The sequence below is a fragment of the Synechococcus sp. PROS-7-1 genome, assembly GCF_014279795.1.
In the GTDB taxonomy this organism is placed as follows: domain Bacteria; phylum Cyanobacteriota; class Cyanobacteriia; order PCC-6307; family Cyanobiaceae; genus Synechococcus_C.
This window is the reverse complement of record NZ_CP047945.1, coordinates 785133-840129: the sequence shown is the minus strand read 5'-3', so window position 1 is coordinate 840129 and position 54997 is coordinate 785133. Positions and strand designations below refer to the sequence as shown.

59 protein-coding genes and 1 pseudogene (1 of these 60 running past the window's edge) are annotated in these 54997 nt (G+C 60.2%); 36 read left to right on the top strand and 24 right to left on the bottom strand.

Annotated elements, in window-relative coordinates; translation table 11 throughout:
- The 3 genes from SynPROS71_RS04365 to katG all read left to right on the top strand — a co-directional run.
- On the top strand, positions 1 to 802 hold the 3' portion of the coding sequence (locus SynPROS71_RS04365) for a PfkB family carbohydrate kinase (RefSeq protein ID WP_186596929.1). 32 nt of this gene lie to the left of the window's left edge; the window shows 802 of its 834 coding nt (coding positions 33-834); its start codon lies beyond the left edge, outside the window; its stop codon occupies positions 800 to 802.
- 25 nt (positions 803 to 827) lie between these two features.
- Positions 828 to 1358: a DUF1993 family protein gene (locus SynPROS71_RS04360; protein ID WP_186596927.1), complete on the top strand. Its 531-nt coding sequence runs from the start codon at positions 828 to 830 to the stop codon at positions 1356 to 1358.
- Positions 1359 to 1465: 107 nt separating this feature from the next.
- The gene (gene katG / locus SynPROS71_RS04355) at positions 1466 to 3661 is read left to right on the top strand and encodes a catalase/peroxidase HPI (protein ID WP_186596925.1); all 2196 of its coding nucleotides are present in this window, start codon (positions 1466 to 1468) and stop codon (positions 3659 to 3661) included.
- Positions 3662 to 3677: 16 nt separating this feature from the next.
- Here katG and SynPROS71_RS04350 read toward each other — a convergent pair whose 3' ends face one another.
- Together SynPROS71_RS04350 and psbA (SynPROS71_RS04345) are read right to left on the bottom strand one after the other, a co-directional pair.
- Complete coding sequence (locus tag SynPROS71_RS04350) at positions 3678 to 4094, bottom strand: HIT family protein (protein ID WP_370586855.1); 417 nt, start codon at positions 4092 to 4094, stop codon at positions 3678 to 3680.
- A gap of 189 nt (positions 4095 to 4283) precedes the next feature.
- Entirely contained in the window at positions 4284 to 5363 is a 1080-nt protein-coding gene (gene psbA, locus SynPROS71_RS04345) for a photosystem II q(b) protein (RefSeq protein ID WP_006040880.1), read from the bottom strand.
- Positions 5364 to 5630: 267 nt separating this feature from the next.
- On the opposite strand from psbA (SynPROS71_RS04345), the gene gap reads away from it, so the two are divergent.
- Complete coding sequence (gap, locus tag SynPROS71_RS04340; protein WP_186596921.1) at positions 5631 to 6635, top strand: type I glyceraldehyde-3-phosphate dehydrogenase; 1005 nt, start codon at positions 5631 to 5633, stop codon at positions 6633 to 6635.
- 78 nt (positions 6636 to 6713) lie between these two features.
- On the opposite strand, the gene psbA (SynPROS71_RS04335) is transcribed toward gap, so the two are convergent.
- Positions 6714 to 7790 carry a photosystem II q(b) protein gene (psbA, locus tag SynPROS71_RS04335; RefSeq protein ID WP_186596919.1) on the bottom strand — a complete coding sequence of 359 codons (1077 nt, stop codon included), beginning with the start codon at positions 7788 to 7790 and terminating at the stop codon, positions 6714 to 6716.
- A 164-nt stretch (positions 7791 to 7954) separates the two neighbouring features.
- Positions 7955 to 9313, bottom strand: a complete 1359-nt coding sequence (locus tag SynPROS71_RS04330; RefSeq protein WP_186596917.1) for a YcjF family protein — start codon at positions 9311 to 9313, stop codon at positions 7955 to 7957.
- A 153-nt stretch (positions 9314 to 9466) separates the two neighbouring features.
- Between SynPROS71_RS04330 and SynPROS71_RS04325 the strand changes: the two genes are divergently transcribed.
- The 4 genes from SynPROS71_RS04325 (at position 9467) to SynPROS71_RS04310 (ending at position 12966) form a co-directional block, all read left to right on the top strand.
- Positions 9467 to 10372 carry a cation diffusion facilitator family transporter gene (locus SynPROS71_RS04325; RefSeq protein WP_186596915.1) on the top strand — a complete coding sequence of 302 codons (906 nt, stop codon included), beginning with the start codon at positions 9467 to 9469 and terminating at the stop codon, positions 10370 to 10372.
- 92 nt (positions 10373 to 10464) lie between these two features.
- A complete protein-coding gene (locus SynPROS71_RS04320) occupies positions 10465 to 11010 on the top strand; it encodes a hypothetical protein (protein WP_186596913.1) in 546 nt (181 codons plus the stop codon).
- 3 nt (positions 11011 to 11013) lie between these two features.
- Complete coding sequence (trpS, locus tag SynPROS71_RS04315; RefSeq protein WP_186596911.1) at positions 11014 to 12027, top strand: tryptophan--tRNA ligase; 1014 nt, start codon at positions 11014 to 11016, stop codon at positions 12025 to 12027.
- 219 nt (positions 12028 to 12246) lie between these two features.
- Positions 12247 to 12966: an endolysin gene (locus tag SynPROS71_RS04310; protein ID WP_370586854.1), complete on the top strand. Its 720-nt coding sequence runs from the start codon at positions 12247 to 12249 to the stop codon at positions 12964 to 12966.
- Positions 12967 to 12972: 6 nt separating this feature from the next.
- On the opposite strand, the gene SynPROS71_RS04305 is transcribed toward SynPROS71_RS04310, so the two are convergent.
- Positions 12973 to 13368, bottom strand: coding sequence for a DUF2752 domain-containing protein (locus SynPROS71_RS04305; protein WP_186596909.1), 396 nt, complete (start codon positions 13366 to 13368; stop codon positions 12973 to 12975).
- Positions 13365 to 13682: a DUF2605 domain-containing protein gene (locus tag SynPROS71_RS04300; RefSeq protein WP_186596907.1), complete on the bottom strand. Its 318-nt coding sequence runs from the start codon at positions 13680 to 13682 to the stop codon at positions 13365 to 13367. Before SynPROS71_RS04300 ends, SynPROS71_RS04305 begins: the two co-directional genes overlap by 4 nt.
- Positions 13683 to 13710: 28 nt before the next feature.
- Between SynPROS71_RS04300 and thrS the strand changes: the two genes are divergently transcribed.
- The 7 genes from thrS (at position 13711) to SynPROS71_RS04265 (ending at position 23323) form a co-directional block, all read left to right on the top strand.
- On the top strand, positions 13711 to 15546 hold the full coding sequence (gene thrS / locus SynPROS71_RS04295; protein ID WP_186596905.1) for a threonine--tRNA ligase: 1836 nt from the start codon (positions 13711 to 13713) through the stop codon (positions 15544 to 15546).
- On the top strand, positions 15543 to 15962 hold the full coding sequence (locus SynPROS71_RS04290) for a DUF1824 family protein (protein WP_186596903.1): 420 nt from the start codon (positions 15543 to 15545) through the stop codon (positions 15960 to 15962). Before thrS ends, SynPROS71_RS04290 begins: the two co-directional genes overlap by 4 nt.
- Before the next feature lie 89 nt (positions 15963 to 16051).
- A complete protein-coding gene (locus SynPROS71_RS04285; protein WP_186597860.1) occupies positions 16052 to 17128 on the top strand; it encodes a glucokinase in 1077 nt (358 codons plus the stop codon).
- Between the two features lie 14 nt (positions 17129 to 17142).
- Positions 17143 to 18090, top strand: coding sequence for a homoserine kinase (gene thrB / locus SynPROS71_RS04280; RefSeq protein ID WP_186596901.1), 948 nt, complete (start codon positions 17143 to 17145; stop codon positions 18088 to 18090).
- Between the two features lie 56 nt (positions 18091 to 18146).
- Positions 18147 to 19718: an NAD(P)H-quinone oxidoreductase subunit 4 gene (locus SynPROS71_RS04275; protein ID WP_186596899.1), complete on the top strand. Its 1572-nt coding sequence runs from the start codon at positions 18147 to 18149 to the stop codon at positions 19716 to 19718.
- A gap of 6 nt (positions 19719 to 19724) precedes the next feature.
- A complete protein-coding gene (locus SynPROS71_RS04270) occupies positions 19725 to 21842 on the top strand; it encodes a M3 family metallopeptidase (RefSeq protein WP_186596898.1) in 2118 nt (705 codons plus the stop codon).
- 20 nt (positions 21843 to 21862) lie between these two features.
- Positions 21863 to 23323 (top strand): hypothetical protein, encoded by a 1461-nt coding sequence (locus tag SynPROS71_RS04265; protein WP_186596896.1) that lies wholly within the window; start codon positions 21863 to 21865, stop codon positions 23321 to 23323.
- Here the strand turns inward: SynPROS71_RS04265 and SynPROS71_RS04260 are convergent.
- The 8 genes from SynPROS71_RS04260 to SynPROS71_RS04225 all read right to left on the bottom strand — a co-directional run bounded on the left by SynPROS71_RS04260 (position 23313) and on the right by SynPROS71_RS04225 (position 33441).
- Positions 23313 to 24407, bottom strand: a complete 1095-nt coding sequence (locus SynPROS71_RS04260) for an alpha/beta hydrolase (RefSeq protein WP_186596894.1) — start codon at positions 24405 to 24407, stop codon at positions 23313 to 23315. The two genes, SynPROS71_RS04265 and SynPROS71_RS04260, sit on opposite strands and share 11 nt — an antisense overlap.
- Positions 24407 to 24955, bottom strand: a complete 549-nt coding sequence (locus SynPROS71_RS04255) for a hypothetical protein (RefSeq protein ID WP_186596892.1) — start codon at positions 24953 to 24955, stop codon at positions 24407 to 24409. Before SynPROS71_RS04255 ends, SynPROS71_RS04260 begins: the two co-directional genes overlap by 1 nt.
- 7 nt (positions 24956 to 24962) lie before the next feature.
- Positions 24963 to 25658 (bottom strand): hypothetical protein, encoded by a 696-nt coding sequence (locus SynPROS71_RS04250; RefSeq protein WP_186597859.1) that lies wholly within the window; start codon positions 25656 to 25658, stop codon positions 24963 to 24965.
- 69 nt (positions 25659 to 25727) lie between these two features.
- The gene (locus SynPROS71_RS04245; protein WP_186596890.1) at positions 25728 to 26348 is read right to left on the bottom strand and encodes a triacylglycerol lipase; all 621 of its coding nucleotides are present in this window, start codon (positions 26346 to 26348) and stop codon (positions 25728 to 25730) included.
- 1 nt (position 26349) lies between these two features.
- Complete coding sequence (locus SynPROS71_RS04240) at positions 26350 to 26739, bottom strand: dihydroneopterin aldolase (RefSeq protein ID WP_186596888.1); 390 nt, start codon at positions 26737 to 26739, stop codon at positions 26350 to 26352.
- Positions 26739 to 28046, bottom strand: coding sequence for a glutamate-5-semialdehyde dehydrogenase (locus tag SynPROS71_RS04235; protein ID WP_186596886.1), 1308 nt, complete (start codon positions 28044 to 28046; stop codon positions 26739 to 26741). The genes SynPROS71_RS04240 and SynPROS71_RS04235 overlap by 1 nt, the downstream gene beginning before the upstream one ends.
- Positions 28047 to 28116: 70 nt before the next feature.
- A complete protein-coding gene (locus SynPROS71_RS04230; protein ID WP_186596884.1) occupies positions 28117 to 29007 on the bottom strand; it encodes an ROK family protein in 891 nt (296 codons plus the stop codon).
- Positions 29008 to 29010: 3 nt separating this feature from the next.
- The gene (locus tag SynPROS71_RS04225) at positions 29011 to 33441 is read right to left on the bottom strand and encodes a translocation/assembly module TamB domain-containing protein (protein WP_186596882.1); all 4431 of its coding nucleotides are present in this window, start codon (positions 33439 to 33441) and stop codon (positions 29011 to 29013) included.
- Between the two features lie 63 nt (positions 33442 to 33504).
- On the opposite strand from SynPROS71_RS04225, the gene SynPROS71_RS04220 reads away from it, so the two are divergent.
- From SynPROS71_RS04220 to SynPROS71_RS04170, 11 genes are all read left to right on the top strand, one after another.
- A complete protein-coding gene (locus SynPROS71_RS04220; protein WP_186596880.1) occupies positions 33505 to 33948 on the top strand; it encodes a Ycf51 family protein in 444 nt (147 codons plus the stop codon).
- Positions 33945 to 34349, top strand: coding sequence for a DUF4332 domain-containing protein (locus SynPROS71_RS04215; RefSeq protein ID WP_186596878.1), 405 nt, complete (start codon positions 33945 to 33947; stop codon positions 34347 to 34349). The genes SynPROS71_RS04220 and SynPROS71_RS04215 overlap by 4 nt, the downstream gene beginning before the upstream one ends.
- Positions 34350 to 34457: 108 nt before the next feature.
- The gene (locus SynPROS71_RS04210; RefSeq protein ID WP_186596876.1) at positions 34458 to 34703 is read left to right on the top strand and encodes a hypothetical protein; all 246 of its coding nucleotides are present in this window, start codon (positions 34458 to 34460) and stop codon (positions 34701 to 34703) included.
- Positions 34693 to 36297 carry a CocE/NonD family hydrolase gene (locus SynPROS71_RS04205; protein WP_186596874.1) on the top strand — a complete coding sequence of 535 codons (1605 nt, stop codon included), beginning with the start codon at positions 34693 to 34695 and terminating at the stop codon, positions 36295 to 36297. Before SynPROS71_RS04210 ends, SynPROS71_RS04205 begins: the two co-directional genes overlap by 11 nt.
- 23 nt (positions 36298 to 36320) lie before the next feature.
- On the top strand, positions 36321 to 37067 hold the full coding sequence (locus tag SynPROS71_RS04200) for a DUF3887 domain-containing protein (RefSeq protein WP_186596872.1): 747 nt from the start codon (positions 36321 to 36323) through the stop codon (positions 37065 to 37067).
- Positions 37068 to 37145: 78 nt separating this feature from the next.
- Entirely contained in the window at positions 37146 to 39431 is a 2286-nt protein-coding gene (gene glgB, locus SynPROS71_RS04195) for a 1,4-alpha-glucan branching protein GlgB (RefSeq protein ID WP_186596870.1), read from the top strand.
- Between the two features lie 118 nt (positions 39432 to 39549).
- A complete protein-coding gene (hemE, locus tag SynPROS71_RS04190; protein ID WP_186596868.1) occupies positions 39550 to 40608 on the top strand; it encodes a uroporphyrinogen decarboxylase in 1059 nt (352 codons plus the stop codon).
- A 10-nt stretch (positions 40609 to 40618) separates the two neighbouring features.
- On the top strand, positions 40619 to 41611 hold the full coding sequence (locus SynPROS71_RS04185; RefSeq protein ID WP_186596866.1) for an NAD(P)-dependent oxidoreductase: 993 nt from the start codon (positions 40619 to 40621) through the stop codon (positions 41609 to 41611).
- 34 nt (positions 41612 to 41645) lie between these two features.
- Positions 41646 to 42005, top strand: coding sequence for a plastocyanin (gene petE, locus SynPROS71_RS04180; RefSeq protein WP_006040850.1), 360 nt, complete (start codon positions 41646 to 41648; stop codon positions 42003 to 42005).
- A gap of 133 nt (positions 42006 to 42138) precedes the next feature.
- The gene (locus tag SynPROS71_RS04175) at positions 42139 to 42501 is read left to right on the top strand and encodes a c-type cytochrome (protein WP_186596864.1); all 363 of its coding nucleotides are present in this window, start codon (positions 42139 to 42141) and stop codon (positions 42499 to 42501) included.
- Complete coding sequence (locus tag SynPROS71_RS04170; protein ID WP_186596862.1) at positions 42498 to 42698, top strand: Nif11-like leader peptide family natural product precursor; 201 nt, start codon at positions 42498 to 42500, stop codon at positions 42696 to 42698. Before SynPROS71_RS04175 ends, SynPROS71_RS04170 begins: the two co-directional genes overlap by 4 nt.
- A 4-nt stretch (positions 42699 to 42702) precedes the next feature.
- On the opposite strand, the gene SynPROS71_RS04165 is transcribed toward SynPROS71_RS04170, so the two are convergent.
- Entirely contained in the window at positions 42703 to 42918 is a 216-nt protein-coding gene (locus tag SynPROS71_RS04165) for a hypothetical protein (protein ID WP_186596860.1), read from the bottom strand.
- Positions 42919 to 43059: 141 nt separating this feature from the next.
- Between SynPROS71_RS04165 and clpB the strand changes: the two genes are divergently transcribed.
- Positions 43060 to 45675: an ATP-dependent chaperone ClpB gene (gene clpB / locus SynPROS71_RS04160; RefSeq protein ID WP_186596858.1), complete on the top strand. Its 2616-nt coding sequence runs from the start codon at positions 43060 to 43062 to the stop codon at positions 45673 to 45675.
- Here the strand turns inward: clpB and SynPROS71_RS04155 are convergent.
- On the bottom strand, positions 45635 to 46135 hold the full coding sequence (locus tag SynPROS71_RS04155) for a 6-carboxytetrahydropterin synthase (protein ID WP_186596856.1): 501 nt from the start codon (positions 46133 to 46135) through the stop codon (positions 45635 to 45637). The two genes, clpB and SynPROS71_RS04155, sit on opposite strands and share 41 nt — an antisense overlap.
- Before the next feature lie 68 nt (positions 46136 to 46203).
- Here SynPROS71_RS04155 and hisIE point away from each other — a divergent pair, with 68 nt between their 5' ends.
- Positions 46204 to 46884: a bifunctional phosphoribosyl-AMP cyclohydrolase/phosphoribosyl-ATP diphosphatase HisIE gene (gene hisIE, locus SynPROS71_RS04150; protein WP_186596854.1), complete on the top strand. Its 681-nt coding sequence runs from the start codon at positions 46204 to 46206 to the stop codon at positions 46882 to 46884.
- Here the strand turns inward: hisIE and SynPROS71_RS04145 are convergent.
- The 3 genes from SynPROS71_RS04145 to SynPROS71_RS04135 all read right to left on the bottom strand — a co-directional run bounded on the left by SynPROS71_RS04145 (position 46881) and on the right by SynPROS71_RS04135 (position 48849).
- Positions 46881 to 47558: a L,D-transpeptidase gene (locus SynPROS71_RS04145; protein ID WP_186596852.1), complete on the bottom strand. Its 678-nt coding sequence runs from the start codon at positions 47556 to 47558 to the stop codon at positions 46881 to 46883. The two genes, hisIE and SynPROS71_RS04145, sit on opposite strands and share 4 nt — an antisense overlap.
- A 130-nt stretch (positions 47559 to 47688) precedes the next feature.
- Entirely contained in the window at positions 47689 to 48345 is a 657-nt protein-coding gene (locus SynPROS71_RS04140; RefSeq protein ID WP_186596851.1) for a matrixin family metalloprotease, read from the bottom strand.
- 12 nt (positions 48346 to 48357) lie between these two features.
- Positions 48358 to 48849 carry a DUF2214 family protein gene (locus SynPROS71_RS04135; RefSeq protein WP_186596849.1) on the bottom strand — a complete coding sequence of 164 codons (492 nt, stop codon included), beginning with the start codon at positions 48847 to 48849 and terminating at the stop codon, positions 48358 to 48360.
- A gap of 249 nt (positions 48850 to 49098) precedes the next feature.
- Here SynPROS71_RS04135 and SynPROS71_RS04130 point away from each other — a divergent pair, with 249 nt between their 5' ends.
- From SynPROS71_RS04130 to SynPROS71_RS04110, 5 genes are all read left to right on the top strand, one after another.
- Positions 49099 to 50025, top strand: a complete 927-nt coding sequence (locus tag SynPROS71_RS04130) for a sigma-70 family RNA polymerase sigma factor (RefSeq protein WP_186596848.1) — start codon at positions 49099 to 49101, stop codon at positions 50023 to 50025.
- 94 nt (positions 50026 to 50119) lie between these two features.
- Positions 50120 to 50467, top strand: a complete 348-nt coding sequence (locus SynPROS71_RS04125; protein WP_255442364.1) for a YkvA family protein — start codon at positions 50120 to 50122, stop codon at positions 50465 to 50467.
- An 8-nt stretch (positions 50468 to 50475) separates the two neighbouring features.
- Positions 50476 to 50808 (top strand): hypothetical protein, encoded by a 333-nt coding sequence (locus SynPROS71_RS04120; RefSeq protein ID WP_186596844.1) that lies wholly within the window; start codon positions 50476 to 50478, stop codon positions 50806 to 50808.
- A gap of 41 nt (positions 50809 to 50849) precedes the next feature.
- On the top strand, positions 50850 to 51104 hold the full coding sequence (locus SynPROS71_RS04115) for a hypothetical protein (RefSeq protein ID WP_186596842.1): 255 nt from the start codon (positions 50850 to 50852) through the stop codon (positions 51102 to 51104).
- 5 nt (positions 51105 to 51109) lie between these two features.
- Positions 51110 to 51670, top strand: coding sequence for a phosphate-starvation-inducible PsiE family protein (locus SynPROS71_RS04110; protein WP_370586853.1), 561 nt, complete (start codon positions 51110 to 51112; stop codon positions 51668 to 51670).
- Here SynPROS71_RS04110 and SynPROS71_RS04105 read toward each other — a convergent pair.
- Positions 51558 to 52094: pseudogene (locus SynPROS71_RS04105) on the bottom strand (Nif11 domain/cupin domain-containing protein); the annotation flags it as partial. The gene SynPROS71_RS04110 and the pseudogene SynPROS71_RS04105 overlap by 113 nt on opposite strands.
- 85 nt (positions 52095 to 52179) lie before the next feature.
- Here SynPROS71_RS04105 and SynPROS71_RS04100 point away from each other — a divergent pair.
- A complete protein-coding gene (locus SynPROS71_RS04100) occupies positions 52180 to 52425 on the top strand; it encodes a DUF3136 domain-containing protein (RefSeq protein ID WP_011932645.1) in 246 nt (81 codons plus the stop codon).
- A gap of 23 nt (positions 52426 to 52448) precedes the next feature.
- Positions 52449 to 52781, top strand: coding sequence for a c-type cytochrome (locus SynPROS71_RS04095; protein ID WP_186596838.1), 333 nt, complete (start codon positions 52449 to 52451; stop codon positions 52779 to 52781).
- On the opposite strand, the gene SynPROS71_RS04090 is transcribed toward SynPROS71_RS04095, so the two are convergent.
- Positions 52757 to 53026, bottom strand: coding sequence for a YciI family protein (locus SynPROS71_RS04090; RefSeq protein WP_186596836.1), 270 nt, complete (start codon positions 53024 to 53026; stop codon positions 52757 to 52759). The genes SynPROS71_RS04095 and SynPROS71_RS04090 overlap by 25 nt on opposite strands.
- Before the next feature lie 94 nt (positions 53027 to 53120).
- Between SynPROS71_RS04090 and SynPROS71_RS04085 the strand changes: the two genes are divergently transcribed.
- Positions 53121 to 53492, top strand: a complete 372-nt coding sequence (locus tag SynPROS71_RS04085) for an AbrB family transcriptional regulator (protein WP_186584621.1) — start codon at positions 53121 to 53123, stop codon at positions 53490 to 53492.
- Positions 53493 to 53495: 3 nt separating this feature from the next.
- Here SynPROS71_RS04085 and trpA read toward each other — a convergent pair whose 3' ends face one another.
- The 3 genes from trpA to SynPROS71_RS04070 are packed head-to-tail and all read right to left on the bottom strand — an operon-like array spanning position 53496 to position 54979.
- On the bottom strand, positions 53496 to 54299 hold the full coding sequence (trpA, locus tag SynPROS71_RS04080) for a tryptophan synthase subunit alpha (protein WP_186596835.1): 804 nt from the start codon (positions 54297 to 54299) through the stop codon (positions 53496 to 53498).
- Positions 54300 to 54330: 31 nt separating this feature from the next.
- Entirely contained in the window at positions 54331 to 54687 is a 357-nt protein-coding gene (locus SynPROS71_RS04075; RefSeq protein WP_186596833.1) for a DUF3007 family protein, read from the bottom strand.
- Between the two features lies 1 nt (position 54688).
- The gene (locus SynPROS71_RS04070) at positions 54689 to 54979 is read right to left on the bottom strand and encodes an NAD(P)H-quinone oxidoreductase subunit L (RefSeq protein ID WP_255442363.1); all 291 of its coding nucleotides are present in this window, start codon (positions 54977 to 54979) and stop codon (positions 54689 to 54691) included.
- Between the last annotated feature and the right edge of the window lie 18 nt (positions 54980 to 54997).

Genomic DNA, 54997 nt, shown 5'->3' with positions numbered 1-54997 from the left:
ATTGAACCTGGCTGTGATCGGTCATCAGGAATGGGTCACCTTTCTGGAAGTGGATGGCCTGCCCCAGCCAGGCCGCATCAGCCGTGCCTGCCGATCCCTCGAGGAACCGGCCGGTGCGGGAGCCGTTGTCGCTGTTCAACTGGCGCGTCTCACTGGGCGCAGGGTGCTGTTTTTTACCGCTCTCGGCTCTGACGCCATCGGACAACGCAGTGAACAACGCCTACGGGAACTGGGGGTAGAACCTGTGATCGCCTGGCGCGACACCCCGAGCCGGCGTGGCATCAGCCTGATGGATCCTGGCGGCGACCGGGCAATCACCGTGATCGGGGAACGCCTCACCCCCTGCGCAGAGGACGCCCTCGGCTGGGAACGCTTGGCGCAGTGCGATGGCGTGTTTGTGTCAGCGACCGATGCCGCTGGCCTGCGCCTTGCCCGACAAGCCAGGGTGCTGACAGCCACGCCAAGGCTCCGTCTGCCGGTGCTTCAGGAGGCATCGGTTCCACTGGATGCCTTGATCGGCAGTGGCCTCGATCCCAGCGAACAGCTGCCCGAGGGGAGCCCTGATCCTGCCCCCATGTTGCGCATCGCCACGGAAGGTGCCGAGGGTGGCCTCCTCATTCCTGGAGGTCGCTTCGCACCAGAGCCTCTTCCTGGGCCGATGGTCGAGTCCTATGGCTGCGGCGACAGTTTTGCTGCAGGAGTCACTGCTGGCCTGGCCGCGGGATGGGAGGTTGCTGATGCAGTCCAGCTCGGTGCGCGCTGTGGTGCTGCCTGCGCCACCCGTTTCGGTCCCTATGGCTAGGAGTGGGATTCCCTCAGCACCGTGCATGAGCACCGATCTGCACACCCTGGCCATCCGGCAGCTCAGACGGATCCTCACCAATCTTCAGCTCATTCTGCGCCTGGCGGCCGCGGATCTTGAAGCAAGGGGAATCGATGAATCCGTGCTGCTCGCAAGCCGGCTGTACCCCGACATGTTCGACCTTCAGCAACAGGTGCAAGCTGCCACCGACATCGCCCGACGAGGAGCGGCACGGCTCATTGGCGAAGAGCCGTCATCCCTTCCCGACAATGCGCCCACTTTTGAGGGACTGATCGCCCGCATCGACACCACCCTGTCCCAACTGGGGGAATTCCCTGCAGAAGCGTTCATCGGCAAAGAACAAACCACCGTGACCATGCCGATCCCCAAGAGTTTCGGTGGCGGCCAACTCACCTTCAACGCCCTCGAGTTCCTCACCGACTTCCTTCTGCCCAACGTGTATTTCCACACCACGACGGCCTACGCCATTCTTCGCCACAACGGCGTCAACATCGGCAAGCGTGATTTTCTGGGGATGGAATTAAGCAGCTCCTGAGCTCAGCAGCCCTGCAGGTGCTTTAGCCCCTTCCCATGTGCTGTGGATCATTGGCACAGAACAGAATCGATGAATAAGGTCTCAAAAGAGCCTGTTGTTCGCCTCGAATGTCTGATCTGAAATGCCCCTTCAGTGGCCACACCGGTGCGGTCACACCCGCAGGCAATACAGGCAACGGCGATTGGTGGCCCAATCAGATCAACCTCGGGATCCTGCACCAGCATCACCCGGCCTCCAATCCCCTCGGTGACGCATTCGATTACCCGTCGGCTTTCGCCGCACTGGATTACAGCGCCCTGAAGGCAGACCTTCAGGCGCTGATGACCGACTCTCAAGACTGGTGGCCCGCCGACTGGGGCCATTACGGAGCACTGTTCATCCGTCTGGCCTGGCACAGCGCCGGCACCTATCGCACGGGGGATGGACGTGGCGGTGCCGGCCACGGCAATCAACGCTTTGCCCCCCTCAACAGCTGGCCTGACAACACCAACCTCGACAAGGCCAGGCGCCTGCTGTGGCCGATCAAGCGCAAGTACGGCAATGCCATCTCCTGGGCTGATCTGATCATCCTTTCGGGCAATGTGGCCCTGGAATCCATGGGCTTCCGCACCTTCGGCTTCGCCGGCGGCCGAGAGGACATCTGGCAACCGGAAGAGGATGTGTTCTGGGGAAAGGAAACCGGCTGGCTCAAGGATGAGCGCCGCAACGACAAAGGAGAGCTTGACCAGCCTCTGGCCGCTGTGGAGATGGGGCTCATCTACGTGAATCCCGAAGGTCCCCACGGTGAACCGGATCCCGTGGCCTCTGGACGCGACGTGCGTGAGACCTTTGCGCGCATGGGCATGACCGTGGAGGAAACCGTGGCTCTTGTGGCCGGGGGACACACCTTCGGCAAGTGCCATGGAGCCGCCCCAGACAGCAACCTTGAGGCCGAACCGGAAGGTGCTGCTCTGCATGAGCAGGGCCTTGGATGGCGCAATACCTACGAATCGGGCAAAGGCGAGCACACCATCACCAGTGGCATCGAAGGCGCCTGGAAACCGAACCCCACCCGATGGGATCAGGGCTATTTCCAGATGATGTTCACCTACGAGTGGGAGCTCACCAAGAGCCCAGCAGGCGCTTGGCAGTGGACGGCCAAGGATGTGAAGCCCGAGCACATGATTCCCGATGCCCATGTGGCCGGAAAGTCATCCGCTCCGATCATGACCACCGCTGATCTGTCCCTCAGGCACGACGCGATCATGGAGCCGGTGGCCCGGCGCTTCCATCTCGACCAGGAGGCGTTCGCCGATGCGTTTGCCCGGGCCTGGTTCAAACTCACCCATCGCGATCTCGGCCCCCGCGCCCTTTACCTCGGACCGGATGTTCCCGAGGAGGTGCAGATCTGGCAGGACCCCGTTCCGCCCGTCACCCACCCCTTGATTGATGAGGCTGAAATCAGCAACCTCAAGCAGCAGATCCTGGCCAGTGGCCAAAGCATTTCTGCCCTCGTGGCAACAGCCTGGGGCTCAGCATCCACGTTCCGCGGATCCGATCGCCGAGGGGGCGCCAATGGCGGACGCATCCGGCTGCTGCCCCAACGCACCTGGGAGGTGAACGACCCCGAGCAACTCAATGGTGTGCTCACGGCGCTGGAGACGATTCAGTCTCAGTTCAACAGCAGCTCCAACGATGGCAAGTCGGTCTCGATCGCTGATTTGATCGTGCTGGGAGGGTGTGCAGCCGTGGAGAAGGCTGCCGCTGATGGCGGACACACCGTGGTGGTGCCCTTCCGTCCTGGGCGCAGCGATGCGGGCCCGGAGCAAACCGATACCGCGTCGTTCAATGTGCTCAAGCCCTTGGCCGACGGATTCCGCAACTGGCGGCGCAGCGGCCTTCCCCTGCGGGCCGAGGAGTTGCTCATCGACAAAGCCCAGCTGCTCACGCTCAGCGCCCCTGAAATGACCGTGCTGCTGGCGGGTCTGCGCGTGTTGGGAGCGAACACCGCCGGCAACCGTCAAGGCGTGTTCACCCAGAACGTTGGCGTACTTAGCAACGATTTCTGTGTGAACCTGCTGGACATGACAACCCGCTGGACGCCAACCAGCGAGACACAGGATGCCTACATCGGTCGCGACAGCGCAACCGGTGCCGAACGCTGGAGCGCGAGCCGCGCCGACCTGGTGTTTGGATCCAACAGCCAGCTTCGCGCCATTGTTGAGGTGTACGCCCAGAACGATGGCGGCAGCCGCTTTGTGGCCGACTTCGTCAAAGCCTGGGTGAAGGTGATGGAGCTCGACCGCTTCGATCTGCGCAGCTGAAGCAGTCGTCAGGCCCTTACCCCTCGGGCCCCTCGTCCATCAGGCGAGGGGCCCTTTGTCGTGCCGTTTGAATCCAGGCCTCAACCTCGATTTCAGCTGCCGCTGCTCGGCAGTTGTGCTGCACATCCCGGTAGAGGTCTGCAACGGCCCAGGCCTCCGTCTCGGGGATCCCATTGCAACGAGGGATGAGGTGCAGATGCAGATGGCGTGCTCCCTCCCCGAAGGCAATGGCGTACACACGATCACAACCGCTGACGTGCTTCACCAGGCGCGAGGCGCGCTGCACGATCAAGCCCCAGTCCGCTGCTTCTGCAACAGAGAAATCAACGGGTCCTCCGCAATGGCGCCGGACATCCAGCAAACACCAACCTGCGAGGGGACTGGGATGGGGATGGTGACGCAGCAACCAATGCTCACTTCTCCAGATCTCCATGGGTTCGAGCTGAGGTGAGTTCTGATGCAGCGCACAAATCCCGCACATCGGTTCAACGAGAGGAGCAGCAGGTCTCATCACCAGCAATCACGAGAGCATTCAGCCTGAACCAGCACAACAAAAAGCCCCCTCGTGAGAGGGGGCTTTCCGATTCAACTGACGCTGAATCTTTTGGTAGAGACTTCAGCCTCAGCCGATGGCGGGTGCTTGCAGAGCCACAGGAGTGGACTCAGCAGCTGCCAGGTCGAGGGGGAAGTTGTGAGCGTTGCGCTCGTGCATCACTTCCATGCCGAGGTTGGCGCGGTTCAGCACATCAGCCCAGGTGTTCAGGACGCGGCCCTGACCATCAAGGATGGACTGGTTGAAGTTGAAACCGTTCAGGTTGAAAGCCATGGTGCTGACGCCCAGGGCAGTGAACCAGATGCCGACCACAGGCCAGGCAGCCAGGAAGAAGTGAAGGCTGCGGCTGTTGTTGAAGGAGGCGTATTGGAAGATCAGGCGACCGAAGTAACCGTGGGCAGCCACGATGTTGTAGGTCTCTTCCTCTTGGCCGAACTTGTAGCCGTAGTTCTGGGACTCGCTCTCGGTGGTTTCACGCACCAGTGAGGAGGTCACCAGGGAGCCGTGCATGGCGGAGAACAGGGAGCCACCGAACACACCTGCGACGCCCATCATGTGGAAGGGGTGCATCAGGATGTTGTGCTCTGCCTGGAACACCAGCATGAAGTTGAAGGTGCCGGAGATGCCCAGGGGCATGCCGTCAGAGAAGGAACCCTGACCGAAGGGGTACACCAGGAACACGGCGGAGGCAGCAGCCACAGGTGCGCTGTAAGCAACGCAGATCCAGGGGCGCATGCCGAGGCGGTAGGAGAGTTCCCACTCGCGGCCCATGTAGCAGAAGATGCCGATCAGGAAGTGGAAGACAACCAGCTGGTAAGGACCGCCGTTGTACAGCCACTCGTCGAGAGAGGCAGCTTCCCAGATGGGATAGAAGTGAAGGCCGATGGCGTTCGAGGAAGGAACAACAGCACCAGAGATGATGTTGTTTCCGTAGATCAGGGAGCCGGCGACGGGCTCACGGATGCCGTCGATGTCGACGGGGGGCGCTGCGATGAAAGCAACGATGAAGCAGGTGGTGGCAGCCAGCAGGGTGGGGATCATCAGCACACCGAACCAGCCCACATACAGGCGGTTGTTGGTGGAGGTGACCCACTCGCAGAAGGACTGCCAGCCATTGGCGCCGGAGCGCTGCTGAATGGTGGTGGTCATGAGTACGGGGGAGAAAGCCTCAGGGAAAACCCTTCAGCGGTAAAGAAAGTCGGATTACCGACCATCGCAATGTAAAGGAACTTTGCGCATCCACAACCAAGTGCGGGGCCCATACACCACGAGGATTGGTGATGGGCCTGATAAGGCCGGCTGATGAATGATTCAGGTCACTCACCCTGAGGCGACCTGTGCGGATCCGCGCAAGGGGAGCGTTCAAGAGCACAAGAGCTTTCTATAAGCCGGGAAGGATCTGCTTTCCATCCCTCCATGGCCATCCGCATCGGCATCAATGGTTTCGGCCGCATTGGCCGGCTTGCCTTTCGTCAGGCCATGACCTGCCCGGATGTGGAAGTTGTGGGAATCAACGATCTGATCGAGGTCGACTACCTGGCCTACCTGCTGCGCTACGACTCCACCCATCGCCAGTTTCAAGGCGACATCCGCGTGGAGAACGGAGCGCTGGTTGTGAATGGCCAACGGATTCGGATCACCGCTGAAAGAGATCCCAGCCAGCTTCGCTGGAATGAGATCGGCGCGGATTACGTGCTCGAGAGCACGGGCTTCTTTCTCACCGCTCCCCTGGCGCAGGCTCACCTGGACGCCGGCGCCCGTCGTGTGGTGATGAGTGCTCCGTCCAAGGACGACACGCCGATGTTCGTGATGGGGGTGAACCACACCAGCTACGCCGGGCAGGCGATTGTCTCCAACGCCAGCTGCACAACCAACTGTCTGGCCCCTCTGGCCAAGGTGGTGCACGACAACTTCGAAATCGTCAGCGGTCTGATGACCACGGTGCATGCCACCACAGCAACACAGAAACCTGTAGACAGTCCCTCGCTCAAGGATTGGCGCGGCGGGCGCGGTGCAGGCCAAAGCATCATCCCCAGCTCCACCGGAGCAGCAAAAGCCGTTGGTCGGGTCATTCCTGAACTGAACGGCAAGCTCACGGGGATGGCCTTTCGGGTGCCCACACCAGACGTATCTGTCGTGGATCTCACAGTGAATCTGGGCCGGCCAACAAGCTATGAAAACCTCAAGCAGACCATTAAACAGGCCTCAGAGAACGGTCTTTCCGGCATCCTCGGTTACACGGAAGATCCGATTGTTTCCAACGATCTGCTGGGGGAAAGCTGCACTTCGGTGTTTGATGCGGGAGCGGGTATGGCTCTCAATGACCACTTCATGAAATTGGTGGCCTGGTACGACAACGAATGGGCCTACAGCTGCAAGTGCATCGATCTCATCAGGCATATGGCTGCAGATCAGTCCTGAACCAGCACAACAAAAAGCCCCCTCGTGAGAGGGGGCTTTCCGATTCAACTGACGCTGAATCTTTTGGAGACTTCAGCCTCAGCCGATGGTGGGTGCTTGCAGAGCCACAGGAGTGGACTCGGTCGCAGCCAGGTCGAGGGGGAAGTTGTGAGCGTTGCGCTCGTGCATCACTTCCATGCCGAGGTTGGCGCGGTTCAGCACATCAGCCCAGGTGTTCAGGACACGGCCCTGAGCATCCAGAACCGACTGGTTGAAATTGAAGCCGTTCAGGTTGAACGCCATGGTGCTGATGCCCATGGAGGTGAACCAGATGCCGACCACAGGCCAGGCAGCCAGGAAGAAGTGAAGGCTGCGGCTGTTATTGAAGGAGGCGTATTGGAAGATCAGGCGACCGAAGTAACCGTGGGCAGCCACGATGTTGTAGGTCTCTTCCTCTTGGCCGAACTTGTAGCCGTAGTTCTGGGACTCGCTCTCGGTGGTTTCACGCACCAGTGAGGAGGTCACCAGGGAGCCGTGCATGGCGGAGAACAGGGAGCCACCGAACACACCTGCGACGCCCATCATGTGGAAGGGGTGCATCAGGATGTTGTGCTCTGCCTGGAACACCAGCATGAAGTTGAAGGTGCCGGAGATGCCCAGGGGCATGCCGTCAGAGAAGGAACCCTGACCGAAGGGATACACCAGGAACACAGCGAAGGCAGCCGACAGGGGAGCGCTGTAAGCAACGCAGATCCAGGGACGCATGCCCAGGCGGTAGGAGAGCTCCCACTGGCGCCCCATGTAGGCGGAGATGCCGATCAGGAAGTGGAAGACAACCAGCTGGTAAGGACCGCCGTTGTACAGCCACTCGTCGAGGGAGGCAGCTTCCCAGATGGGATAGAAGTGAAGGCCGATGGCGTTCGAGGAAGGAACAACAGCACCAGAAATGATGTTGTTTCCGTAGATCAGGGAGCCGGCGACGGGCTCACGGATGCCGTCGATGTCGACGGCGGGCGCTGCGATGAAAGCAACGATGAAGCAGGTGGTAGCAGCCAGCAGACAGGGAATCATCAGCACACCGAACCAACCCACATAAATGCGGTTATTGGTGTCGGTGACCCACTGACAGAAGCTTTCCCAGCTGCCGGTGCGACCGCTGCGAATTGCGGTAGCCATAGAACAAATGAGTACGGGTGCGAATCTGGACGCTCAAAGAGAGCCTGGATTCGAAATTAAGGCTATGGAGTTGTCGATCAAGAATCACGACTTCACATGATTCGAGTCATCTCGCAGCATTAATTCACGACAGCTTCATGAACACTTCATGAAGCTACTTGAAGCTAGGCGGCGCTCCAGTCGCTCCTTGCTCGGATCCAGTCGCGTGCCTGGTTTGCGAAAACGGGGAGATCAAGCCGTTCACGCTCTGCCGCACGGGCCACCAGCAACGGAGCCTGACGTTTGAGTTCCTCCAGGTCAGGCTCCGCAACACCCGCATTGAGAGCCATCCAGTCGGCCATCGACGCGCCCACGACGCGGGTGAGGTAAGCAGCACTCAACGCCTGCACCGCGCCAGCGGCCAGCCAGCTCGCTCCATCGAGCTTGGCAAGACCAAGCAGAGCCTGCCCGCTCCACTCCACAACGCCCTGAGCGAGCGCGGCCCCTCCGAGCTGACGAACCACAACCTGCAAGACATCCTGACTCCAAGTGCAATTCCAGATCGTGGCCATCTCCTTGACCATCAGACCGTTGCCGACCGCGACGGCCAACAGATCGACACTGGGCACCGGTGAGGCCGCCACCACACCGGCCACAATCCATTGGCTGCGCTGAAGCAGAGCACGAAACCGTTCTCTGCGAAACCCTTCCAATTCGGCCTGCCACTGGCGATGCAGGTCACGCAACAGCCGTTGGCGTGTGCACTCCCGAACCCGTTGCGGATCCTCGAGCTGACGACGCACAGGTTGAAGCACCGTCCTCAGAGTCGCTGCGGTTCCCTCCCAAGGGAGAAGCCGCGAATGCCAGCGCTCCGGCAGCTGACAGATCAAAGCCTGGATCTGCTCGGCAGTGGAGGACTCTGACTCGAGAAGCAACCAAACAGGGCGATCAACAGGCAGCTGCTCCAGCCAGAGCAGATCAGCCGCCCGCAGTGGCAAGGACAACACATGCAGAAGAACATCGAGCTGCTGCAGATCGGCTGGCCAGCTCCAGGATGTGCCAACAACCGGAAGAGGCCGTCCGATGCAAAGGTCAAGGTTGCGCACCCCCGCCAGCGCGGACTGCAGTCGCTCCGTTGATGGCAACGGTGTGCCGTCAGTGGCCACAACCCCAAGACTGAGCGGATCGTCGAACGCCAGCCTCTGTTGCAGCTCGGCTGCTCGGGGAGCCCTCAGTTCGGTGAGTCCAAGGGCCGTCTCAAGTTCGGCGAACTGGCCCAGCACCTGTTCGCAGCGCTGAACCCAGGCTTTCAGCGATTCAGGCTCCTTAAAGGAAGGAGCCTTCACCGGCCGGGTCAGCCACCAGAGGCCTGCACCTGCCGCAACAACGCCAAATCCTCCTCCGGGAATGTGCGCCACATCGGTGAGCAGCCAGTGCCCAGCAGTGAGTACACCGGCGGAAACAGCCAGCCGCCTCACCAGCTGAGGAGAGAGAGACCAACCGGAGCCGGCCAGGTTGCGGATCGATTGAACCGGAAACTGCACAACGGGTCCACGGACCCGGCTTTCCTAGCTCACTCTGCTGCCTCTGGCACACCTTGGTGACCAGCCTGCAATCGTGCAGCAGGCAATCCGACCCTCCCTTGCAGCCAGGACGGACAGCACTCCATATGGTTGAAAGGTAAGAACCAGCTGCCCATGGCCAGCGACCGCCGAGATGAGGTGAAGCGGGTGCTGATGGTGGCCTTGTCCATCAATCTCAGCATGACCGCACTGAAGCTTGTGGTGGGGTTGGTGAGCGGATCCCTGGCGGTGATTGCCGATGCCATGCACAGCGCCACGGACGCGCTTTCGAGCCTTCTGGCCCTGATCACCAACAGCCTGTCTGACCCGAGGCCGGATCGGGACCACCCCTACGGACACGACAAATACGAAGGCATCGGCGCCCTGGCGATCGCTGGCTTCATTTTCTTTACCGCGATCGAGATCCTGATCACTGCTGGACAGCGAATTCTTGAGGGCCTACCCGAGCTGCGGATCGAAGGACCCGAACTGCTGTTGCTGCTCCTGGTCCTCGTTCTCAATGTGTTCCTGGCCCGTTACGAACGCCGCCAGGGACGAAAGCTCAACAGTCAGCTGCTTCTGGCCGATGCCAATCACACCACAAGCGACATCTGGACCACCGTGATCGTGCTGGTGGGACTGACAGGAGCCTGGATCTTCAAGGTGAACTGGCTGGATCTGGCCCTGGCCATGCCCCTGGCCGTGATCCTGATCCGCGTGTGCTGGCAAGTTCTGCGCGACAACCTGCCCTGGCTGGTCGATCACATCGCCATTGCCCCCGAAGCAATCCACGAGCAAGCCATGGGAGTTCCAGGCGTTCTGAACTGCCACGACATCGCCAGCCGAGGGGTCCTGGGTCAGAGAGTTTTTATCGACATGCACATGGTGGTGGATGTGGATGACCTCGCCGCAGCCCATCGCATCACCGAGCAGGTCGAGGAACGCCTAGAAACCCGCTTCGGACCGGTGCGCTGCACCATCCACCTGGAGCCGAGGGATTACGCGGAGCAACAGATCACCTTTCGGGGAACCCACGGTTAAGTCAGCTGTTGAAACAGCTGACGAAGCTCCCCACAAAACTCGCGGGTTTGCGGTGATGCGTCACACTTGCGCCTGACTCCAGGCCCCAGGCCATGACTGATTCCTACAGCGATTCCCGCCAACAGGGCGGACCAGGTGAAGGCGGCCGCGAGGGCGGTCGTGGAGCTCGAGGCGGCCGCGGCCCCGGAAACCGGGAGGGTGGCGGCTTCAGGATCAGATTGAGCGACAACGAGATGCGGTCCGCTCGGGCGCTCCAGGAAGCCCTCAATCTGCGCTCCACCGTGGCAGTGCTCGGCTTTGCAGTCCGCACCCTTGGGCAGATGCTCGAGGAGGGAAAGCTTGACGAGCTCGTGGCTCAGCAACGCTCCCAGAGCAACCGTGGCGGCGGTCGCCGCGATGACGATCGGGGTGGCCGCCGAGGCGAAGGCCGCGGGGAAGGAGGTCGCAGCTCCAGGCCGGATCCTTTCGCACGACCTGCGAAACCTCAGCCCCCTGCGCCAGAGCCTGAGCCTGAGCCTGAGCCTGAGCCCGAAACCAGCGCAGATGCTGATGTCGAGCCAGCTTCTGCAGAGACTGAAGTGCAAGGCAACCAAGAAGCTGCAGCCGACGAAGCCCCGATCAGCGAGCCCGGAGCCTGATCCATGGGTCGGCCACGCGTTCTTTCTGGCGTCCAGCCAACCGGTGCCCTCCATCTGGGGAACTGGCTCGGAGCAATCCGAAACTGGGTGGATCTACAGCACGACCACGACACGTACTTCTGCGTGGTTGATCTGCATGCCGTAACCGTGCCCCACGACCCGCAACGCCTGGCGGAGGACACCCTCTCCACCGCAGCGGTCTACCTGGCCTGCGGACTTGATCCTGAGCTCTGCACGATCTTTGTGCAGAGCCAGGTTCCCGCCCATAGCGAACTCTGCTGGCTGCTGAACTGCGTCACACCCCTCAACTGGCTGGAACGCATGATCCAGTTCAAGGAAAAGGCTGTGAAACAGGGGGACAACGTGTCTGTGGGACTCCTGGATTACCCAGTGCTCATGGCTGCTGACATCCTTCTTTATGACGCTGATCTTGTCCCTGTCGGAGAAGACCAGAAACAGCATCTGGAGCTTGCTCGTGACATCGCACAGCAGCGCATCAATGCCAGGTTCGGGAGCGAGGACGCTCCGATCCTGAAGGTACCCAAACCGCTCATCCTCAAGGATGGTGCTCGGGTGATGAGCCTCACCGACGGTCGCAACAAGATGAGCAAGAGCGACCCAAACGAGGGAAGCCGCATCACCTTGCTCGACCCTCCGGAACTGATCACCAAAAAGGTCAAACGGGCCAAGACTGATCCGGAACGGGGCCTCGAGTTCGGCAACCCTGAACGGCCGGAGACAGACAATCTCCTCGGGCTCTATGCGCTTTTGAGCGGCAAAGGGCGTGAGGCAGCAGCCGCGGAGTGCGCTGAGATGGGGTGGGGGCAATTCAAACCCCTTCTTGCAGAGGCCACCGTGGCGGCCCTCGAGCCAATCCAGAAGCGATATCACGCGCTGATGGAGGACCGAGGTCAGCTCCTCGCGGTTTTGGAAACCGGCCAAGAGCGAGCCGGTGCCGTTGCGGATGCCAGCGTGCAAAGGGTTCGCAAAGCCCTGGGCTTTCTCACGCGCAGCTAATCACTGGCAGAGGAATTAAAAAGTTTCCCTAATGATTAAAGCTTCCTGAGAGCCCTTGAGGGGGACGGACCTCGCTGAACGGGGGCTGACCAGTGAGGAGAGGGGGTCTCATGGGTCTCGAATCAATTCCAGGCTGAGTCTTTCTGCCTAGGCATACACCGATCACAGCGTCAAGAGGTGGGCTGGCCCCCTCGTCAGCCCCCCTGCCCATTGACGAGGGTGGCGCTTCGAATCGTTTGGAGTGTTGCCCACTTGCTTCGTCGAACCGCCTCGCTGATCCGCTCTCCCAAGTTCCCCGGAGCCAAGTTTCTTGGCCTTGGAGCCCTCAGCGTGGGTCTGATGATGACGTTGGGGACAAGCATTCAGGCTGAACGCTCAGAGAAGCGAGTGGATCAGGCCCAGACCGTGGCCGAAGCTCTTCGTGGTGATGCACAGGGCAATCGCGGCAACGATCTCCAGGCAACTCCGTACACAATCACGCCCGAACGCCGGGCCCTGCTCAACACCATCCGGTACGCCGAAGGGACCTGGAAGGACGGCCGAGATCTTGGCTACCGCACCCTCTACGGCGGCGGGCTTTTCCAAGACCTGTCCCGTCACCCCGAACGCGTCGTCGTGAAGCGCTACACCAGTGCAGCTGCTGGCGCCTACCAGTTTCTGCCCAGCACCTGGCAGGAAACGGCCCGCAGCCTCAAGCTTCCCAGCTTCGCTCCCAAGCATCAGGACCAGGCGGCTTTGCACCTGGTGAAAAAACGCGGCGCCCTTCAAGAGGTTGACCGCAATGGCCTGACCCGGGCCGCCATGAACCGGCTGGCGCCGGAGTGGGCCTCCTTTCCCACCCATGCCGGGCGCAGTGCCTACGGACAACCCGTGAAGACCCACGCCGAACTCCTGGCGTTTTACGAAAGCAACCTGCTCAAGTTGCGCCAAGGCACCTGACGCCGATTAAGCCGGCAGGGAGACATCCAGAACGAACCAGAGCGTCAGACGCAGGGCCCAGTACAAACCGAGTGCTGCCCCAAGAGCCAGGAGCACGAGCCAGCCAGAGCTCTGCGGTTTTGGCCAATCCCTACCCAGGACGCCCTGCCGCCATCCGACCCAACCCAGGCCTAACACCAGGGGCGGACCGAAGAGATGAAGCTCCAGAGCTTCTCCGAGATCACCGTGCAGCGTCGCCAGAGCAGAACGGGTCAAAAAGCAGGTGGGACAAGGGATTCCTGTGAGCGTTCGCAGCGGGCACCCTGGCAGCAGCAAGGGCACGCCTCGAGCGCGCAGAACGAGAGCAGCCAGCACACCCAGACTGATCCAACCGCTGCGTCGATGGCCTGAAGTGCTCCTCATCGCGACGCCCTGGTCACCTGAGCCGCCAGAGCCCAGACTTCCATCACCAGCTGGTGCCACGGTGCCATGGCCTCCATCGACACGGCCATTGCCTCCGGACTGGCATTGACGAGTGCTCGTGTTGCCTCGATGGCACGAAGGCCTTCATTCAGCCGTGCCGCCATGGCCTCACGGTCAGCCCCATCCATCACAACGTCTGGGCAGACCTGCAGCAACTCTTCTCCCCGACGGAACCAATGATTGAAATCCTTCAGCAGTGAATCCAGCAGGGACTCCAGCAGAGCATCGGCCTCAGGATCCCGATCCGGCTTCATCAAAGGTTTCAGGCAGCATCCCCATAGGATGGCGAATCACGACTATCAGACGGTGAGCAGCGCGGCAGCAACGACCTCAGCCTCCCCCAGCCCAGTGGTGCTGCCCAAAACCAGCGAGAACGAGCAGCTGCTCAAGATTCGCCACTCCATGAGCCACGTGATGGCCATGGCAGTGCAACAGCTTTTTCCACAGGCCCGTGTGACCATTGGCCCCTGGACGGAATCCGGCTTTTATTACGACTTCGACAATCCGGATCCCTTTACCGAGGCCGATTTGAAGGCGATCAAAAAGGGGATGATCAAGATCATCAACAAGAAGCTCCCTCTCGAGCGCGTCGAGGTGAGCCGAGCCGACGCCGAGGCCAAAATCAGAAGCCAGAACGAGCCCTACAAACTCGAAATCCTCGAGGGCCTGCAGGAGCCGATCACCCTTTACACCTTGGGGAATGAATGGTGGGATCTCTGCGCCGGGCCCCATGTGGAACACACCGGCCAGCTCAACGCCAAGGCTTTTGAGCTGGAGAGCGTGGCAGGGGCTTACTGGCGTGGCGATGAAACCAAAGCCCAGTTGCAGCGGATCTACGGCACCGCCTGGGAGACCCCGGAACAGCTGACCGAGCACAAGCGCCGCAAGGAAGAAGCCCTGCGCCGTGACCATCGCCGCATCGGCAAAGACCTCGACCTGTTTTCAATCGAAGACGAAGCCGGCGCCGGGCTGGTGTTCTGGCACCCCCGCGGCGCCCGCATGCGTCTGCTAATCGAGGACTTTTGGCGCCAGGCCCACTTCGAGGGCGGCTACGAGTTGCTTTACACGCCCCACGTGGCCGACATCAGCCTCTGGAAAACCTCTGGTCACCTCGACTTCTACGCCGAAAGCATGTTCGGCCCGATGCAGGTGGACGAACGGGAGTACCAGCTCAAGCCAATGAACTGCCCGTTCCATGTGCTCACCTTCGCCAACAAATTGCGCAGCTACAGGGAACTGCCGATCCGCTGGGCCGAACTGGGAACCGTGTATCGCTACGAGCGGCCGGGTGTGATGCACGGCCTGATGCGCGTCCGCGGCTTCACCCAGGACGACGCCCACGTGTTCTGCCTTCCTGAGCAGATCAGCGATGAAATCCTGAAAATCCTCGATCTCACCGAGCGCATCCTCTCCACATTCGACTTCAACACCTACGAAATCAACCTCTCCACACGCCCGGAGAAATCGATCGGTGATGACGCCGTCTGGGATCTGGCCACCAAAGGCCTGATCGAAGCGCTGGAACGCAAAGGCTGGGCCTACAAGGTCGATGAAGGCGGCGGTGCCTTCTACGGCCCCAAGATCGATCTCAAGATCGAAGATGCCATCGGCCGGATGTGGCAGTGCTCCACCATCCAGCTCGATTTCAACCTGCCGGAGCGGTTCAAGCTTGATTACATTGCTGCCGACGGCAGCAAGCAGCGCCCGATCATGATCCACCGGGCGATCTTTGGCTCGCTGGAACGATTCTTCGGGATCATGACCGAGAACTACGCGGGCGACTATCCCTTCTGGCTTGCACCCGAGCAGGTGCGGCTGCTGCCGGTCACCGATGAGGTGCAGCCCTACGCCGGAAGCCTCCTCGACCAGCTCACCCAGGCGGGGGTGCGAGCCACGATCGATCGCAGCGGCGACCGTCTCGGCAAGTTGATCCGCACTGGAGAACAAATGAAAATCCCCGTTCTGGCCGTGATCGGTGCCAAGGAAGCCGAGCAAAACGCTGTGAGTTTGCGCAGCCGCAGGGATGGCGATCTCGGGGTGGTGGCTGTAGCCGATCTGCTCCGAGCCGCTCAGAGCGCCAACACCCAACGTGCCGCAGGACTGGAGCTGAACGGATGACGCAGTCTCCAATCACCTCCCTCGGCGATCTGGCCCGTCTGCGCGGGGCTCCGGAGCTCAGCACGGAGGCCGCCCAACGCCTGCGAGCAGAGCTATCTGAGGCCATGGCCAGCGCCAATTGGTTCACCGTTGGCGTCATGGCCCCCTCGGCCACACAAGCCCTTGCGGCCCTGCGGGCGCTGGAACGCAGTCAGACTTGGGAGCCCATGACGGTGGTGACCGGCACCGAGGAGCAAGGTCCTGTGTTCCTCAAGGCCAACCAGAACGGTGGATCCATCCGCATCCGCATCGAGCACGGCTTGGGAGAAGGAATCCTGATCACTGGACACGGTGATGACGAGAGCCAGCCCAGCACCACCTGGGGGCCGCTTCCGCTGACTTTCTTCCATGAAGCTGGCGCAGACGCACAGCACTGACGACCGCAATCCCATGAGGATGTCGTCCAGATTGCTTGCCGTTTGACAGCACCATCTCCACTCTTGGGATCGATCCCAGACCCGAATCCATGGCAGCCAAAACATTTTTGGCCGGAGATCTCGGAGGCACCAAGACCCTGCTGGCCCTCTACAGCGAAACCGATCAGGGGCTGAACAAAGAGTTTTCTCACCGCTATGCGTCGGCTGAGTGGAGCGACCTCGAATCGATGCTGGGCGATTTTCTCAAGACCCTGCCTCCAGGTCTCTCCAAACCTGAAACCAGCTGCATCGCCGTGGCAGGACCAGTTCAGAACGGCACAGCGAAGCTCACGAATCTGCCCTGGAGCATGAGTGAAGCCTCTCTCAGCAAAGCCACAGGACTGCAGCGCCTTGAGCTGGTCAACGACTTTGCTGTGCTCATCCATGGCCTGCCCCACTTCAATGCGTCACAACAGGTGGTGCTGCAGACCGGAAGCGGCCGAGACACTCCGGCACCTGCCGGACAAGACGGCGGAGCCGTGGCCATTCTTGGCGCAGGCACGGGCCTGGGAATGGCCCGCGGCCTTCCAGCGGCCAAGGGTTGGTTGGCCTTGCCCAGTGAGGGAGGTCACCGGGAATTCGCCCCGCGCACGGAGGATGAATGGCACCTGGCCCAGTGGATGCGCAGCGCTCTTGATCTCGATCGACTGTCGATCGAACGCGTTGTCAGCGGCACGGGGCTTGGGCATGTGATGTGCTGGCTGCTCTCCGCACAGGATCAAACCGATCACCCCTTGCAAGGCAAGGCGAAAGCCTGGAAAACACTGCCGGCAGAGCACCCTGAGCATGAAGACTTGCCGGCCCACACCAGTCGGGAAGCGGCGTCAGGTGATCCCTTGGCGCAGGCCGCGATGACGCTTTGGCTCGGAGCCTATGGGTCCGCCGCGGGAGATCTGGCTCTTCAGGAGCTCTGCGTCGGTGGACTCTGGATCGGCGGTGGTACTGCGGAAAAGGTCATCGACGGCCTGCGCTCCTCGCAGTTTCTGGAGCCTCTTCGCAGCAAAGGACGCTTCAGGCCCTTGATCGAGAGCCTCACCATCCGGGCCGTCACCGATCCGGAGGCCGGATTATTCAGTGCGGCCTGCAGGGCTCGCGATCTGGCTGAGCCGGGTGGGACACTGGCCTGAGCAGAGCATCAGCGATGGCGCAGCCGCGCATAGGCCAGACCGTTGTGGTGGATGTTCCAGCCACCACAGCCAACATCGGACCAGGCTTCGACTGTCTCGGTGCAGCCCTGGATCTGAACAACCGCTTCACCATGCGGCGCATCGAGGGAGATGGCGAACGCTTCGAATTGATCATCGAAGGGCAAGAGGGTTCCCATCTCCGCGGCGGAGCTGAAAACCTGGTGTATCGCGCCGCCCAGCGCGTCTGGAAAGCAGCTGGAGAGGAGCCTGTGGCTCTTGAAGCCAGGGTGCGTCTAGCGGTTCCACCGGCCCGTGGCCTCGGGAGTAGTGCCACAGCCATCGTTGCCGGTCTGGTGGGCGCCAATGCCTTAGTCGGGGAACCCCTCAGCAAAGAAAAACTGCTGGAACTGGCCATCGACATCGAGGGGCATCCCGACAATGTGGTGCCATCCCTGCTCGGGGGCTTGTGCATGACAGCCAAGGCGGCATCACAGCGATGGCGTGTGGTGCGTTGCGAATGGATGCACAGCGTGAAAGCCGTCGTGGCGATTCCTGCCATCCGCTTGAGCACCAGTGAAGCCCGGCGAGCCATGCCGAAAACTGTTCCCGTGGGCGATGCGGTGGTCAATCTTGGTGCGCTCACCCTGCTCCTGCAGGGCCTGCGCACGGGCAACGGCGATCTGATTGCCGATGGCATGCATGATCGGCTGCATGAGCCTTACCGGTGGCGCTTGATCAAGGGCGGACAGGAGGTTCGCCAGGCCGCTCTCGAGGCGGGAGCCTGGGGCTGCGCCATCAGTGGGGCAGGGCCCAGCATCCTGGCGCTGTGCACGGAAGACAAAGGCCCCGGCATCAGCCAGGCCATGGTGAGGGCCTGGGAGTCGGTGGGTGTTGCCAGTCGAGCACCCCTACTGAGCTTGCAGACAACCGGAAGCCACTGGCAGCCTCGCGATGCTGGGTAGTTGTACTCAACACCACCCCTGGAACTGATAAGTTCAATCTCAATGTTGTGGACGCCATGGACGCCAATCTGCCTTTGACGGCTGCGTCCCAAGCGGGCTTCCCCTGGCTTTCCTTGATCGTGTTGCTGCCTGCGGCGGCGGCATTGGTCATGCCCCTTTTGCCGGGCGATGACCAGTCCCCTTCTCCGGTGCCACGCAATGTGGCCATCGGCGTACTACTGGTTGATCTCGTGCTCATGCTGGCTGTGTTCAGCCGGCACTTTGATCCGCTCAGCAGCGAGCTCCAACTTGTGGAAAGGGTCAGCTGGCTTCCAGCCATCGGCCTGGAATGGTCCCTCGGCGCCGATGGTCTCTCAGCACCCGTCGTTGTTCTCAGTGGTCTGGTCACCCTGCTTTCGGTTGCAGCGAGCTGGAATGTCACCCATAAATCAAGGCTTTATTTCGGCCTGCTTTTGGTCCAGGCCTCGGCCCAGGGCCTCGTGTTCCTGTCCCAGGATTTCCTGCTGTTCTTCCTTGCCTGGGAGCTTGAACTGGTTCCCGTTTATCTCTTGATTGCCATCTGGGGTGGTCAGAACCGTCAATACGCCGCGACCAAATTCATCCTTTACACCGCGCTTGCGTCGCTGCTGATCCTGATCAGCGGGCTCGCACTGGCCCTCTCAGGCGACAGCTTCACCCTCAATCTCAATGAGCTCGCCCAACGCTCACCGGGAGGAAGCTTCGGCCTGCTTTGTTACCTCGGCTTCCTTGTGGGCTTTGGCGTGAAACTGCCGATGTTCCCTCTTCATACCTGGCTTCCAGATGCCCACGGGGAAGCGAATGCGCCAGTCTCCATGTTGTTGGCAGGCGTGCTTCTCAAAATGGGCGGCTACGCCCTGCTCAGGTTCAACGTTCAGATGCTTCCGGATGCCCACCTTGTCATGGCACCGGCCCTGATCATTCTGGGCATCGTCAACATCGTGTATGGCGCACTCAATGCCTTCGCGCAAGACAACGTGAAGCGCAGAATCGCCTGCAGCTCGGTCAGTCACATGGGATTTGTGCTGCTGGGCATCGGTGCCGTCGATGCCCTCAGCATCAGTGGAGCCATGCTGCAGATGATCAGTCATGGCCTGATTGCCGCGGCCATGTTCTTCGTGACCGGGTGCTTTTACGAGCGCACCAAAACCCTGTCCATCCCGAACATGGGCGGACTTGCCAAGGTGCTGCCGATTACGTTCGCCTTCTTCCTGGCCAGCTCCCTGGCATCGCTCGCATTGCCCGGCATGAGTGGATTCATCAGTGAAATCACCGTGTTCCTCGGCATCACCAGCCAGGAGAGTTTCACCACGCTGTTCAGGGTCACCACCATCGTGCTCGCAGCCATCGGCCTGGTTCTCACTCCGATCTACCTCCTGTCGATGTGCCGTCGGGTGTTCTTCGGTCCGCGGATTCCCGCCCTCGCTTTTGTCGAAGACATGCGTCCTCGCGAGCTGGTGATTGGTCTCACCCTGCTGGTCCCCACGCTTGTGATTGGTATCTGGCCCCGGATCGCCATGGATCTCTATGAAGCCTCCACCGATGCGCTGGCAGTGGATCTGGCCAAACACACCGTCGTGGCCATGCGCGCCCTCCTCCCCACCGGCTGATCATCCATGTCCCCATCGGAACTGCTGCGTTGCGAGGGACTCCCTCGATTTGACGCCATCGATGCCGAGCAGGTGGATCAACAGATCCCGGCCCTTCTGGCTGATCTCAGTGAAAGGTTCACCGCACTGGAGGACCAGCTTCGCGATCGCCTCTCCGCACCAGACAGCGCACCCCTGTCCTGGGACGAGCTCATGCCTCCATTCCATGCTCTGGGGGAACGATTGCGCTGGAGCTGGGGCGTGGTCACGCACCTCACAGCCGTTCGCAACACGCCGGAGTTGCGTGAAGCCCACGCTCGTCAACAACCTGAGGTGGTGCGTTTCAGCAACAGGGTCGGACAGAGCGGTGTCCTTCACCAGGCCCTTCGCTCCTTGCTGGAGCAAAAGAACAACACACTCGACCCCACCCAAGTCCGCATTCTCGAAACCGAACTGCTCTCAATGCAGCATCGCGGTGTTGGCCTGAAAGGAGACAAACAGCAGGCCTTTAATCGCACCAGCGAGCGTCTGGCAGCCCTATCCACCAGCTTCAGCAATCACGTTCTCGACGCCACCCAGCAATGGAGCCTCGTTGTGCACGACCGGGATCAACTGCGGGGAGTTCCCGAACGCGTCTTGGACAATCTGGCCGCTGCTGCTGCCACGGCGGGTGAGCGCGCCACCTCCGGCGGCGAGCCCACCGCAGCGGGAGGGCCTTGGCGCCTGGGACTGGACATGCCCAGCTACGTGCCGATCCTCACCCATGCCGAAAACCGCGATCTTCGCGAAACGGTGTACAAGGCCTACGTGAGCCGAGCGAGCCAGGGCGAGCTCGATAATGGCCCGCTCATCGAAGAAATCCTTGCGTTACGCCAGGAGCAGGCTCAGCGATTGGGCTACAGCAACTGGGCTGAGCTCAGCCTGGCCTCCAAGATGGCCGATGGGGTGGATGCAGTGGAAACCCTTCTTGAAGAACTCAGGGTTGCGGCCATACCTGTCGCTGAACAGGAGCTGAAGGAACTGAACCAACTCGCTGCGAGCCGCGGTGCCAAGGAAGCTCTCGCTGCATGGGATGTGAGCTATTGGGCGGAGCAACTGCGAAGGGATCGCTTCGATCTCGATCAGGAAGCCTTGAGGCCGTGGTTTCCCCTGCCCCAGGTTCTCGATGGCCTCTTCAACCTCTGTGAACGCCTGTTTGCGATCCGCATTGAAGCGGCCGATGGAGACGCGCCCATCTGGCATGAGGACGTGCGGTTCTTCCGCGTCCTGGACCGCAGTGGAGAGGCCCTGGCTCAGTTTTACCTGGATCCCTTCAGCCGGCCGGCGAGCAAGCGAGGCGGGGCCTGGATGGATGAGTGCCTCAACCGCAGACGGCACCCCAGCGGAGACTTAACCCTGCCGGTGGCCTACCTGATCTGCAATCAGACCCCTCCCTCTGGGGAGACCCCCAGCCTCATGAGCTTCGAGGAGGTGGAGACTCTCTTCCACGAATTCGGGCATGGCTTGCAGCACATGCTCACAACAGTCGAGCACCCCCAAGCCGCTGGCATCAACAATGTGGAGTGGGATGCCGTGGAACTTCCCAGTCAGTTCATGGAGAACTGGTGTTTCGACCGGAAGACTCTGATGGGCATGGCCAGGCACTGGACAACAGGTGAACCGTTGCCCGAAGCGGATTACATCAAGCTCTGTAGCAGCCGTACCTTTATGCAGGGCAGTGGCACGCTTCGCCAGATCCACTTCGCACTCACCGATCTACGGCTGCACAGCCAATGGTCCCCAGAGCTCGGACTGAGCCCGGATGCCTTCCGTCGCCGTATCGCCGAGACGACGACAGTGTTGCCGCCGATCGAAACAGACCGCTTCCTCTGCGCCTTCGGTCATATTTTTGCCGGGGGTTACGCAGCGGGCTATTACTCCTACAAGTGGGCAGAAGTTCTCAGTGCTGACGCCTTCTCTGCGTTTGAAGAGGTCGGTCTGGAGCAGGATGATGCTGTGGCAGCAACGGGCGAGCGCTTCCGAAACACGATTCTCAGCCTGGGAGGGAGTCTCCGTCCAGCAGAGATCTACCGGAAGTTCCGAGGTCGGGATGCCAGCAGTGCAGCGCTCATTCGCCATTCGGGTCTTGCAGCATCGACAGGCTGAGCCAATAGGGCCACTGAGTCATGGCCGATGACCTTCTGAATCTCAGTGACAGCTGGGGGCAAGCCAAGGGAGATGCCTGGGACATCGCTCCTTTGATCTCATTCGAGCAGGCACTGGAATCAAGCAGCCTGCGCCGAAATATCAGCCGGGACGAGTTTCTCAAGTCAACCCTGACCCAGCTGAATCACCAGCGGCTCATCCCCCTGCTCTTCATGCTGCCCAGACGCTGGCGACTTCAACCGGCGTCCCTGCCGCGATCCCTGCGCAACCTGGGGAGTTTGCTGGAGCATGGATTGGTGAGTCCACTGCTTCTAGCAGCACTCGCCGATGATCTCCAGCATCTGATCACCAGTGAGAGCGAGAAGGGCGCGACCTCGATCAATGCCATGGATCGCTGGTGCCAGCGATCCATCGATCTTGACGATGGGAGCACGCGGTTGTTGCCCACCGACCTGCTCGGCCTGCAAACCTTCTCCTCCCCGGACAGCCCATCCCCGTCTTCCGGAGCACTCGCCCGCGCGGTGAAGGGCTTCAGTGCAGAGCTGCAGTGGAGCAACCAAGGCCTGCCGTTTCAGCAATCGCAGAATGCCCGCTTGAGAAACCGTGTGCTGGCCCAGGTGCTCAATGTGCTGGGAAGTAACCGCTTGCCGCCATCGCCGTGCGCCTCGGAGCCATTCCGCTTTGAAAGCTTCGATCGCAGTGCCGCGTTGATCACCCACCTGATTGCGCGGGGGTGGCAGTGCAGAGCACACTTCCGAGCCAGTATTGCCAGCTTCGGCCTTGGAGCCTGCACCCGCGACGGTGATCGATGGGCACAGATTCCCCTGGCCGTGCCGTACCGCACAGGTCTTCGCGATTCTGGGGGAGAGGAACGCCGAGCACTCCTGCCCCACTGTTCCCTGGAGATGGAGCTGAAACCTGACCTTGGGGAACCATTCCTGCTGCAGTATTACCAGGGAACAGAAGGGTTGAACGGCTGGGCAGCTCTCAATGATCTGCATCGCCCATGGCAGAACGACCGCAGCAATGGCACCGTGGCCTATCTCGGGTCAGGCCTCACCGGCGAGACACTGACCACAGCCCTGGATCTCTGCGACCTGATGGGTGCTGTCCACAACAGTGCAGCCATGCGCAACCGCCTGACTCTCGGAGGCTACGGAGCGCTTGGCTTCTGCATCGATTCAACGGCCATGCTGGAAGTGGCCTTGCGCCAAACAACCCACTTATTCCCTCTGACCCTTGGTGGTCTATGGCGCCAACTCCTGGATGATCAGCTGAATCAGCTTCTGGACAGCGGACTAGAGGCCGATGCGGAAACGGTGGAGCGATACAGGCGGAGCCTGGAGACCACACCTCAGGATCTGTTCGTGAACCGCAGCGCCAACGACGAGGCGAACCGGCGCCTACGCGCCAGCCAGCCGCCCCATAGTCCTTTCACCCTGGTGAGATCCCTGAATGGGGAATGCACCGCTAAGCCTTGAGCGAGAAGCGTTCCAGTTCACGGCAAATCGCATTGACCACTGCGCCGCGGAAAGCCACCGAAAATGGCCCAGTGGAGCCGTTATGGCTCATCCCCTCAATCGGATAGCGATGAAGCGGATGAAGCCGCTGCCATCGATTCCAGTTGGACAGAAACAGAAACGGAAGGCGCCCCGGGTAGGCAATGCGTCCTAAAGCCGCAACTGGATCCCGGCTTCCCACCACCATCGCCACATCCTCAATGGCATCCAAAGATCCATTACCGCTGAACACCCCGCACACCGTGATCACCTGGACAGGAACGCGACACAGCTGCTGCAGGATCTCTGCTGTACCAATGGCCATCTCACCGCCACCGCTATAACCCACCAGCACAACCCGGGCCGCATGACTGGGATGGAATCCCATCAATCCGAGACGCCGGGCGATCTTGAGTGCCAGCTCATAATTCATCACCGGCCCATAGCGACGATCCGATGAAATTCCAACCTTGATCACGTTATTGGCCTGTACAGAGAACGCACAGATCAAGCGCACTAACCCATTGGGGTGATGCTCCTGAAGGGAAAAAAGGCGCTGCCAGAACCATCCTGCAAACGTGGTGGAGCGCAAGCCAACGTTGGTGATCGTGTAAGCCTCAATGCCCTTCACCAGCAGCGTGTCTTCAGCAATCGCTTCCTCGAGACACTCCAGAAACTCCGTCACCTTGGGCGGATGGCATTCCTCACTCTGATGAATGCCATCGAGATACACGAGGTAATGACGATGGATCGAGGCTTGGCTGATCTCTCTTGTAAAGAGGCAGGACGGATCTGGGAGGCCACGCATCCAACCCTCCCAGAACACGAAGTCCGCCATCACGGAATACACCCCCACGAGAGCGATCACGACCACCAGCACAAAGCCAGACCAGATCAGAAGCTCCAGCAGAGATTCAGGCTGCAGAAGATCCGCGGCATCGCGACGCACGGCCGTAAGCCCAAGCAGGCCGAGCAAGACCACACTCACCAGAACGGCGATGAAGCACCGGCGCGCGAAACGCAGCCGATTGCGTTGATGTTGGATCGGCGCGGACGACACTGCCATCAGCGCAACAGAGCCGCCACTTCACGAGCCAAGGTGTCGTAACTCCTGCGCCAGCGTTGCGCGAACAGCAGACCCACTAGCAGGAGAGCCACGACATAACCAGGCAATGCCACGAGCAGTCCTGCCTGAAAGGAAATGCCATACACAGCCTGAAGCAGCACCAGCACGTTGAGGTGAATCCAGGCCAGCAGAGCAATCGCGATCACGTCACTGACGTAAGGGGCTGCGACCAGCACGTACAGCAACCCGGGCCACAGTGCAGCGCCCATCCGATTGGCGAAGGTAATGGGTTGCAAGGGAATCCCTTCGAACACCATCAACATCACGCTGTGGCAAAGGATGCAGAGCAGAAACGCCAGACTGAGAACAAGCGCGTCGACAACCATGTGCAACAGAATCTGAGGAGGAGTGAGCCTGTTCGCCAGCAAGGCGAAGCCATGGGAAGCCGACATGGAGATTCCCACGCCGATGAGAAGGCCAACACCGGTATCCATGGCCAGCAACAACTGACCCATGGATTCCAGTGATGTGATCAATTGGTCAACCATGGGGCGCTCAAGCCCTACGCAACTGGGGGCGGTTGACGATCCAGATCACCATGATCGACAACACAGCGCAATAGAAGCACCAAACAGAATTGAACGTCGCGCTGTAAGTAAGCCAAGTGAGCACGATCGACACGAAGATCAACACACCAAACAGCTTGACTGCTTTATCACTCAGAGCAATCAATGGCAAAACAATGAATCCCCAATACATCAACTCACCCACCGGCTCGGTATTGATGAAGTTATGAAGAATGCTGTGCAGATTGGAGACGTCATAAAGGAGTCGTCCATTACTTTCAACAGCGGGCTGAAGAGCCGGGGGATTAAAGAGAACCGGCAGATAGAATGCGATACCAAGAATTGTGGACACGATCGCAACCCATTTCAACCGCCTTTGCAATCCGATGGAATCCGTTGAACGACTGATCGACCAGGCGCTCCATGGAATCCAGATCATCCAAAAGCAATAAGCAAAAAAGAGGAATCCCAGCCCAGCGAGTGTTCCCAGTGGTTCAAGATTCCCGCGGTCAATCGCTGTCCATTCCAAACCTTCCACCAGCTGTTGCACACCGAAAAAGAAAGGAACCAGCGCCAAAGGCTTGTAATCCGGCCGCTCATGACGAGAAGCCAGATGATTGGCATACAGCCCCAAGGGAATGAGCACAGCTGAGGCGGTAAAACTTGCCGATGCCGAAAAACACATGCGCAGCGAACAGTCGACGACACCCAAGTGTGACCTCGCTCGCAGAAAGTGTCATCAGTCCGCAGACTTTTAGTCACGCAGAAGAGTCTGCAAAAGAACATCCAACGAACGGGGATGGGCAATGAGCTGCTGATGGGTCAGCACTGGAATGCTCCGCACCGTTCCGAGGGGTAGATGGGCTTGCCATCCGGGCACCACCATCAGATCCCAGCGGCAGAAATAACTCACACAGTCGACGTCACGCAGTGGCGAGGGATCGGCATTCAGGGAACGCAACAGAGCACTGCCGCGTTTCATATCGGCCAGTCCAGCAAACAACCAGCGAGGAATCCACTGCGCCGTGAGTGTGCCTTGCTGTGGGCTGCCCACGCTGATGAAGCGATGGGTTCTCCGGGCTCCATCCAACTGCTGCAGCCAGACCCGACCGATGATGCCCCCCATGGAAAAACCCAGTAGATCCACGGCAGCGTGATCTCCCCAGCGTTGGCGGATGTGATCGTCCAGCTGTTCGGCAAGGGTTAAAAGTGGAACAGCACCCAATCGATGGGGAAGGTGAGGCACCAGCACAGGCCACTGGTAGCCATCCAGGCGGCGAACCAAACGATTAAAAAGACGGGGCGAATCCCAGAGCCCATGAACAAGAATGAGCGGACGCCGCGCAGATGACGGCGCGTTGACCGAAGAGGTCATGTCAGGACGGCCGGTTTCGCCAGCGTTCAATGCTCACCGTACCGGTGAATCCAGCGATGGGCGGAGAACATTTGCAGAGACGCAGATGCATCGGAAGGGTTCCATAAAGGCTCTCCAAAACCTCGAAGACCCGTTCGCTGAAGTGTTCGATCGTCTCGCAACGAATCTCAGCGGCAAGCTCCTGAAGTGCGGTCACAGCCAGGCTGTAGTCAGCTGTGGCCTCGAGCGCATCCGACGCCGCAGCACCGGAGAGATCCAAATACAAAGCAAGATCCAGACGGAACCATTGCCCATCCCTGCGCTCATGCTCCAGCACTCCCACATGGGCCCAGAGGCGCAGATCATCCACGCGAATCACGTCCAGTGAATGGAGAGGAATCGAAGCCGACATCACAACGGCAGATCCTTGTGCGTGAAGCTGCTGGTGCCTGAGGCGTAGTCCGCGGCGAGATGGCCATCACCACGCAATCGGTAGCGATACGTCACCAGACCCTCCAGGCCAACGGGGCCCCTGGGCGGGAGCGTCTGGGTGCTGATGCCAACCTCAGCGCCGAACCCGTAGCGGAAACCATCAGCAAAACGGGTGGAGCAATTGTGGTAAACCCCTGCGCTGTCGATGGAGCTCAGGAAGCGGTCAGCGGCAATGCCGTCCTCCGTGACGATGCATTCGGTGTGACGGGAACCAAAACGACGAATGTGCTCAACGGCTTCAGGCAGATCCTCCACCACCTTCACCGCCAGGATCAGATCGAGATATTCGGTTCGCCAGTCATCATCAGTCGCTGATTCAGACACCCCCAGCGCGACGCTGGCGGCGTCACCGCGCAGCTCCACCCCCGCCTCGCTGAAAACAGGAATGGCAGCGGCAAGAAACGCAGCGGCCACAGAGCGATGCACCAGCAGGGTCTCGATGGCATTGCATGCGGCCGGGTACTGGGTTTTGCTGTCCAGCGCCACCCGAACGGCTTTCTGCACATCCGCCGCCGCGTCCACATACAGATGACAGATTCCATCGGCGTGACCCAGCACGGGAATCCGGGTGTTGTCCTGAATGAAACGAACAAGTTCGTTGCTCCCACGGGGAATGATCAGATCAACCAGACCATCCAGCCTCAACAGGGCCAGGCTGTCCTGACGAGTGGTCAGCAGAGCGAGCGCATCGGGGGAGACAGCACTGGAAGCCAGCCCAGCCTTGAGGGCCTCCATCACCGCTTCATTCGTACATCGGGCTTCACTGCCCCCTTTGAGCAGGGCACCGTTCCCTGAGCGAATGGCCAAGGAGGCGATCTGAATCACGGCGTCAGGACGCGCCTCGAAGATCACACCAAGCACCCCAAGAGGTACTGAAACCCTCTCCAGCGCAAGGCCTTGATCCAGTTCACGGTGAAGGTCACGCCGGCCGAGGGGGTCCCTGAGGCTGGCCACCTTGCGGATGCCATCGATCGCCCCCTCAAGCTTGGCAGCGTCGAGCTTCAGCCTGGCCATCAAGGCGGACGCCAGCCCCTCGGCGGCAGAGCGCTCCAGATCTTCACGATTGGCTGCCACGATGGCATCAGAGCGATCAGCCAGGGCCTCAGCCATGGCCTTCAGAGCCTGAATTCGTTGACCATCGTCAGCCATCCCCAGGTCCACCGCAGCCCGACGCACGGCGCCAGCCCGTTGCAGCAGCTCAGGGGAGGGCACTGGGACTTCGTTCATGCCTGAGGGCGACTCTCACTCAGGCCATCATCAATGCCGAGGGTCTGGGGAAGTCAATCCGTCTCGACGTTCAGCTCAAGCGCTGCAAAGCGAGCCGGGCTGCGCCAAGACGACCGGCTCCATTTCCCAGGGCACAGGCTTCGATGCAAAGTCCTTCCCGTGAAACGGCCTGCACCCGCTGAGCGACCTCTTGGCGAACGGCTGGAAGGAAATGGGCACTGGCTCCGGCCAGCCCTCCACCCACCAAGACAAGTTGTGGTGTGAACACGTACACCAAGGAGGTGATCCCAATCCCTAGCAAGCGGCCGTATTCACGCCAGATCGCTAGAGCCTCGGCATCACCGCAAGAAGCAGCTTCAGCGAGAACGGCGGGATCCTCAGCGCTGAGACGCGCCAGGCCGCTGATGCTCGCAAATTGTTCGAGCGATCCCTGATTGCCGCTGTTGCAGTTAGGGCCTTCTGGGTCGAGGGTGATGAGACCTGGCTCTGCAGCGGCGCCGTTGTGGCCAGTGAACAGAGCACCTCCGAGCATCACCCCACCGCCCACGCCCGTGCCCAGGGTGAGGAGCACCACATCCTGGAACCCCCGAGCAGCCCCCTTCCAGGCTTCTCCCACGAGGGCGCAGTTGCCATCGTTGGCCAGGGTGACCTTGCGCTTGAGGCGTGGCTCCAGCCATCCGGCCAGGGGGACCTCCTCCCACCCGGGCAGATTGATGCACACCCGCGCCACCCGAGCCGCTGCATCCATCGGTCCAGGAAGCCCAATCCCCACCAGTTCAGCCTTCCTTTCGGGATCGAGAGTATCGATCGCCTCCACAAGCTCCATGCACACGGATCCCGGCGTTGCCGGTTGAGGCGTGGGTCGCTGGAGATCAGCCAACAAGGCGCCATCTGCGCTGAACAGGCCGAGCTTGAGGGCAGTTCCGCCGATATCAACCCCCAGAACACAGGGCTCAGCCATGAATCAGAAGCGCAAAAAGACCTGAAGTTGAGACTGCCATGTGCCCTGGGTGTCCACGGAGGCGGACACGCTCGTTCTGGAGTTGATCTGGTAAGTCAACGTGCCCTGGCTGGGAATGTCGTTTCGGTTAGGAGCCGCCAAAACAGAGAAATCGAAGCGATCAGTCAGCGCCACACCCACGTCAGTGACCAAAGCGAGCTGGGGAGGAACTTGTCCGGAGGTGCGTTCCTGATTGCTCTGCACAGTGGGTGTCACATACGTGGGATAGAGGGCGAACTGCAGCCTTTGATTGAAGGCATCCGTCAAGGTGCCGAGCACTGGGGAGAGCAGGGACTGGCCGAGAACTGCCGCCAGAGCCGCGCCGGCGCCGGCGCCGGAAAGGCCGGCCAGGGAGTTGCCGCCGATCAGACCAAGCAACTCCGCCTGGGGCAGCGGCGGAGAACTACGCAACTTGATGGCATCAGCCAAACGGTCAGCCGGCCCAGCGGCAGTGAGCATCACCTTGATCAGACGCAACTGGCCACCACCGCCGAGAGTCCCGAGGCCATTGGTGTCAAACACGGAGCTGGAGACTGCATTGCTCCCAGTCCCCAGGTTCACGCTGTCGGAAACCCTGCTGGTCATGGCCACATCCACGTAAGGAATCAGACCAAGGGAAGGGGTAAACACCGCCACATTGGGAGCGCGACGATCGAGGTTGAACGTCGTCGTGAACATCGACACGCGTCCGGTGAGCAGCTGCACCACGCCGCGAAGCTGCAGGCTTGGGTCCAGGGCACCATTCAGGGTCAGCAGCCCCGCCGTGGTGAAGTTCGCGAGCGGCTGCACCTCAACTTTGAGTTTGGGACCCAGCCTGAGTCGCAGGTCGTTGAAGCCGAGAAAGGGAAGGTTCGGCAGTGAGGCCTTCAGCGAACGGCTGCTGTTGGCCTCGATGTTTGGCCCCAGCAAGACCAGCGGTTCCTCGAAATTCCATTTCTGCTCGAGCAAGGCATCCGCAGACACAATCTGTGCATCTCCGACTTTGTCCGGCGTCTTGGGCAGCAAGCTGGAGTCCGCCCTGCTCTTGGGGCGCACCAACATCGAGCGCGTTGGCCGGATCGCGCCTTCGCTGACCTCCAGACTGCCGCCAACATCAGGCTTCACCAGGGCACCGGTGATCGTGAGATCGGCACCAACCTGCACGTCCGCAATCGGCAGTTTGATCCGGGCCTTCTCCAACTGCAGTCGCAGCGGCTTGGCCTCAGGGGCAGGGCGGAGCAGAGCCAGGGAGCCACTGCCTTTGAGCTGACCGCTTGATCCGACGCGTCCAGTCAGAGACTGAACCTCCAGCCGGTCAAAATCGAACACAACTGAGCCGTTGACCTGGGACAGCGCTTGGTCCTGAGCCTTGAATGAGGCATTTTTCAGCACCACATAGCCATTGGCTTCAGGGGCCGACAACGATCCGCTGAGCAGGAGCCGCAGATCGGCATCTCCCTTGGTCCAAGACACCAGTCCCCCGGTGAAACCGGTCAAAAAATGCAGTCCGTCACCCAGGCTGACCACCCTCACATCGAGAGGTTGATCAGGGCCCAGCGGAATGCGGCCCGTGACAGTGACAGGCTCGGCCGCCTGCTCCGCTTTGAGCGCCAGATCAAGCGAGACCCCACCGTTTTGCAGAAGCACCTGCCCGCGCTCCAGAGCGATTGGCTTGTCACCAACCCGCGCATCCTCCAGCGTGAGATCGGTGCTGAGCTCGGGCGATGCACCACCCAGCTTGTAGCGGCCCGTGAGCCCAACAGCGCCTTGAAGCGCTGGCGGGACGGGAGCCACGAGGGCGAGCAGGCTGAAAGGGAGATGTTCCAGGGAGAAACTCCCTTCCCCGCCCTGGATCGGGCCTTCGATTCGGGCGATGAAAGGTTTGACCTGAAGGGCGTAGTCCTGGTCCTGTCCTTCGATCCAGAGATGGCCCCTGGCCTTGAGATCAAGGTCGAGGCGACTCAGCCCGGGGCCTTTCACATCGATCACCGCATCCACCTGCCCTCTCAGATCCTTGAGATGAAGGGGATCGCGATCACGGCTTGTTTTGGTCGCGTTCAGAAGAGCCTCCCTTGCATCGCGAAGGGCCTGGAGCTGACCGTCAAGCGTTCCCCCAAAGGTGTTCACCAACAAAGTGCCCAGATCCGTGGCTGTCCCCATGGAGGCCGGCAGATCTTCGTTGAGCTGAGGCAGGCTGAGCGCACTGTTGGTCAACCAGCGGGCACTGAGTCCTCGTGCTTCCACATGGGCATCCAAGCCACCGGTCACTCGACCGGTGGCATCGAGCGTGATCTGTCCCGTATCCGGTGGAAGGAACTCACCGGTCAAGGAATAGCGACGGTCCTTGTAGCGACCGCTCAGCAGGATCTGACGCAGTTGGAGACCCATCAGCCCTGGCCGGCTGAGGCTCAGATCAGCCTCCATCGCCAATGGCTGCAGTCCCAGTGTCCCCTCTCCACTCAGCCGCCCGTAGAGGCCCTCCCAGCGCTGCTTCGGAGGCAAGGCCAGCTCCACTCCATCGATCGCGAGTCCCTGAGCCATCCAGCGGTAGGCCGCTGGTGTTCCGGTCATCTCCATGCGCCCGCCACGCCGGGTCAGGAGCACCCGACTCGGCAGCCAATTCGCACCAAGCCTGGCTTCAAGGTTCCCCTGCACCACCGCGCCAACGGACGCCATGGTCAGAACACCACCCCCTCCGGCCAGCCCCGCGAAGCGTCCATTCCAGTTTTCAACCAGGCGAATCGCTCCAGCACGGGGTTCGTTCACAGCGATGTTGAGATCGGGTCGAAGCGCCTGAAGCGGACCACGCACCCGACCGGATGCGCTAATCGATCCGTCCATTGGGGTGCCAAGCAGCGGACCGATGCGCTTCAGCGGGTAGCGATCCAACCTCAGATCAGCCTGCAGATCGCCGATCTTCAGGCCCTTCGCGCCAAGTGCGAGCGGAAGGCGGGCCTGCGCTTGAAGGTCAGGACTGCGGAAGTTCTCGAGCCGCAGAAGACCCGTTTCGCTGCTCCAGCCGGCCTTCAGCGACCAGGCTTCCAGGAGAGGGTTGCTGGCCTGAGCGAGGTCGAGACTGATGACGGGTTTTGCTGTCTCTCCTCGCAGCTTCAACAGCCCCTGGAGAGGCGCCTTCGCCCCCAGAAACTCTGGCACCAGTGGCAGTCTCTTCCAGGCCGGGCCCGCGAGACTGAGCTGTTGGCTGGTCACATCAAGCTGAGGGTGAAGCATCCCCCGCGCCTGCACCGCCACACCCGGCGCTTGCAGATCGAGACGATCGAGCTGGGCCGTCCAGGCCTTGCGGTTACGCCAATCAGCTCCTAGCTGAACAGCCAACTGCAGAGGCCCATCCAGAGCCACCGTTTCGGGCAGAGCCCAGCGCCCCTTGAGTTGAAATGTCGGCCGATACCAATCGCCGCGCAAACGGAAGGCAACGGCCCTGTCCTGCCCGAGCTCCCGAAGGCCACCGCGAAGATCGAAGGCGCGATTCAGTCGCACCTGACCGCCAAGATCGGCGCGATAGTTCCCATACGCCCATGCACTGGTGGGAATCGCCAGAACGTTGCCACGGCAGCTGATCTTCAGTTGCTTCGAACGCAGGGTTTGATCCAGAGGTTCACCAGTCACCTCAACGCCAACCAGGGAAACCCCCCCGCTGCAATTCGCCTGTCCCTGCCTCCAGCCGAGACGCAGATCTCCGCCCAGCTGTCCCCGCAATTGCACGGGGAGCTTGGCTGGCAAAAGCCCCTGATAGCGCTCCAGACGGATCCGCTCCAGACGAGTGCTCAGCTGCAGTTCCGGTCGAACCCAACGGCCCCGGCCCTGGAGGGTGATCCGGCCACGATCCGGCAGTGCCACCTGCAGGGATACGTCAGCTCGATTCTCATCGAGGCGAACCGATGTTCTGCCTGCTGCACGGAGCGCTAATCCAGCCGGTGCGATTCGCAGCCGCGCCGAATCCGTCAGCCGGACATCCAGATCCAGGCGAGGCGGCTTGCCTCCCTTGGGCTGGGGACCAAGGACCCAGTACGCCCCTTGAGGATTGCGGCGCAGGTCGAGCTGAGCGCCCTTGACGCCCACAGTCACCACCGGCCGAAGCCGCTGCAAGCTGGCCAGAGGGTTCAACCCGATCGTCAGCTTCTGCACTGATGCAGTGGACTGATCACGGCGACCACGCTGCACCTTGATGGGGCCGACTGTGATCCCTCGCAGGCTCAACCCCTGGTAATTGCCAAGACTCACAGGGTGTCCCAGGGGCTTGCCCACCTGCTCTTCGAGGCCAGGGCGCAGTCGATCGAACACAGCCGAGACGATGCGATCCGCAGCAATCCAAACAACGACACCGCCGATCAGAGCCACGCCGAGCCCCTTGACGATCACCTTGTTAGTTCGTCCCCGGGGACCGCTTCCGAGCATCAATCTCCGTCAATGGCTGGAAGCCGACGCAATATAAGGAGCACATCGTTGAGACACCAGCCCATGTCCTTACCGGAGTTGCTTGAAAACTCGAGCGGCTGGCTGGCCTGGGGCGGAGCAGCGCTGTCGGCACTCACGATCGTGGCCTTTATCGCCGGCTGGGGGGTGCGGTTCCGTCTGGTAGGGGTCAGTAGTTTCACCCTGCTGCTATCGGCGAGCTGCTGGGCCTTTTCTTTGAGCTACACCCCCACGGTGAAGGTGGATGGCGCCCTTCGCGTCCCGGTTGTTTTCGACAACGGGGACGATCTCGTGGTGGCACAGGCAAGCGTTGATTTCCCCCCTGAGGCGGTGGCACCCACGCTCGAACAACTCGCCATCAATGTGCGGCCGGGAGGGCGCAGCAGCGCAGTGGTGTCGGTACGGCTGCGTCAGTTGCAACCGGCTGGCGATGGAGCCTCAAGGCCCATCATTCTCGGGGAACTCGAGCGGAGCTTCGAGCCCGGATGAACGCCACCGATCCACTCAGGGAGCTCCCTCAGGGACTCCGTGATGAACAAGCTCAGCTCTTGGCGTCAGGACTGAACACCTGGGGGGACGTGCAAAACCTCACCGACCACCAGATCAGTCGCCTGGCAGCCTCGGGCAGGGCCTCGGCCCGAAACCTCCGCCGCCTCAAAGGCATGGCCGATCTGGGGTGCTGCCTCGACCTAGCCCCAGCCGATGCGGCCCTTCTGATGCATGCGGGCCTTGCCACAGTTGCAGCCGTAGCGGGTTCATCCCCCCCTGAGCTGGTGACCCGTACTGGGCGTTTGGAGCGGCAACTGCGCAGCGGACGCCCACCGGTGGTTGACCTGGCTCTGGCGAGAACCTGGATCCTGAGAGCCCAGGAGAGGCAAAACACGAACTGACCGCTCCGGCGAGCAACAGGTGGTCTCACCCGTTTCAAATGAGGGTCGAACAAGGACGGAGGTCCTGTGCACTCCCTCCAAACACTGACTCGACTGAGCGCTGCCTCCATGGCTGCTGCTCTCTTTGTGGCCTCGCCAAGCTCGGCGCAATCCACCCTGCTGGACAGCGTCAAACGCAATCCGGATGAAGCCAAGGCCCTGTGCCGGCAATTCAAAGCTCTGAACGCCAAGGGTGAGTCGGCTCTGTCTGGGCAAGCCATCGGTCAGCTGGCCAGACAGCGCAACCTCAGCACCACCGATGCTGAGATCCTGGCGACGTATGTGATTGGCCTCCACTGCCCGGATGTTCGCTGATCACACCCTGATCGCCGAGGACGGCGTTGGGCTTGCATCCAGGGTCTGGTGCCCCGATGGCACCGGCCCATGGCCATGCCTGTTGATGCGTCAACCCTATGGACGGGCCATCGCCTCAACCGTCACCCTGCCTCACCCTCAGTGGTGGTGCCGCCATGGCTTCATGGTGCTGGTGCAAGACGTGCGCGGGCAGGGAGACTCCGGTGGGGTGTTTGAAGGATTCAGCCAGGAAGCGCGCGATACGGCCACAACCCTGGAATGGATTCGGAACCACCCCGACTGCAATGGTCGGATCGGTCTCTACGGCTTTTCGTATCAGGGCCTAACCCAACTTCTGGCCCCTGAGGACTGCCCGCCTCCCGATTGCATGGCACCGGCGATGTGCGGGCTCGATGAGCGGACCCATTGGAGCTGCGAGGGAGGCGCTCACTGGTGGCATCTCGGCCTGGGCTGGGGCCTGCAGTTGGCGGCACTACAGGCCAGGAGACGGGGAGACCAGAGCGCCTGGGTGGAGATCCGTGAAAGCCTCGAGAACGGTCGTTATCTGCGCGATGGCCTTGATCTGCTCGAACGCCATGATCCCGATGGCATGGCTCTGCGCTGGTTGACGCTGCCTGCAGACCAAACCGATGGCTGGACACAACACCACAGCCCACGATCCTGGTTGCGCCGTCCGCTCCTGCTGCTGGGAGGCTGGTGGGATCCCCACCTCCGCGGCGTCCTTGATCTGGCCGAGAGGTCCCGGGCCGCCGGCGGAAGTCCCGAACTGCACATCGGTCCCGCCACCCACCTGCAATGGTGGCCTCAAAGCAGTGCGCTGCTGCTCAACTTCTTTCGGCGCCATCTGCAGGAGAGCGCTGCGGCAGAGGGTCCTGAGGTCCTGAAGCTCTGGGACCAGGGAAGTGATCGCTGGGTTGACCTGCCCTGGACGCTGGCGACTCCCCCCACAGCAGACACTGTTGGCTGGCACCTCGCCAGTGATGGCCTGGCCTGCCTGGACCCCAACGACGGCCGTCTTCTCAAGTCACCGGAAGGCGCCGGTGGAACGGTCACGGTTGTGCATGACCCTTGGCGTCCAGTCCCAGCCGTTGGAGGTCACCTGAGTCCTTCAGCCGGGCCTTGCGATCGCAGCTCCATCGATCAGCGCAGTGATGTTGCCCTCTTCACCAGTGCTCCATTACAGAACTCACTGGTGCTCAACGGCCGACCGGTTCTGCAGTGTCAGGCCTCGGCGGACCAACCCGGATTCGACCTCAGCGTGACCCTCTCCAGACTCCCCGCGGGGTCGACAACCACCCAGCAACTTTCGACGGGTCTTCTGAGAGTTCTTGGAGACCGTACACGCCAGAGCGAGGAACGCTGCGTTGAACTGCAACCGATGCTCGCCAGCTTTCAAGCAGGCGACCGACTGCGGCTGTCCATTGCAGGTGCAGCGTGGCCAGCGGTTGGCGTTAATCCTGGCTCGCCGGATTATCCCTGCGCAGCGCCTCACCCTGGGTGCCGGGTGATCAGCATCGCGTTGCATTTGGAGACAGCTCGGTTGCAGATGGAGTCTTTTCTGATGCTCCACAACGGTGGAACTCCGGCAGACTGACCGCGATTGTTCGGACGATTGTCGTGAAGCTCACCTCCTGTCTTCTGGCTGCAGCCCTGGCCACCAGCATGGTTGAGCTGATCCCTGCATCCTCCGTTCGCGCTGAGACGCTCCTCAGCCAGGCCACCGAGGCCCCCCGCACAGGACTCAGCCCCCGCAAAGCCACCGAAGCCACCACGGCCCTTCTTCAGGCCATCAAAACCAAGAACGCCGCCGGGATTTATTCCCTGCTGTCCTCTCCGCTTCAAGCCGCAACGACTGTTGAGGCTGTGGCCAAGCGTCTGGAATCTGCCCCTGGGATCGAAACATTTCGCGTGGTGGCCGTCAATCCCGGCATGGACGACACCACGGTGGATACGGTTGCGATCACCAACGGTGGAACACGGGAGGTTCCCTTGATGCTGGTGCTCGACGACGACGGCAAGCTGCTTGCCTGGAAATGGGTCGGCACGATGCGTCCGATCGAGCAGACGGCACTCAATTTTGTGAAAGATCTGGATGCAGGTCGTTGGGTGGCTGCCCGCTACTACCTCGATCTCAATTTTCAGAAGGAGATTTCGCCGGCCGATCTGCAACGCAAATGGACCAAACTTGAAGGAATTCTTGGCGGTGTGAAGCGCATCAAGAGCGCACTGGTGGCCAGCCAGGGTGGTGAGCAGCAGCTCGTTCTGGTCACCATCGAATTCGGCAAGGTCACCGACAACCTGTTCGTGATTTTCAACCGGCAGGGGCGGATCATCAACGTGGATTTCTCTGCGGATCTGGTCTGATCAGCAGCTCCGTCAGCTCGGTGCGCCGCATGTTGGAAATTTCGGCTTAAGCTCCCGGCCAACGCGGCGTCCGAAGGCATGACCAACACTGTTCTTGAGTGGATGGTTGAAGACGCTCAGCGGCTGGCGGAGTGCCGTCACGACCATCCCTTTGCAGTCCTTGGACCTCAGCCTCAAGACGATGGGACCTGGGTTCTCCGTGTCTGGATGCCTGAGGCAGAAAGTGTCACCTTGCTCCTGGGGGACCAGGAGATGGGGATGTCGACCCCTCACCATCCCTGGATCTTCGAAGCCTCCGTCGCCCATGACCCAGGTTGCTCATATCGATTACGCGTGCACCGCGGAGGGATCACCCACGAGCAGCACGACCCCTGGGCGTTCCGACAGGAATGGATGGGGGAGATGGATCGCCATCTCTTCGCCGAAGGCAACCATCACCACATCTGGCGTCGCATGGGCGCCCATCACTGTGAGCGGGAAGGGATCCAGGGCGTGATGTTCTGCCTGTGGGCACCGCATGCACGCAGTGTGAGTGTGATCGGCGACCTGAACTCCTGGGATGGCCGCCATCACCCCATGCAGCAGCGTCTGGGGGGAATTTGGGAACTGTTCATCCCCGAACTCAGTGAAGGCAACTTATACAAATACGAAATCCGCACCCAGGACGGCCACTGTTATCAGAAGGCCGATCCCTATGGATTCCAGCATGAGGTGCGTCCGGACACCAGCTCTGTGGTGAACCACCTGGATGGCTTCCACTGGACCGACAGTGCATGGATCCAGAAGCGCGACAGCAGCAACCCCCTCGACCAACCGATCGCGGTGTATGAGATGCACCTTGGCAGTTGGATCCACGCTGCCGCCGATGAGCCATTTATCGAAGCTGACGGCACGCCCCGTGCTCCGGTTCCAGCGGCTGACCTCAAGCCTGGAGCCAGGCTGCTCACCTATCCAGAGCTGGCCGACCGCTTGATCCCCTACGTGAAGGAGCGGGGCTTCACCCACATCGAACTGATGCCGATCACCGAGCATCCCTTCGATGGCTCATGGGGATACCAGGTCACCGGCTGGTATGCGCCCACGAGCCGCTACGGCACTCCCGATGAATTCCGTGCATTCGTGGATCGCTGCCACGCCGAAGGCATTGGCGTGATCATCGATTGGGTCCCTGGACACTTCCCGCGTGACAGCCACGGCCTCGCCTTCTTCGATGGATGCCATCTCTATGAGCACGCCGACCCAAGAATTGGCGAACACAAGGAATGGGGAACGCTGATCTTCAACTACAGCCGCAATGAGGTTCGCAATTTCCTCGTTGCCAACCTGGTGTTCTGGTTTGACCAGTTCCACATCGATGGAATCCGGGTAGACGCTGTTGCATCGATGCTCTACCGCGACTATTTGCGCCCTGATGGCGAATGGCTTCCCAACGAACACGGCGGCAGGGAAAACACGGAGGCTGTGCAATTCCTCCAACAGGCCAATCACGTGCTCTTCCAGCACTTCCCGGGTGCCCTCTCAATCGCGGAAGAATCCACCACATGGCCAATGGTGACCCAGCCCACGGACATTGGCGGCCTTGGCTTCAACCTGAAGTGGAACATGGGCTGGATGCACGACATGCTCGACTATTTCGAGCTTGATCCCTGGTTCCGTCAGTTCCACCAGAACAACATCACATTTTCCATTTGGTACACCTACACGGAAAATTTCATGCTTGCTCTCAGCCACGACGAAGTGGTGCACGGCAAGAGCAATCTGTTGCACAAAATGCCAGGGGATGACTGGCAGAAATACGCCAACACCAGAGCATTACTGGCCTACATGTGGACGCACCCAGGCAAAAAAACCATCTTCATGGGGATGGAGTTCGGCCAAAGGGCTGAATGGAACGTCTGGGGAGATCTGCAATGGGATCTCCTCAATTACGAGCCGCATCTCGGTGTTCAGCGCATGGTCGATGACCTCAATACGCTCTACAAAGCCGAACCTGCCCTCTGGCGTGATGACTTTGATCAGTTTGGGTTCCAGTGGATTGACTGCAACGACAACCGCCACTCAGTGATCAGCTTCATGCGCCGGGAAAGCACAAGCGGCACCTGGCTCGTCGTTGTGGCCAACTTCACGCCACAAAGTCATTCTCATTACCGAGTCGGTGTTCCCCTGGCTGGGTTCTACGAAGAGATCTTCAACACCGATGCCAGCAAATACGGTGGCAGCAACCTGGGCAACATGGGCGGAAAGCCCACTGAAGAGTGGGGGATCCACGGCTACGAGAACTCTCTCGACCTTTGCCTGCCTCCCTTGAGCCTGATGGTGTTCAAACACGATCCCAAAAGGAGCTTGAATCCGGTTCAAGATTGACCGAGCCTCTCGGCTGACGAATGTTCTCTGCATATGACGAAGGCCCCGGGATGGAAGCATCCCGGGGCTTTTTGCACGCATCACTCAGGTAAGTTTCCGGCTACGTCGAAAGAGTTTGATGAGCGACTCCCTGCCCTTGTTACTGCGCGCAGCCCGCGGTGAGGCGGTGGAGCGTCCTCCGGTGTGGATGATGCGTCAGGCCGGCCGCTACATGAAGATCTACCGAGATCTTCGCGACAAGTACCCGAGCTTCCGAGAACGGTCGGAGAACCCTGATCTCTCCTACGAGATCTCCATGCAGCCTTTCAACGCCTTCAAGCCCGACGGCGTGATCCTGTTCTCCGACATCCTCACGCCCCTGCCGGGCATGGGGATTGACTTCGACATCATCGAAAGCAAAGGGCCTCAGATCGGTGACCCGATCCGCACCCTGCAGCAGGTGGAAGCTCTCCGCCCCCTCAATCCCAGCGAATCGATGCCCTTTGTGGGTGAGGTTCTCAAACGCTTGCGGGAAAGCGTGGGCAACCAGGCGGCTGTGCTGGGCTTCGTCGGCGCTCCCTGGACCCTGGCCGCCTACGTGGTGGAGGGCAAGAGCAGTAAGAACTACGCCGTGATTAAGGCCATGGCCTTTCAGGAGCCAGCCCTCCTGCACAGGCTGCTCGATCACTTCGCCGAATCGATTGCCCAATACCTGCGCTATCAAATCGACTCCGGCGCCCAGGTGGTGCAGATGTTCGATTCCTGGGCCGGCCAGCTCAGCCCCGCGGATTACGACACCTTCGCAGCTCCTTATCAGAAGAAGGTGGTGGATCTGGTCAAGCAGACCCATCCCGACACACCCTTCATCCTCTACATCTCTGGCAGTGCAGGGGTGCTCGAGCGCATGGCCACCACCGGGGTAGACATCATCTCCTTGGATTGGACCGTGGATATGGCTGAAGCCTTGGCTCGGCTTCCCGAGCACATCGGTGTGCAAGGCAATGTGGATCCCGGCCTGCTTTTTGGGACGCCTGAAGCGATCGAAGCCAGGATCGACGACTGCGTGCGCAAAGCGAGAGGCCGCAAACATATTCTCAATCTCGGGCACGGAATCCTTCCCGGAACCCCTGAGGAAAATGGCGCATCCTTCTTTCGCTCCGGCAAGAGCGTGATGGACCGCATCGGCGCCCTCGCCTGAGCACAATCGAATGCCTGCTCGCATCCTGATCACCGGCGCCAGCGGCTGCGTCGGTCAGTACACCGCCGCCTGGCTGCTGCAGAACAGCGATGCGGATCTTCTCCTTTGGTTGCGTGACCCTTCCAAACTCACCGCGATCCAAGCCAACAACCCAAGGGTGAGGCTGCTGGTTGGAGATCTGCGTGAAACCGACCGCTTCGCCAGCGATCTGGCCACAGTCACCCGGGTGATTCATACCGCAACGGCCTGGGGAGACCCCGAGAGAGCGCAGCAAGTGAACGTGGTGGCTGTGAAACGGTTACTGGCGCTGCTCAACCCAAATCTGGTCGAGCAGATCACCTATTTCTCCACGGCGAGCATTCTTGATCGCCACTTGCAGCCGCTCCCCGAAGCCCTGGCTTACGGCACGGAATACATCCAAACCAAAGCCCAGTGCTTGAGAGAGCTGGAGCAACATCCACTCGCCGAGAAGATCGTGGCGGTGTTTCCGACCCTGGTGTTCGGCGGACGCGTCGACGGCACCAGCCCCTTTCCCACCAGCTATCTCACGGAAGGCTTGGCGGAAGCCAGCAAGTGGCTCTGGCTCGCGCGTTTTCTACGGGCCGACGCCAGTTTCCATTTCATCCATGCAGCGGACATTGCCGCCATCTGCGGCCACTTGGCAACGACTCCTCATGCGCGCAATTCGGAACCGGGGCAGGGAGCCGTTCGCCGGATCGTGATGGGACAGCCGGTGATCAGCGTGAATGAAGCTGTCGCCACCCTTTGCCGTTGGCGTGGAGTGGCCCGTACACCTGGGGTGCCGCTTTGGCCCTGGTTGATTGAAACCCTGATCAAAATCCTCCCCATCGAGGTGAACGCCTGGGACCGGTTCTCGATCAAACAGCGCCACTTCATCCACAACCCGGTGACCCAACCCGAGCGTTTCGGCGGTACCAGCCATGCTTCAGATCTTGAAGCTGTGCTTCAAGACTCCGGCCTTCCCCATCGAGGTGGAGTCTAAAAACGCCTAAGATCCTCAAAGTGTTTTTGACATCATGCTTAAGAGCCTGAAGTCCATCGTTTCAGCAGCCATCGCATTTCTCGTGGTCTGCTCCATCGGCGTCGCATCCGCCAATGCTGCCACTGTTGAAGTGAAGCTCGGCACTGATGCCGGAATGCTTGCTTTCGAGCCCAGCACCGTCACCATCAAAGCTGGCGACACCGTCAAGTTCGTGAACAACAAGCTGGCTCCTCACAACGCTGTGTTCGACGGTCATGACGAACTCAGCCACAGTGACCTCGCCTTCGCCCCTGGTGAATCCTGGGAGGAAACCTTCTCCGAGGCCGGCACCTACGACTATTACTGCGAGCCCCATCGTGGTGCTGGCATGGTCGGCAAAGTGATCGTTGAGTGATCCAAGTCCCCTGGATCGGTTGACGATCTTTTGAAAGCAACACAACAAGCCCCCGGAGAATGACACCTTTCTTTCGGGGGCTTTTTTTATTTCGAGGTCTGGATAGGGTTTGAGCAGAGATCCTCAGCGCTTGATGCTGAACCCCAAGTCCTTGCTGGCCTTGCTTCTCAGCATTGGCTTGAGCCTGATGGGCGCATTCCCTGCCAGTGCACTGAGCAATCCAGATCCCGAGCATGGCGCCCAGCTCTTTTCCGCCAACTGCGCGGCATGCCATATGGGTGGTGGCAATGTGATCAGCGCAAGCCGCACCCTGAGCCAGACTGACCTCCAAGCCCATCTGGAGTCCTACGGCATGGACCCGCTGGAGGCGATCGAACATCAGATCGAGAACGGCAAGAACGCCATGCCTGCCTACGAAGGCAAGCTCAGTGACCAAGACATCGCAGATGTCGCGGCTTACGTGGAGAGCCAGGCGGAACAGGGCTGGTCCCGATGAGCCGGGAAGGATTCAGTGATTTCGTCAGAGCGCTTGAGCGCAGCCCTGGGTTGAGACGAGAGCTTCAAAACCTTGGCACGCTTGATGCGGTCATCGAACTAGCAAGACAAACGGGCTTTCCCGTTTCGGCCGACGATTTCAAGGCCGATGCGCATTGCTCCAGGATCGCAAGCTGGTTTAAAGACAGCAGGATCTGAGCGTTCAGGCCCCCTGGCGACAAGCCTCAAGAACCGCCAGATACAAGTCTTCGTCGACCTCCCGGATGTCGTACTCCGTTGGCATCGCCTCGTGATGATGTTCATGAACAACGGTCCAGCACATCCGCTCAGGATCCGTGAGGGTTGGACCGTAAACCTCCTGCACCCTCGCCACAAGGCGCATCACAAGCGTTGGGTCGACAGCCTTGGGCTGCTGCATCGTGAGTGAAACAGTTCGGTGGACCCTACCGATTCCCATCGGTTAACCGCTCTCTGTCGTGGAGACCGAACGACAGAGAACGGTTCTCCAGGACTCTGATCCGAAGATCACCCATACGTTTGGTGGAGAACGACAAGAACCATGCAACCCACGGCCGAACAATTCACTGAGAAAGCCTGGGCCGCCATCCTTTCGGCTCAGCAGCTGGCCCAGAAACGCCGGCATCAGCAGCTGGAGACGGAACACCTGCTCCAAGCCCTCCTGGAACAGGATGGCCTGGCCAGCCGCATTCTCGAAAAAGCTGGAGTCACGCCTGCCGCCCTGCAGAGCAGCGTGGAGAGTCACCTCGGTCAGCAGCCTGCTCTGCAGTCCCCGCCTGAATCTGTGTATCTGGGCAAGGGCCTGAGCGACCTGCTCGATCGTGCCGACAGTCTCAAACAAAACTATGGCGACAGCTATATCTCCGTTGAGCACCTCCTGCTGGCCCTTGCCGATGACAGTCGCTGTGGACGCCGTCTGCTCACGCAGGCCGGCGCCGATCCCGACTCACTCAAAAATGCCATCAATGCCGTGCGGGGCAGTCAGACCGTGACCGATCAGAACCCGGAGGGCTCCTACGAGTCCCTGGAAAAATACGGACGGGATCTCACAGCCGCAGCCAGGGACGGCAAGCTCGACCCGGTGATCGGTCGTGATGAAGAAATCCGCCGCACGATTCAGATCCTGAGCCGCCGCACGAAGAACAACCCGGTGCTGATCGGTGAGCCGGGGGTCGGCAAAACGGCGATCGTGGAAGGCTTGGCACAACGCATCGTCAACGGTGACGTTCCCCAGGCCCTTCAGAACCGACAGCTCATCGCCCTCGACATGGGCGCCCTGATCGCAGGCGCCAAATACAGAGGAGAGTTCGAGGAACGGCTCAAGGCCGTGCTCAAGGAGGTGACCGCCTCCGACGGCGGGATCGTGCTGTTCATCGACGAGATCCACACCGTGGTTGGTGCCGGCGCCACCGGTGGGGCCATGGATGCCAGCAATCTTCTGAAACCAATGCTCGCCCGGGGCGAACTGCGTTGCATCGGTGCCACCACCCTGGATGAACACCGGCAGCACATCGAAAAGGATCCGGCCCTCGAGCGTCGCTTCCAGCAAGTGCTGGTGGATCAGCCCACCGTCGAAGACACGGTCTCGATCCTGCGTGGCCTGAAGGAGCGATACGAAGTGCACCATGGCGTGCGCATCGCCGACAGCGCCCTGGTGGCCGCGGCCGTTCTGAGCAGCCGCTACATCGCCGATCGCTTCCTTCCGGACAAGGCGATCGATCTGGTGGATGAGTCCGCTGCACGCCTGAAGATGGAGATCACCTCCAAACCAGAGGAGATCGACGAGATCGATCGCAAGATTCTGCAGCTGGAGATGGAGAAGCTGTCTCTCGGCCGCGAGTCTGACGCCGCCAGCCAGGAACGGTTGGAACGTCTTGAGCGGGAGCTAGCGGAACTCTCCGAACAGCAGAGCACCCTCAATGCCCAGTGGCAGCAGGAAAAAGGCGCAATCGACGACCTCTCAAATCTGAAAGAAGAGATCGAGCGCGTGCAGCTGCAGGTGGAGCAAGCCAAGCGCAGCTACGACCTGAACAAAGCGGCCGAACTCGAATACGGCACTTTGGCCACCCTGCAAAAACAGCTGGCAGACAAGGAGGCAGCCCTCGCGGCAGCAGACGACGGAGGACAGGACAAGTCCTTGCTTCGCGAAGAGGTCACCGAAGACGACATCGCTGAGGTGATCGCGAAGTGGACAGGCATTCCCGTGGCGAAGCTGGTCCAGTCGGAGATGGCCAAGCTTCTGAACCTGGAAACTGAGCTACACGAACGGGTCGTGGGCCAGCAGCAGGCGGTCACCGCAGTTGCCGATGCGATCCAGCGCTCCCGTGCTGGACTCAGCGACCCCAACCGACCGATCGCCAGTTTCCTGTTCCTGGGTCCGACCGGGGTGGGCAAGACCGAGCTGTCCAAGGCCCTGGCCGCTCAGCTCTTCGACAGCGAAGACGCCATGGTGCGCATCGACATGTCGGAGTACATGGAGAAGCACACGGTGAGCCGGCTGATCGGGGCACCTCCTGGGTATGTGGGGTACGAGGCCGGGGGGCAGCTCACGGAGGCTGTGCGACGCCGGCCCTACGCCGTGATCCTGTTCGACGAGGTGGAGAAGGCCCACCCCGATGTGTTCAACGTGATGCTGCAGATCCTGGATGACGGCCGCGTCACCGATGGTCAGGGGCGAACGGTGGATTTCACCAACTCTGTTCTGATCCTTACCAGCAACATCGGCAGCCAGTCGATCCTCGACCTCGGCGGCGATGACGGTCAGCATGGCGAAATGGAGCGGCGGGTGAACGAGGCGCTGCGCGCTCACTTCAGGCCCGAATTTCTCAACAGGCTCGACGATCAGATCATCTTCCACAGCCTCAGGCGGGATGAGTTGCGCCAGATCGTGACCCTGCAGGTGGAGCGCCTGCGCGCCCGCTTGGATGAGCGCAAACTGGGCCTCAATCTCAGCGAAGCAGCCACGGACTGGCTGGCCAATGCCGGCTACGACCCTGTCTATGGCGCCCGTCCACTCAAGCGCGCCGTTCAGAGGGAACTAGAAACGCCGATTGCCAAAGCCATCCTCTCCGGCAGGTATGGCGACGGTGACACCGTCCATGTGGATGTCGAACCCGTCACAGGCCACGAGAACCAGCAACAGCTGGCTCTGCGTTGAACCACTCCGGCAGGGCCTCGTAGCAGGCTCCATTGGCCCGGTTTTCCCGGGCCTCCACACGCCAGCAGCAGCTGCGGCCTTGATCACGCTCCTTCAGGAGTGCGTTAGCCCAGGTCCACACCAACCTTGCTGAGGCTTCCATTCCCACGTTCTCCATCACGCGCAGATCAAGGGCCCCCTGCGCATGCAGATCTCGCCATTGCGCCAGCAGGGGATCATCGTCATTCACCAGAAAGGTGTGATCAAACTGCTCACGCAGCTGGGCCTCCAGGGGTCTGAGGCTTGAGAAATCCACCACAAAGCCACAGGCGTCCAAAGCCGTCGCAGCAAACCAAACCGTAAAACTGCGGCTGTAGCCATGCACGAACCGGCAATGTCCCGGATGACGCCATTGGCGATGACAGCAGGGGTAACCGTCGAACTGCTTGCTGCAGGTGTAACCAGCGGGGGGCAGGGGCATCGGGCAGACGAACGGAACGGCGCTGCGGGAGGATTCCTCCTGTCTACATCTGGACCCCACTCCCACCGATGCAGCCCCTCACCCCTGCGTTCCTCGATCAGCTCCGCTTCAACGAAGCGGGACTGATCCCCGCGATTGCGCAGGACTGGCTGGATGGTGCCGTGCTGATGGTGGCCTGGATGAATCGCAGCTCGCTGGAGCTCACCCTCAGCAGCGGCGAAGCCCACTACTGGAGCCGCTCCCGCCAGGAGCTCTGGCACAAGGGAGCCACCAGTGGACACACCCAGACAGTGCGCAACATCCGCTACGACTGCGATGCCGACGTAATCCTGCTCAGCATCGAGCAGCGCGGCGACGTGGCCTGCCACACCGGTGCACGCAGTTGTTTCTTTGAAGACGGGGATCAGCGCAGTGAAGGGGGAGCTCAGGCCCCGCCACCACCGGCGGATGCCTGCACGGAACTGATGCGCGTGATCGAAGACCGCCGCGAACACCCGGAGGAAGGCAGCTACACCAACAAACTGCTCAGCGGCGGTGACAATCGCATCCTCAAGAAGATCGGCGAGGAAAGCGCCGAATTCGTGATGGCCTGCAAAGACGGCAACCCCGAGGAGATTGCCGGTGAAGCGGCAGACATCCTCTTCCATCTCCAAGTGGCGCTGGCCCATCACGGTGTCAGCTGGCGCCAAGTGCAAGAAGTTCTTGCGGCCCGACGAGGCGCACCAAGGCGGCACCAGGAATCGGCTTAAGACACGCAGGGGCTCTCGGAGGTGATCACGACCTCATCACCGAGCTGAACGGTCTTGAGCAGATCGGCCATCGCCTCTTGTCCAACATTGATGCACCCTCCAGTCACCGACTGACCGACCCGACTGGGGTCATTGGTGCCGTGAATGGCAAAGCTGTACCAGCGGAATTGACCGTCGTAGGTGTTGAAGCGGAACGGTTGGGGCGTCGGGGGAACCGGCGTCAGGCTGATGTACCCGATGCCGTACTCCGCAGTTTCACCATCCCCTTTGAAGTCAATCGCGCTCATGTTGCGGAAAAGGTTGTCGCGCAGATAGGCCTCACTTTTTCCGGAGGCCTCCACCAGGGAGGAATCCATCGCAAAGCGATCTGCGCTGAGCACAGCATTCACACGGAAGGTGCCTAGGGGAGTCCAGCCCTCCTCGAAACGTGTTCCTTGGCAGGCAATGCCGTTGCGGCCATAGCCAACCTTGAACTGCAGGGGCGTTCTGCCGCGCCGTAGCTCCCCCCGACTGGCCGATGGATCGTCGCCATCCAGCTGAATGAGGATGGTTTCTGACGCGCCAGCGGATTGATCAACAGCCTGATCCGAGGGACTGCACCCCACCGCAGCGACCGCCAGAGCAGCAAGGGCGGGCAATCCCATCAACTGTCCGGTGTGCCATCTCCGCGTCATAGCCAAAGAGGAAGGAGTCTCGTTCAGCAGCTTGCCGGGTTTAGAGCCTGATGACATCCCAGCAATGCAGCCGCCACTCCCCGCCCAGGCGACACGATTCCGTTTCAGATGTGTTACGAAACAGCAACTTCTACGCGTCATCAGCCTGAGGCCGGGGCGGCAACGGCCGCCCAAAACCTGTCGGCTGGCGACGGATCCACTCCAACGTGAGGCGATCATCCGCAGATGGCTCAAGCACCGGGGATGCCCCCTGCACAGGTGCCATGGCATCCGCGGGATTATCGCTATGGCCCCAGAGCCCGAACGCATGCCCAAGCTCATGCAACGCCGTCGCCCTCAGAGACGATGCACGCAGCTCCGGCGACACCAGCACGGTGACCCGGGGCTCGAGCAGCGCGCGATCTGCACGTTTCACCTCCAGCACCTGCAACAAACTGCGTCCATTGCTGGCGCGCCATCCCCCAGCCAGCTGACGCAGCGGGGGACGCCGCCGCTCAACGCGCACATGGGCGCGTCGCGGATCCTCAACGCGAACAACAGGAAGGAACTTGGCCCAGCTGTCCAGCGCTGCATTCACGCCTTGAAGCCAACGTCGCTCCCAGCGATCCGCCTCCATTCCATCAGCGGGTTGAACCCAAACACACCATTGCGGCAAGGAGGGGGCGCCGTAGTCAGATCGGGCCAACTTGTTGCCGTATCCCGGGGCTGCAACAGCAGCGCCTGCCCGAAGCGACTCCCCTTCCAGAACACGCTCCGCCTGAGCCGGAGGGCACGGGTCAAGGTTCATGAATCGCGTGGGTCACACACTGGGCAGCCCGACGCCTCGGGCCATCAGCGTGGCGAGCAGAGGAACGAGCGAAAAGCCCACCAACTCCACGTTGATGATCCATCCCAGGCGGGTGGCAAGTGCCTCACTCACCTTGGGGAGCTCACCCTTGCGCAAGGGGATCGCCCAGAGGATGTAAGTGATCGTTGGATAAAGGGAGAGACCCCCCACACTCAAGTAGAGACCGACCTTCCACCAGAAGAGTGGGTTCTGGGTGTAGAACTCGCTTCCCTGGCCGTAATACAGAACTCGGAAGATGCCGCTCACCAAGAGCGCCAGAGCCGCAATGCCATAAATGATGTCGGTGATCACCATCGCCGTTGCTGCACGCCGATCAGGATCTGGACGCAGCAGCCTGCGCTCCACAACCAGCGCCGCAAAGCAGAACATGAAGCTCACGTAGTGGATGTAGGCCACTCCCGCACTCTTGGCGATCTCGGGGGTGAGCACGGTGGCCAAAGGCATGGATTCGACATAGGTCGGCGCAAGCGAGGGTAGCGGCAGAACTCCACAAGCTGCTGTTACGCAGAAAGCTTGTCTTACGTAGAAATACTCAGGCAGACGAAAAGCGAAGAAAAACGATTAAAAAAACGAATAAAAAAGGGAATCAGAACAAATTCAAAATTGTGTCCAAATAATGAATTCCGCACTCTTTATTACACGGGCCAGAGAAAAAGACATTCGCCCTAGGTTCAAAGAAACAGAGCCAACAAAATGGTGAGCTCCCTGAGTGCTTTTCTGGGCGAAATCGGCAGACACCAATTACTGACGCCTGAACAGGAATTAACCATGGGCCGAAAGGTGCAGGCCATGGTGACCCTGACCGAGCGTTGTCAGCTCGCCGGGGGCAGTGGCCCAGCCTGCGAGTTCAGCGATGACGAGAAGCGCACGATCAAACGCGGTGAAAAGGCCAAGAATCAGATGATCACAGCCAACCTGAGGCTGGTTGTGAATCTCGCCAAGCGCTACCAGGGCAAAGGCCTTGACCTACTTGACCTGATCCAGGAGGGGACCCTCGGACTGACCCGAGCCGTTGAAAAGTACGATCCAACCCGAGGTCATCGTTTTTCCACCTATGCGTATTGGTGGATTCGGCAGGGACTCAATCGTGCTCTTTCAACCCAGAGCCGAACTATTCGCATCCCCGTCAATGTGAATGAAAAACTTACAAAACTTCGTGCTTCCAAAGCCCGTTTAATGCAACGCAATGGCTTGTCACCGAGCACAGAACAGCTGGCTGACGACATGAAGCTTCCAATCAGCGAAGTCGAAGATCTTCTTGGTTGCGAATTGCGTAGCGTCACCGTGAGCCTTCAGGGCGTGGTGAAGTCAAAATCCGATCCATCGGAGCTAGTGGACGTGCTTCCCAGCGAGGAAGTTCCGCCCATGGAAAGAGCTGAGATTGCCGAGCGCACGGCATCAGCCTGGAAACTGCTCGATAAATCCAACCTCACGCCCAAGGAACGCACCGTTGTGATGCTGCGCTTCGGCCTTGACGGAAGCAATGAATGGCGAACATTGGCCGAGGTGGCGCGTCAGATGAACTGCAGCCGCGAATACTGCCGTCAGGTGGTGCAGCGCGCACTGCGCAAGCTCCGCAAGACTGGAATTCAGCACGGACTAGTCGAAATGAGCGTTTGAGCGGAAACCCGACCATCAACCCGCCGGATCCCTCTCCTGCTCGCGCACGCCGAGATCACTGAAACTAAGGGTCATTCTCAGGAGAATGACCCCGTTGGCATCCGCTTCCTCACGCGCCGATTCAAAGACTGATGACGTCACGGTGGACGCAGGATTGCTGCACAACCTGCTCAAGCGGAGCGGCCGACTTCTCGCCCGCCCAGCACTGGAAGCAATGGAGATGGTGCTCGAGCCGAGCACTCCCCATCAGGCCAGAGTCACCGTTCTTGCGGCGCTCACCTATTTGCTCGTTCCGATTGATCTGATCCCTGATCTTCTGCCGGTGGCTGGTTTCAGCGACGATCTGGTGGCACTCACCGCCTTGCTTGGACTGTGCAGGAATCACATCACTCCCGAAATCAGACAGAGGGCTCAGCGCAGACTGGAGCGGTGGTTTCCATGATCAAATCCATGACCCCCTGGTCTCAAGAGCTGGAGGACGACCTCGGAGCACTGCTCAAGGACTGGCTCAAGAACCAAGGGCGAACGCAAGCCGACCTGCGGCGCAGCCTCCGGGCCTCATCCACACGCATGCCCGCCCTTCTTGAGATTCTTCAACGGGATTACAGCCTTGGTGGCATGCCCAGACTTGCGGCCCGCCTTTGCGCCATTGAAGCCGAGTGGGCGGATGGAGAGTCTTCGGGCCCCTTCGGCGAGGCTGCGAACACAACCAGTGACTCTGCCGATCCATTCGGGCAACTCGACCTACTCCTGCAGGAAATCCGTGATGACCGCGCCAGCTAATGGAAATCCCGGGCAAAGTGGAGTGACATGCGCTGAGGACGATGCCCTCCCTGCCCCAACAGCTTGCCGGCATCAGTTTGATGACGGCCCTTGCCGCCACCCTTCCCCAGGCCGTCCTGGCCCAATCAGAGGTTTGGCTTCTCGGCCCAAACAGCCGCACAGGTCCACAGAGCACAGTTGTACCGACCGACTGCCTTGAAAACGCAGACGGCTCGATTACTTGCAACACCAAGATCGACAACCCGCCCGGAGACACCCCCGCGAAGCCCTACTACAACCCTTTCAGCAGCAACTGAAGCGCATGCCCGAGTTCCGTCGCCAACGTCGAAGCTTCCTTCAGTGGGTTGATCAAGGCGAGAAACAAGTCGCCATTCTTCTCACCGTGATCACCGCGGTGGTCATCGTTGCAGCGCTCGTTCAACTCACGGTCAAAGTCACGCTGGCCCTGATCACCACCGACCAGGATGCGTACTGGATCGGGGACGGACTGATCCGAGTACTTGGAGATCTCCTGACTGTTCTGATCGCCTTGGAAGTGCTTCAGAACATCACCAGTTATTTGAGGCGCCACGTTGTTCAAATCGAACTGGTTCTCGTCACAGCCTTAACCGCCGTGGCCCGCAAAGTGATCGTTCTGCCTGCCGGATCTGAGAACAAACCTCAGCTTCTGATCGGCCTTGGGATCTCATCCATCGCCTTGGCCGGCGCTTATTGGCTGGTTAAACGGTCGATGCAGCCGTGGGGATCAGCCCGGGGCCATCAGCCCAATACAGAGCCAACCAGGTCGTACCTGGATGGGGATCAGTCCTTTCCACCCGATGACGACGACCGGCCGGAAGCAAGAGCTGATCTCCCACACTGAGATCGATGAGCTGATCAGGATCCGCCAGTCTGAGAAGGGCGCTCCCCTTCAGCAAGGTCAACCATTCATGCTCTTTCTGCTCGTACCAGGAGCCTGAGGGAGTGCTTGCGGCATTGGACTGGATTCTTACCAGCCTCCAATCCGGTCCAGAGCAAAGAACAGTCTCCTGTTCCTTGCCCGGAAGACAACCCGCATCCGCCAAAAGGTTGGTCGTCTCCATCGACGGAGCTTGAGGAGCCAAGGAGGCCTCTCCCCAACGGCGTCCAATCTCGAATCCCCAGGCTGAAGCCAAAGCCACAACTGCGTTGTGATCCGAGCAGGCAGCGAACTGTCTCCGAGAAGCAGGATCGTTCTCGAGGAGCTCAACGAGGGCATTCAGCGCCTCGACCTTCTGCAGAAAACGCTGCAGATCCTCTTCTGCCATGACATCCGAAGCAATCTCGTGATCCTGGCAACAGACGAAAAGAGGGGGACACCACGAAAGTCAGGGGAACCTGACAGATCCGGTCATGACCGCCTCAAGTCGCACGCTCACGATCGGTGATCTGGAAGCAGGATTTTCAAGCTATTGCCAAGCCTTGCGTCGGCTTGTCTCTGAAGGGCGATCCATGACGGCCATTCAGCGCACCATCTGCTGGGACTATCTCCAACGCCTGCATCGGTCACTGCCTCAGAGCTATCGCTCCCCTGAGGATCTTGTGCTCCGCTATCAGCGCTCCCATCAGATGAATGACACGGCCTCAAAGGCAGACTGAGAACCCTCAAGGGATTTTCGGCGATGCGAGCACTGTTGATTGTCGCTGGGTTATTGATTGCTCTTGCTTTGCCAGCACAGAGGGGCAGCGCCCTATCCACAGATGGCGCCCAGCTGTTTGACCTCCACTGCGCCGGATGTCACCCCAACGGCGGGAACATCATTCGCCGCGGTCGTTCATTGAAATTGAAGGATCTATCAAAACGAGGCCTGGACAATCCAGAAGCGATTGCAGCGATCGCCAGAGAGGGAATCGGCCAAATGAGTGGTTATGGCGACGCCCTCGGCGAGGGAAACGAACACGTTGTTGGCGAATGGGTCTGGCTTCAAGCTCAGAACGCTTGGACCCAGGGATAAACATCCAGACGCGTCCAGATACCCTCGCGCCAATAGACATCTGCTTCTAGCAGCGCGCGAACCGCGGATTCACTCTCCATTTCGAACACTCCAAACACATGAGTGCTGCCCTCAGTAGGGCCCAGAGTGATCAAGGTGCCGTCGTCCTTGAGACTTTGCAGTCGAGCAAGATGCTCATCCCGAAAAGGCACTCTTTTCTGAAGAGCATCTTCGCAGTACAGACCCCAGAGAACGAATCGAGCCATAGGTTGCTTGTCCAGTTGGTACAAAACCGAGGCAAAGGATGGCACATGCTGCACATCAAGCGCTATGTTCAGTGAGTAGATGTTTTTAACGACCATGCTTACAGGTGCTGACCTGCTGAACAAAGTGAAGGAGCTGGGTGATGTCAGCAAGTCTGATCTCGTCCGTGCCTGCGGTTATGTGTCCAACAAGAAGGATGGTGGGGAGCGCCTCAACTTCACCGCCTTCTACGAAGCACTACTCGAAGCCAAGGGAGTGAATCTCGGTGCTACTGGCGTTGCCGGAATCGGCAAAGGCGGTCGCAAGCTTTCCTACGTCGCCACCGTTCAAGGCAACGGCAATCTGTTGATCGGTAAGGCCTACACAGCCATGCTCGATCTCAAGCCTGGTGATGAGTTCGAAATCAAGCTTGGCCGCAAGCAGATTCGTCTCGTCCCCGTCGGCGGCACAGACGAAGACGAAGAGTGATCATCAGCCGGCAGCCTCTCGAAGTTCCCGGCAAAATTCACCTGCTTCCGCCGCTGCGCAACCCGGTTGTGCAGCGGCGATTCTTTTGACTAAGGCACTGCCAATAATGGCGCCATCAGCCCCCCACTCACGGACCTGACGGACCTGATCAGCCCCTGAGATTCCAAACCCAACCGCAACAGGTCCAGCCTCCAATCCCTTTAACGAAAGCACCAGCTCTGCCACACGATCTTGAAGAGATGCACGTTCACCCGTCACTCCTGTAACGCTGACGAGATACGTGAATCCGCGGCTGGATGTCGCGATCCTGCGCCGACGCTCTTCTGGAGTGGTGGGCGCCACAAGCAGAACCAGATCAAGGCCTTGCTGAGCAGCCAGCGGAGACAAACGTTCAGCTTCTTCCAAGGGAAGATCGGGCACGACCAGTCCTGCGACTCCAGCAGCTGCCGCTTCAGCGAAGAATTGTTCCGCACCACGGTTCAGCAGTGGATTGCTGTAGGTGAACAGCACGACTGGCATCGTCAAACGATCGCGCAAACCATGCAGCATGGTCAGAACGTTGGATGGCGTGGTGTTCTGAGCCAGCGCCCGATAAGCGGCAGATTGAATCACCGGACCATCCGCCAGTGGATCGCTGTAAGGAATGCCCAGTTCCACCACATCAGCACCATTGGATTGAAGGCTGAGAAGAATTTCGGCCGTACTTTCGAGATTCGGATCTCCAGCCACGATGAAAGGCATCAGTGCGAGACGCTGCTCACGAGCGGTCTGGGCGAAGACCTCAGCGATTCTTGACGAGGGCTGCATCGCAGAGTCAGACAATGTGATGGCAGCGAGCCTACGAGTCGGAAGAAACCTTGTCCTGGGATTCCTCAGGCTTCTCACCAGAGACTGAGGCCAATAATGCCGCTTGCTCTTCAGGAGTCATGGCATCGAAACGCGCCTGCAACTGCTGATCCGTAAGAGCGTCGTACTCAGCTCTGTAATTGCGCCTTTGTTGCATGTAGGTCATTCGACCGGTGATGACCCGAAAGAGATAACTGCTTGTCCACACAACCACCACAAGCACCAACAGAGCTTCTGCAGCGATACCAGCTGAAAATCCCTCCAGACCCAGTGCTTGAAAAGCCGCATATCCCAGGGCCCCGGCCACTAGCAGGGCGGCTCCTAGCGACAAAACTCCTGCTCGCGTCAAATCAAACGTCTCCTTGGCCGCTGAGTCGCAGATTGAGGAAGGGTGCAAAGAGGATCAACCCTGGGAAGAAAAGAAAGACCAGTCCATAGATTCCCAGTCGCTCCAGCTTCCCCATCACCGTCCAGCGACGGTTCATCCAGAAATAAAGAAAGAGCGGGATGACCACGAGATAAGCCGCTCCGAGGGCGCCGTAGGCACCGATCACCAGGAGAGTCTCCTGGGGAAAAGCATTCAGAAGCGTCTCAATCGTCACTGATGATTCCCGTCCACAGGAGAATCTAGGATGCCGCATCGGAACCAGTGGGTTTCC

Coding starts and splice junctions, on each gene's coding strand:
- SynPROS71_RS04110 (WP_370586853.1), top strand. CDS start 51,110: ATGCCCGAGTTCCGTCGCCAACGTCGAAGCTTCCTTCAGTGGGTTGAT.
- katG (WP_186596925.1), top strand. CDS start 1,466: ATGTCTGATCTGAAATGCCCCTTCAGTGGCCACACCGGTGCGGTCACA.
- SynPROS71_RS04250 (WP_186597859.1), bottom strand. CDS start 25,658: ATGTGTTTTTCGGCATCGGCAAGTTTTACCGCCTCAGCTGTGCTCATT.
- petE (WP_006040850.1), top strand. CDS start 41,646: ATGCTTAAGAGCCTGAAGTCCATCGTTTCAGCAGCCATCGCATTTCTC.
- gap (WP_186596921.1), top strand. CDS start 5,631: ATGGCCATCCGCATCGGCATCAATGGTTTCGGCCGCATTGGCCGGCTT.
- hemE (WP_186596868.1), top strand. CDS start 39,550: ATGAGCGACTCCCTGCCCTTGTTACTGCGCGCAGCCCGCGGTGAGGCG.
- SynPROS71_RS04115 (WP_186596842.1), top strand. CDS start 50,850: ATGCCCTCCCTGCCCCAACAGCTTGCCGGCATCAGTTTGATGACGGCC.
- SynPROS71_RS04240 (WP_186596888.1), bottom strand. CDS start 26,739: ATGTCGGCTTCGATTCCTCTCCATTCACTGGACGTGATTCGCGTGGAT.
- SynPROS71_RS04155 (WP_186596856.1), bottom strand. CDS start 46,135: ATGCCCCTGCCCCCCGCTGGTTACACCTGCAGCAAGCAGTTCGACGGT.
- thrS (WP_186596905.1), top strand. CDS start 13,711: ATGGCGAATCACGACTATCAGACGGTGAGCAGCGCGGCAGCAACGACC.
- SynPROS71_RS04305 (WP_186596909.1), bottom strand. CDS start 13,368: ATGAGGAGCACTTCAGGCCATCGACGCAGCGGTTGGATCAGTCTGGGT.
- SynPROS71_RS04225 (WP_186596882.1), bottom strand. CDS start 33,441: ATGCTCGGAAGCGGTCCCCGGGGACGAACTAACAAGGTGATCGTCAAG.
- SynPROS71_RS04120 (WP_186596844.1), top strand. CDS start 50,476: ATGACCCCCTGGTCTCAAGAGCTGGAGGACGACCTCGGAGCACTGCTC.
- trpS (WP_186596911.1), top strand. CDS start 11,014: ATGGGTCGGCCACGCGTTCTTTCTGGCGTCCAGCCAACCGGTGCCCTC.
- SynPROS71_RS04285 (WP_186597860.1), top strand. CDS start 16,052: ATGGCAGCCAAAACATTTTTGGCCGGAGATCTCGGAGGCACCAAGACC.
- SynPROS71_RS04135 (WP_186596849.1), bottom strand. CDS start 48,849: ATGCCTTTGGCCACCGTGCTCACCCCCGAGATCGCCAAGAGTGCGGGA.
- glgB (WP_186596870.1), top strand. CDS start 37,146: ATGACCAACACTGTTCTTGAGTGGATGGTTGAAGACGCTCAGCGGCTG.
- SynPROS71_RS04170 (WP_186596862.1), top strand. CDS start 42,498: ATGAGCCGGGAAGGATTCAGTGATTTCGTCAGAGCGCTTGAGCGCAGC.
- SynPROS71_RS04090 (WP_186596836.1), bottom strand. CDS start 53,026: ATGGCTCGATTCGTTCTCTGGGGTCTGTACTGCGAAGATGCTCTTCAG.
- trpA (WP_186596835.1), bottom strand. CDS start 54,299: ATGCAGCCCTCGTCAAGAATCGCTGAGGTCTTCGCCCAGACCGCTCGT.
- SynPROS71_RS04070 (WP_255442363.1), bottom strand. CDS start 54,979: ATGCGGCATCCTAGATTCTCCTGTGGACGGGAATCATCAGTGACGATT.
- SynPROS71_RS04095 (WP_186596838.1), top strand. CDS start 52,449: ATGCGAGCACTGTTGATTGTCGCTGGGTTATTGATTGCTCTTGCTTTG.
- hisIE (WP_186596854.1), top strand. CDS start 46,204: ATGCAGCCCCTCACCCCTGCGTTCCTCGATCAGCTCCGCTTCAACGAA.
- SynPROS71_RS04235 (WP_186596886.1), bottom strand. CDS start 28,046: ATGAACGAAGTCCCAGTGCCCTCCCCTGAGCTGCTGCAACGGGCTGGC.
- SynPROS71_RS04320 (WP_186596913.1), top strand. CDS start 10,465: ATGACTGATTCCTACAGCGATTCCCGCCAACAGGGCGGACCAGGTGAA.
- psbA (WP_186596919.1), bottom strand. CDS start 7,790: ATGGCTACCGCAATTCGCAGCGGTCGCACCGGCAGCTGGGAAAGCTTC.
- SynPROS71_RS04265 (WP_186596896.1), top strand. CDS start 21,863: ATGGCCGATGACCTTCTGAATCTCAGTGACAGCTGGGGGCAAGCCAAG.
- SynPROS71_RS04140 (WP_186596851.1), bottom strand. CDS start 48,345: ATGAACCTTGACCCGTGCCCTCCGGCTCAGGCGGAGCGTGTTCTGGAA.
- SynPROS71_RS04230 (WP_186596884.1), bottom strand. CDS start 29,007: ATGGCTGAGCCCTGTGTTCTGGGGGTTGATATCGGCGGAACTGCCCTC.
- SynPROS71_RS04270 (WP_186596898.1), top strand. CDS start 19,725: ATGTCCCCATCGGAACTGCTGCGTTGCGAGGGACTCCCTCGATTTGAC.
- SynPROS71_RS04255 (WP_186596892.1), bottom strand. CDS start 24,955: ATGGTTGACCAATTGATCACATCACTGGAATCCATGGGTCAGTTGTTG.
- SynPROS71_RS04220 (WP_186596880.1), top strand. CDS start 33,505: ATGTCCTTACCGGAGTTGCTTGAAAACTCGAGCGGCTGGCTGGCCTGG.
- clpB (WP_186596858.1), top strand. CDS start 43,060: ATGCAACCCACGGCCGAACAATTCACTGAGAAAGCCTGGGCCGCCATC.
- SynPROS71_RS04300 (WP_186596907.1), bottom strand. CDS start 13,682: ATGAAGCCGGATCGGGATCCTGAGGCCGATGCTCTGCTGGAGTCCCTG.
- SynPROS71_RS04185 (WP_186596866.1), top strand. CDS start 40,619: ATGCCTGCTCGCATCCTGATCACCGGCGCCAGCGGCTGCGTCGGTCAG.
- SynPROS71_RS04145 (WP_186596852.1), bottom strand. CDS start 47,558: ATGACGCGGAGATGGCACACCGGACAGTTGATGGGATTGCCCGCCCTT.
- SynPROS71_RS04085 (WP_186584621.1), top strand. CDS start 53,121: ATGCTTACAGGTGCTGACCTGCTGAACAAAGTGAAGGAGCTGGGTGAT.
- thrB (WP_186596901.1), top strand. CDS start 17,143: ATGGCGCAGCCGCGCATAGGCCAGACCGTTGTGGTGGATGTTCCAGCC.
- SynPROS71_RS04275 (WP_186596899.1), top strand. CDS start 18,147: ATGGACGCCAATCTGCCTTTGACGGCTGCGTCCCAAGCGGGCTTCCCC.
- SynPROS71_RS04210 (WP_186596876.1), top strand. CDS start 34,458: ATGGCTGCTGCTCTCTTTGTGGCCTCGCCAAGCTCGGCGCAATCCACC.
- SynPROS71_RS04325 (WP_186596915.1), top strand. CDS start 9,467: ATGGCCAGCGACCGCCGAGATGAGGTGAAGCGGGTGCTGATGGTGGCC.
- SynPROS71_RS04175 (WP_186596864.1), top strand. CDS start 42,139: ATGCTGAACCCCAAGTCCTTGCTGGCCTTGCTTCTCAGCATTGGCTTG.
- SynPROS71_RS04260 (WP_186596894.1), bottom strand. CDS start 24,407: ATGGCAGTGTCGTCCGCGCCGATCCAACATCAACGCAATCGGCTGCGT.
- psbA (WP_006040880.1), bottom strand. CDS start 5,363: ATGACCACCACCATTCAGCAGCGCTCCGGCGCCAATGGCTGGCAGTCC.
- SynPROS71_RS04130 (WP_186596848.1), top strand. CDS start 49,099: ATGGTGAGCTCCCTGAGTGCTTTTCTGGGCGAAATCGGCAGACACCAA.
- SynPROS71_RS04165 (WP_186596860.1), bottom strand. CDS start 42,918: ATGCAGCAGCCCAAGGCTGTCGACCCAACGCTTGTGATGCGCCTTGTG.
- SynPROS71_RS04100 (WP_011932645.1), top strand. CDS start 52,180: ATGACCGCCTCAAGTCGCACGCTCACGATCGGTGATCTGGAAGCAGGA.
- SynPROS71_RS04360 (WP_186596927.1), top strand. CDS start 828: ATGAGCACCGATCTGCACACCCTGGCCATCCGGCAGCTCAGACGGATC.
- SynPROS71_RS04205 (WP_186596874.1), top strand. CDS start 34,693: ATGTTCGCTGATCACACCCTGATCGCCGAGGACGGCGTTGGGCTTGCA.
- SynPROS71_RS04215 (WP_186596878.1), top strand. CDS start 33,945: ATGAACGCCACCGATCCACTCAGGGAGCTCCCTCAGGGACTCCGTGAT.
- SynPROS71_RS04350 (WP_370586855.1), bottom strand. CDS start 4,094: ATGGAGATCTGGAGAAGTGAGCATTGGTTGCTGCGTCACCATCCCCAT.
- SynPROS71_RS04245 (WP_186596890.1), bottom strand. CDS start 26,348: ATGACCTCTTCGGTCAACGCGCCGTCATCTGCGCGGCGTCCGCTCATT.
- SynPROS71_RS04290 (WP_186596903.1), top strand. CDS start 15,543: ATGACGCAGTCTCCAATCACCTCCCTCGGCGATCTGGCCCGTCTGCGC.